Here is a 56,717-nt window from a genome sequence, read left to right on the forward strand (position 1 = left end):
GGTGATCGCGTCGCTGGCGACCTTTGCCACCGTCTGGGTCTGGATGATGATTCTGATGTCGCAGATTGGCTTCCGTCGCCGTCTGTCGCCTGAAGAGGTAAAAGCGCTGAAGTTTAAAGTGCCGGGCGGCGTGGCAACTACCGTTGCTGGCCTGATCTTCCTGGTCTTTATTATCGGCCTGATTGGTTACCACCCGGAAACCCGCATCTCGTTGTATGTCGGCTTTGCGTGGATAGCGCTATTGCTGGTGGGGTGGGTCTTTAAACGCCGCCGCGAGCGCCAGTTAGCAGAAGCTCAGTAACCGAAATGCCCGGCAAACGCCGGGCATTTTTCTCCTCCCCCTTTCTCCTCCCCCAATAAATCTCTCCATGAGGAGGGAACATCAACTACCCTGTGGCAAGGTGGCCTCATTTCTGGGAAAGGGGATAAAAGATGTTGAATGCATGGCACCTGCCGGTTGCCCCATTTGTTAAACAAAACAACGACAAACTTGTCATTACCCTGTGGCTGACAGGGGAAAACCTGCCTGAGCGGGTGACGCTACGCGCTGAATTCGATAACGAAGAGACCTCGCTGCCGATGCATAAGCAGCGCAGCCAGCCGCAGCCCGGCGTGACGGCCTGGCGGGCGACCATTGACACGACGAAAGGGCAGCCGCGGCACCGCTACAGCTTCAAAATGCTCTGGCATAACCGCCAGCTGTGGTTCACCCCGCAGGGCTTTAGCCGCTTTCCTCCCGCCCGGCTGGAGCAGTTCGCCATTGATTACCCGGATGCCGGGCCGCAGTGGGTGGTGGAGCAGGTCTTCTATCAGATCTTCCCGGACCGCTTTGCCCGCAGCCAGCGGCGCAACCCAGAGCTGGACAAAACGTATTATCACCATGCCGCAGGCCATGAGACGATTTTCCGCGCGTGGGACGAACCGGTCACCGCCCAGGCGGGGGGCTCCACCTTTTACGGCGGGGATCTCGACGGCATTAGCGAAAAGCTGCCCTGGCTGAAAAAACTCGGCGTCACGGCACTCTATCTCAATCCGGTGTTTGTCGCCCCCAGTGTGCATAAATACGACACCGAAGATTACCGCCACGTGGATGAGCGGTTTGGCGGCGACGAGGCGCTGTTACGCCTGCGGGAAAATACCCAACGGGAGGGGATGCGCCTGATTCTGGACGGGGTGTTTAACCACAGCGGGGACTCCCACGCCTGGTTTGATCGCCACAACCGCGGAACCGGCGGCGCCTGCCATAACCCGGACTCGCCCCACCGCGACTGGTACAGCTTTGACGACGAGGGCCGCGCCCTCGACTGGCTGGGCTATGCCAGCCTGCCGAAGCTCGATTATCAGTCGTCAGGGGTGGTGAACGAGATCTACGGCGGCGAGGAGAGTATTGTTCGTCACTGGCTGAAAGCGCCGTGGAGTATGGACGGCTGGCGGCTGGATGTGGTGCATATGCTCGGGGAAGAGGGTGGGGCGCGCCATAATCTACAGCATGTCACCGGGATCACCCGTTCGGCGAAGCTGGCCAATCCGGAGGCCTTCGTCTTTGGCGAGCATTTTGGCGACGCTCGCCAGTGGTTGCAGGCCGACGCGGAAGATTCGGCGATGAACTACCGCGGCTTCACCTTCCCGCTGTGGGGCTTCCTTGCCAACACCGACATCTCCTACGATCCGCAGCACATCGACGCTGAAACCTGCGTGAAATGGATGGATAACTACCGCGCCAGCCTGTCCCATCAGCAGCAGCTACGCATGTTTAACCAGCTCGACAGCCATGACACCGCCCGCTTTAAGTCGCTGCTCGGTAAGGATGTCGCCCGCCTGCCGCTGGCGGTCACCTGGCTGTTTACCTGGCCTGGGGTGCCCTGTATCTATTACGGCGATGAGGTGGGGCTCGACGGCAACAATGACCCCTTCTGCCGTAAGACCTTCCCATGGGAGGCTGAAAAGCAGGACCAGACGCTACTGGCGCTCTATCAGCGGCTGATTAAGCTGCGCAAGCAGAGCCAGGCCCTGCGCTACGGCGGCTGTCAGGTGGTCTACGCCCACGACAACGTGGTGGTGTTTATGCGCGTCTACAACCAGCAGCGGGTGCTGGTGGCGATTAACCGGGGCGATGCCTGCGAAGTGGTGATAGATGACTCGCCGCTGCTCAACGTCAAACAGTGGCAGCTGAAAGAGGGGAAAGGGGTGGCGCAGGAGGGCGTACTGTCGCTACCGGCGATCTCCGCCTCGGTCTGGTTCGGCAGTTAATGTCGGGCGGGACGGTTTCCACCTTTTAAGATGGCGTAAATGCAACGATTTGTGTCAATCTTAACGGATCGTTAACGGTGAAGGTGGAAACATGGACGAGCTTTACATCTTTGGCTGTATATTCCTGATTTTTGCGCTGGTGGTTGCGCCCGTGCTTGCGGTTATCGGCTTTAATCGAAGCACGGCGGCGAAACAGGAGATCGCCAGGCTTCGCCAGCGCATTGAGGCACTTGAGCAGCGCGGCGTGGCGGAGAAAGCGCCGGAGCCTGAACAGGCCGCTGCGCCGGTGGTCGTGGCTGAGCCGGTGGTTGATGACGCGCCCGCGCCTGTCGACCTCTGGCGCCCGGATATTCCCGCTGCCGCGGCAGAACCCGCAACCGCTCCGGCTCCTGCGCCCGCGGCAAAACAGCCTTCTGCCTTTGGCGGCATACTGACGTCGCTGGTGCGCTGGTTTATGCAGGGGAACCCGCTGGCGAAGCTTGGCATCCTGCTGCTCTTTCTCGGTCTTTCATTCCTCCTGCGCTATACCGTAGAGCACTCCCTGTTCCCGCTTGAGCTTCGCCTGGCCGCGACGGCGCTGTTTGCCATGGTTCTGCTGGCTCTCGGGTGGCGACTGCGGCACAGACAGCGCATCTATTCGCTGATCCTCCAGGGAGGGGCGGCAGGCATCCTCTATCTGACCGTCTTTGGCGCCTTCCGGCTCTGGCAGATGTTACCGATGACGCTGACCTTTGCGCTGCTGGTGGTCATTTGCGCGGCGAGCGTCGGGCTGGCGGTGCTGCAGAGGGCGCTGAGCCTCGCTATGCTGGCGAGTCTCGGTGGATATCTTGCGCCGCTGCTGTTGTCTACCGGAGGCGGCAGCTTTGTGGCGCTCTTCTCTTTCTACCTCCTGCTTTCCATCGGCATTCTCGCTATCAGCATCTGGCAGCACTGGCGCGAGCTGAATCTGCTCGGGCTGCTGTTTACATTCGGCGTGGGCGGCCTTTGGGGACTGAACGACTACCGGCCTGAAGACTATGGGGTCTGCCAGCTGTTCCTGATTGCCAATACGCTGATATTCGGCGTGCTGAGCGTGGCGCTGTCGCTGCGGGCGCAGGAGAAAGGGAAGCAAATTATTGACGGCGTGCTGCTGTTTGCTCCGCCGCTGGTTGGTTTTGGAATGCAGTACGGCATGACTCAGCACTGGACCTACGGCCCGGCGCTCAGCGCGCTGGGGTACGGTGCCTTTTACCTCTCGCTGGCGTTCCTCGCCCTGCGGCGCTATCCCTCCCTCGGACGGCCGCTGGTCATGGCGGCGCTGGCGATCGGCGGCGGGTTTGCCACGCTCGCTATTCCGCTGGCGCTGTCGGCGCGCTGGACGGCGATGGCCTGGGCGCTGGAGGGGCTGGGCATCCTCTGGCTGGGCGTGCAACAGCAGCAGCGACGTATGAGCTATAGTGGGACGGCGCTGCTGGTGCTGGCGCTGGGTAGCGCGCTGTGGGCGCAAACGAACGGTGTGACATCGCTGAGCCTGCTGCTTATCTTCGCCGTCCTCAGCCTTTGCTGGCTGGCTGCGGCCTGGCTGTGGCGGGAAATCGTTCTGCCCGTCAGTTGGGTACTGCTGGCAGGCGGGCTGCTGTTCTGGATAGTGGCGCTGCTGGGGGCGTCACAGCTGATGCTGAAGCAGGAATTATCTGTTCTGGCAGGCGTGCTGGCGCTCTCGGCCGTCTCGGTCTGGGGCTGGCGGCAGGCTGCCGCTCATCTGGCGTGGCCAGAGCTGGATGCCAGCAAATGGCTGCTGTGGCCGCTGATGCTGCTGATGGTGGGGTATCAGCTCTGGCATCAGCAGGTCTTTGCCGCCGGCTGGTCAAACCTGGCCTGGTGCGTTGCGCTTCCTGCCGCGCTGATGCTGCTGCGGCGTGACGGTGAAAGGCTCCTGCCGCGCATCGCGATGGGGCTGCATCTGTCGCTGTTCTGGATGATTTTACTGGCGCTGGCCGCCGAGCTTTACTGGTTTGCCCGGTCGCTGCCGTGGGGAATGGCGGCCTGGGGCAGTGGACTGGCGATGGCAGCAGGTGGCGGTTTGATTATGGCGCTCTCTGCGGCGGTACGGCGTCGCGGGTGGCCGTTCCGGGAATGGCCTGCGCTTTACACCTGCCTGGCGCCGATCCCTGTTGTCGTGGCGCTGTTGGTGTTGTTGGTCGTGACCAATTTCCAGGACGGCGTGGTCTATCGCCAGACCTGGCTACCGCTGGTGAACCCGCTTGAGGAAGGTGCCGCGTTCGCGTTGCTGGGGCTGGTGGTCTTTTATCGCGCGGTGGATCGCTACTACCCCGCGTTGCTTTCGCAGGCCCGCCCGTGGCCTGCCGTCGCGCTTATGGCGTTTGGCTTCTGGTGGCTTAACGGTGCGCTAATGCGCGCGCTGGCCTGGTATGGCGACGTGGCCTGGAATATGGCATCGCTGTGGGATTCCCGGCTTGTCCAGACCTGTTTTGCCCTGTTCTGGATGCTGAGCGCGCTGGTGGTCATGATCCATGCTACCCGTCGGGCTTCCCGGCAGGAGTGGCTCTGCGGCGCTGTGCTGCTGGGTGTCGTGATGGTTAAACTGATGCTGGTAGATAGCGAGGGCGGAGGCGGGCTGTCGCGCGCGGTGGCGTTTATCGGCGTGGCGATCCTGGTACTGATCGTAGGTTATTTCTCACCGCTGCCGCCCAAAACAGGAGATGAAAAATGAAATGGATGAAAGCGGTAGCGTGTAGCGCGCTGCTGGTGCTTTCCGGCCCGGCGTTTTGCGACGGGGTACAAACGGAATCGCCCCGGGACTATGCCTTTGGTCGTTCACTGGATACCTCCGTCCCTTCCCAGTGGTATCGGGTGATGCTGCCGCTTGCCGTCTATGAGCAGAGCACGTCACCCGATCTGCATGATGTCCGCGTCTTTAACCAGTCAGGCGAGCCGGTTCCCTTCAGCCTGGTCACCGCGACGCCTCCCAAGGCGTCAGTGCAATCCACACCACTTCGCTTCTTTCATCTGGACGCCTCGCCGCTTGCACCTGCGCGAGGGGATGAGGATAGCGATAAAATCCTGCTCCGCTCCCGAAACGGCGTAGAGATTGTGCTCGAGGGGCAAAAAGCCGCCGCAGCCGGGCAACATTATCTGCTGACCTTGCCGGAGCAGGCTACGGGCGAGATAAGCCTGTCCCAGTTGCAGCTGCTCTGGAATACCCCCCAGACGTCCTGGCAGGGAACGGCGTCGGTTTATTACAGCGAGGATCTTAAGCAGTGGTATACCCTGCGCGAAGAGATGCCCTTGCTGGACGTGGTCAGCGGCCAGGATCGCCTTAAGCTCGACCGGATCGATACCGATATGGTTTTATCTCCCGATGCGAATCGCTATCTCATGGTGGTGCTGAATACGCAGAGCCAGGAGATAACCCTGACCGGCGTAAACGCAATTCGCGCACCTGCGCAGGCGGCCCCGGAAGAGATCGGCCTGGAGGGGGAAGGGGAGCAGTTATCGACAAGTGAAGTCCAGTGGCACTGGTCGCGACCGCAGCCGCTGAGTGCTGTCACTATCTCACTGAATGGCGACGGCGTCCTACCCGTAGAGATAGCGTGGCGGAGTACGGAGAAGGACAAATGGCACCCGCTGAAAAAAGAGATCCTTTACCGTCTGGAAGGGAAAATGTCTCCACCGGTTTCGCTTAACGGGGGCCTGGTGCAGGCGGTAAAAATCACGACGCTGAATGCGCGTTTGCCAGAATACCTGCCGAGCGTCATGGGGCATCGCGACCGCTATGACCTGGTGTTCAACGCACAGGGGAAAGCGCCGTATGTGCTCGCCTGGGGCAATGGGGCGGCAAAGCCTGCCAGCGTGGAGCCCGACATGCTGATCCCTGCTGACCTGCGTAAAACCTATGATATGGCAAACCTGCCGCAGGCTGACATTCAGGATAATGTCGCGTTAGGCGGCGAGGAGCGTCTGACCGCTACCTCCGCGGCCGAGCGGGAGAGCAGGATGAATACGCTGCTGGTGTGGGGCGTGCTGATTGCGGGCGTGATTTTGCTGGCAGGTATGGCCTGGCGCATCTGGCGGGAGACACAGCGTAAGGCATAAAAAAAGGCCCGCATAAGCGGGCCTTTTTCGTAAACCGTGCCAATTACAGGCTGGATACGTTCTCAGACAGGTATTTAGCAACGCCGTCTGGAGACGCGTTCATACCTTCTTTACCTTTTTCCCACTGAGCCGGGCACACTTCACCGTGCTCTTCGTGGAACTGCAGCGCATCAACCATACGCAGCATTTCGTCGATGTTACGACCCAGCGGCAGATCGTTCACGACCTGGTGACGCACGATGCCGTTCGCGTCGATCAGGAAGGAGCCACGCAGGGCAACGCCCGCGTCCGGATGTTCGATACCGTAAGCCTGCTGAATCTCACGTTTGATGTCCGCAACCATCGCGTATTTCACTGGACCGATGCCGCCGTTGTCGACAGGGGTATTACGCCATGCGTTGTGTACAAACTCAGAGTCGAAGGAGACGCCAACCACTTCTACGCCACGCTTCTGGAACTCTTCGTAACGCTTGTCGAACGCGATCAGCTCAGACGGGCAAACGAAGGTGAAGTCCATTGGCCAGAAGAACAGAACGGTGGCTTTACCGTTGGTATGCTGTTTGAAGTTGAAGTTCTCAACGATTTCACCGTTGCCCAGAACTGCTGCAGCTGTAAAATCCGGAGCCGGACGAGTTACCAGAACCATATGATTCTCCTGTAGATACTAAGGTTATTTAGAACGCAACGCGGGCCAGTATAGAGAGTGTTTGTCCTAAAGACAAAGAGGCGTTGACAATCGTTAACCCAGCTTTTACCTATCAATCATATTTATATTAAAGCTGCTTATGTTTCGCCTGTTCCATCATGCGGGGATAAAACTGCCAGAAGCGCTGCTCCAGGGCCTCATAATGGGCATCCAGATCCTGCCAGGAGTCGCGCAGGGCATCGAGACGCGGACGTCGGCTGGCCATGCCGTTGAGCACCCGCTGGATGAAGTCCATTTCGCTATAGCGTTCGAGCCAGCGCTCTGACCACAGGTAATCATTCAGATTAACAAAGCGCGGCGGGGCGTCCGGCAGAATGATCGTCACCTGGGCGTGGGCATAGCGCACGAACGCTGGCAGCGGCATCTCGGGTGAGAGCTGTTCCCAGTGGCGGGAGACAAAGTGATCCCACATCACATCCAGCGTAATGGGCGCCACGCGGCGGGTCTCCGGGCGGAACCACTCCTTTGCCTCTTTGACCTCGGGCAGGTTGTCAGTGAGGACATCAATCCGGCGGTGCATGAAGATGCCTTCCACCACGTCGGCGGGATACGCCTCGGCGGGGTTACCGCGGACGAAGTCGGCCAGCAAGTTGCCGGAAAGGGAGCTGTCAGCGAGATGAGCGAGGTGCAGGTGAGCGAGAAAATTCATGCGATTCGTTATCCGAAGCGAGGCTAGTTGTTGCAGCAAAGAGGTGTGAGCACTAGACTAAGCCGCCTGTTTTTAAGTCACGAGTATATGCCATGCGCGTCGCCGATTTCTCTTTTGATTTACCCGAGTCCCTGATTGCCCACTATCCTGTGCCGGAGCGCAGTAGCTGCCGCTTATTGTCGCTGGATGGGCCGACGGGTGCGCTGACGCACGGAACCTTCACCGATCTGCTCGACAAGCTCAACCCGGGCGACCTGCTGGTGTTCAACAACACCCGCGTGATCCCGGCCCGTCTGTTTGGCCGTAAAGCCAGCGGCGGCAAAATTGAAGTGCTGGTCGAAAGAATGCTCGATGATAAACGTATTCTGGCACATATTCGCGCTTCCAAGGCACCGAAGCCGGGTACGGAGCTGCTGCTGGGGGATGACGAGAGCATCAATGCCACCATGGTGGCGCGCCACGATGCGCTCTTTGAAGTGCAGTTCAACGATGAGCGTCCGGTACTGGATATCCTCAACAGCATCGGCCACATGCCGCTGCCGCCGTACATTGAGCGGCCGGACGAAGAGGCCGACCGCGAGCTCTATCAGACCGTCTATAGCCAGAAGCCTGGCGCAGTCGCGGCACCGACCGCGGGCCTGCACTTTGATGAACCGCTGCTGGAAAAACTGCGCGCAAAAGGCATTGAGATGGCGTTTGTCACGCTGCACGTCGGCGCGGGTACTTTCCAGCCGGTGCGCGTGGACAGTATCGAAGATCACATCATGCACTCCGAATATGCCGAGGTGCCGCAGGAGGTTGTGGACGCGGTGATGGCGGCCAAAGCGCGCGGTAACCGCGTCGTAGCTGTGGGCACCACCTCGGTTCGCTCGCTGGAAAGCGCAGCCCAGGCCGCGAAAGATGCGCTGATCGCCCCTTTCTTCGACGATACCCAAATCTTCATCTATCCGGGTTATCAATATCAGGTGATCGACGCGCTGGTGACCAACTTCCATCTGCCGGAGTCGACCCTGATCATGCTGGTTTCGGCCTTTGCGGGTTATCAAAACACCATGAACGCCTACAAGGCTGCGGTAGAACAAAAATATCGCTTTTTTAGTTACGGTGACGCGATGTTTATCACGTACAATCCGCAGGCTTTGAATGAACGTGTCGGGGAATAAGTCCGCGGCACTGGTTTAACGCGCCGGACTGTTTTTCTGGTGCAGGAGAAAAAATGAAATTTGAACTCGATACTACCGACGGTCGCGCTCGCCGTGGCCGCCTGGTGTTTGATCGCGGCGTAGTAGAAACGCCCGCTTTTATGCCTGTGGGCACTTACGGCACCGTAAAAGGGATGACGCCGGAAGAAGTCGAAGCCACTGGTGCGCAAATTATCCTCGGTAACACCTTCCACCTGTGGCTGCGTCCTGGTCAGGAGATCATGAAGCTGCACGGGGATCTGCATGACTTTATGCAGTGGAAAGGACCGATCCTGACCGACTCCGGCGGTTTCCAGGTCTTCAGCCTGGGTGATATCCGCAAGATCACCGAAGAGGGTGTGCATTTCCGCAACCCGATTAACGGCGACCCGATTTTCCTCGATCCTGAAAAATCAATGGAGATTCAGTACGATCTCGGCTCCGATATCGTGATGATCTTCGACGAATGTACGCCATACCCGGCGGACTGGGACTACGCCAAGCGCTCGATGGAGATGTCGCTGCGTTGGGCGAAGCGCAGCCGCGACCGTTTTGATAGCCTGGGCAATAAAAATGCGCTGTTTGGCATTATTCAGGGCAGCGTTTACGAAGATTTACGCGATATCTCTGTTAAAGGTCTGGTAGAGATAGGTTTTGATGGCTACGCTGTCGGCGGTCTGGCTGTAGGGGAGCCGAAGGAAGATATGCACCGTATTCTGGAGCATGTTTGCCCGCAAATTCCAACAGATAAACCTCGATACCTGATGGGCGTCGGTAAACCAGAAGATCTGGTTGAAGGCGTACGTCGCGGCATTGATATGTTCGACTGCGTTATGCCGACCCGCAACGCCCGTAATGGTCACCTGTTTGTGACCGATGGCGTGGTAAAAATCCGTAATGCGAAGCATAAAAGCGACACCAGCCCACTCGATGCCGAGTGCGATTGCTATACCTGTCGCAATTATTCTCGTGCCTATTTGCATCATCTTGATCGTTGTAATGAAATATTAGGCGCGCGTCTCAACACGATTCATAACCTTCGCTATTACCAGCGCTTAATGGCTGGTTTACGCAAGGCTATTGAAGAGGGTAAATTAGAGAGCTTCGTGACCGATTTTTACCAACGACAGGGTCGGGATGTTCCACCTTTGAACGTTGATTAATTTATTTAATGAGGGAAATTTAATGAGCTTTTTTATTTCTGATGCGGTAGCGGCAACAGGTGCACCGGCGCAGGGCAGCCCGATGTCTCTGATTCTGATGCTGGTGGTGTTCGGTCTGATCTTCTATTTCATGATCCTGCGTCCACAGCAGAAGCGCACCAAAGAGCACAAAAAGCTGATGGACTCCATCGCGAAAGGCGATGAAGTTCTGACTAACGGTGGTCTGGTAGGTCGCGTAAGCAAAGTCGCTGATAACGGCTATATCGTTATCGCACTGAACGATACCACTGAAGTGGTTATCAAACGTGACTTCGTTGCTGCCGTTCTGCCGAAAGGCACCATGAAGGCGCTGTAATTAACTTTTCCCAAAGGGAACTGCCGTGTTAAACCGTTATCCTTTGTGGAAGTACGTCATGCTGGTCGTCGTTATTGTCGTCGGCCTGCTGTATGCGCTTCCCAACCTGTATGGTGAGGATCCGGCTGTTCAAATCACTGGCGCGCGCGGTGTCGCCGCCAGTGAGCAAACGCTGATCCAGGTCCAGAAAACTTTACAAGAAGAAAAAATTACCGCTAAGTCTGTGGCACTGGAAGAGGGCGCAATTCTTGCTCGCTTCGACTCCACCGACACGCAGCTCCGCGCTCGTGAAGCGCTGATGGGCGTGATGGGTGATAAATATGTCGTGGCGTTGAACCTTGCTCCTGCAACTCCGCGTTGGTTAGCTGCTATCAACGCTGAGCCGATGAAACTCGGTCTCGACCTGCGTGGCGGCGTTCACTTCCTGATGGAAGTGGATATGGAAACCGCACTCGGAAAACTTCAGGAACAAAACATTGATAGCCTGCGTAGCGATCTGCGTGATAAAGGCATCCCTTACACCACCGTGCGTAAGGAAGATAAATACGGGATGAGCATCACGTTTCGTGACAGCAACGCCCGCGACCAGGCGATGGATTATCTGACCCAGCGTCACCGCGATCTGGTGCTCTCTTCTCAGGGCAGCAACCAGTTGCGTGCGGTCATGACCGATGAACGTCTGAAAGAAGCGCGTGAATACGCGGTGCAGCAGAACATCAACATCCTGCGTAACCGTGTAAACCAGCTCGGCGTGGCTGAACCGCTGGTACAGCGTCAGGGTGCTGACCGTATCGTGGTTGAACTGCCGGGTATCCAGGATACCGCCCGTGCCAAAGAGATTCTCGGCGCAACCGCGACCCTGGAATTCCGTCTGGTGAACACCAACGTCGATCAGTATGCTGTCGCATCTGGCCGCGTTCCGGGCGACTCTGAAGTGAAACAGACCCGTGAAGGTCAGCCGGTTGTGATGTACAAGCGTGTGATCCTGACCGGTGACCACATCACTGACTCCACCTCCAGCCAGGATGAGTACAACCAGCCGCAGGTTAACATCTCGCTTGATAGCGCAGGTGGTAACATCATGTCTAACTTCACTAAGGACAATATCGGTAAACCGATGGCGACCCTGTTCGTGGAGTACAAAGACAGCGGTAAAAAAGATGCCAACGGTCGTGCGGTTCTGGTGAAAGAGGAAGAGGTGATTAACATCGCCAATATCCAGTCTCGCCTGGGTAACAGCTTCCGTATCACCGGTATCAACAACCCGAACGAAGCCCGTCAGCTGTCGCTGCTGCTGCGTGCCGGTGCGCTGATTGCGCCAATTCAGATTGTTGAAGAGCGTACCATCGGTCCAACGCTGGGTATGCAGAACATCCAGCAGGGTCTGGAAGCGTGTCTGGCGGGTCTGGCGATCTCCATCATCTTCATGGTCTTCTTCTACAAGAAGTTTGGTCTGATTGCGACCTCTGCGCTGATTGCAAACCTGGTGCTGATTGTCGGCATTATGTCCCTGCTGCCGGGGGCAACGCTGACCATGCCAGGGATTGCAGGTATCGTCTTAACCCTTGCGGTGGCGGTTGACGCCAACGTACTGATAAATGAACGTATCAAAGAAGAGCTAAGCAACGGTCGCTCCATCCAACAGGCGATCGACGAAGGCTACCGGGGCGCGTTCAGCTCCATCTTCGATGCGAACGTAACAACACTGATTAAGGTTCTTATCCTGTATGCAGTGGGTACCGGCGCGATCAAGGGCTTTGCTATCACCACCGGTATTGGTGTGGCGACGTCAATGTTTACCGCTATTGTCGGCACCCGTGCCATCGTGAACCTGCTGTACGGCGGCAAGCGCGTTAAAAAGCTGTCTATCTGAGGAGTGCGTTGTGGCACAGGAATATACTGTTGAACAATTGAACTACGGCCGTAAAGTCTGGGACTTTATGCGCTGGGACTACTGGGCCTTTGGCATTTCGGGTCTGCTGTTGGTTCTGTCCATCGCCATCATGGGCGTAAAAGGCTTTAACTGGGGGCTCGATTTCACCGGCGGTACGGTGATTGAAATCACCCTGGAAAAACCGGTCGATATGGACCAGATGCGCGAGTCGCTGCAGAAGGCGGGCTTTGAAGAGCCGCTGCTGCAGAACTTCGGCAGCAGCCGTGACATCATGGTGCGCATGCCGCCAGTGAAGGATGCCAACGGCAGCCAGGAGCTGGGCAGCAAAGTCGTACAGGTGATTAACGAATCGACCAGCCAGAATGCGACGGTAAAACGTATTGAATTCGTTGGCCCAAGCGTAGGCGCGGATCTGGCTCAGACCGGTGCGATGGCGCTGCTGGTGGCGCTGCTCTGTATCCTGACGTATGTCGGTTTCCGCTTCGAATGGCGTCTGGCTGCCGGGGTGGTTATCGCCCTGGCGCACGACGTGGTGATCACCATGGGCGTTCTGTCGCTGTTCCATATCGAGATTGACCTGACCATTGTGGCCTCGTTGATGTCGGTTATTGGCTACTCGCTGAACGACAGTATCGTGGTATCGGACCGTATCCGTGAAAACTTCCGTAAGATCCGTCGCGGTACGCCGTACGAAATCTTTAACGTGTCGTTGACCCAGACGCTGCACCGTACCTTGATCACCTCCGGGACCACCCTGATGGTGATCCTGATGCTCTATCTCTTCGGCGGTCCGATTCTGGAAGGCTTCTCGCTGACCATGCTGATCGGTGTCTCCATTGGTACAGCATCTTCTATCTACGTGGCGTCCGCTCTGGCGCTGAAGCTGGGCATGAAGCGCGAGCACCTGCTCCAGCAGAAGGTTGAGAAAGAAGGGGCGGATCAGCCGTCTATTCTGCCGTAAGGCCACGTTTATCGTGTTATCAAAATCCCGGTCTGTTGACCGGGATTTTTTTTGCCTGTTCCTGACAAACACTCCTGACAGTATGCTGTCAGGAGGCCTGTCGTAGACTCCTTCTGAACCCAAACAAGAGTCAGGAGGATGTATGAAAAGTGTGATTAACTGGTTTGAAATTCCGGTCGCAGATATGGATCGCGCCATCAAATTTTATGAGCCGGTAATGCAGGTTTCACTGAGGCGCGAGAAAATGGACTGCGCCGAGCTGGCGGTATTCCCGCATGAGGATCCGGCTACTGGCGGCGCGCTGGCAAAATTTGAGGGGATTATTCCCTCGGTGCAGGGAGCCATTATCTATCTGCATACTGACAATCTGACGGCCACGCTTGACCGCGTTGCCTCTGCCGGTGGCGAGTGCGTATTTGGCCCGCTGACGTTGCCGCGCGGTATTGGTACTATCGCTTTATTTACCGACAGCGAAGGTAATCGCGTCGGCCTTCATCAACCTGCCTGAGAGCGTAAGAAAAAATGACCCGACGCGCTGACCGTTTGTTTCAGATTGTGCAGATCCTGCGGGGAAGACGTCTGACAACGGCAGCGCATCTGGCGGAAAGAGTGGGCGTCTCTGAACGCACGGTCTACCGCGATATCCGCGATCTGTCGCTCTCCGGCGTGCCGGTGGAAGGCGAAGCGGGGAGCGGTTACCGGCTGATGTCGGGTTTTGACCTGCCACCGCTGATGCTCACCAACAAGGAGTCGGAGGCGCTGATGGTGGCGATCCGCCTGCTCAAAACCTGGGGCGGGGAGTCGCTGTCGCGCGAACTGGAGTCGGCCCAGGAGAAAGTGCTGGCGATCCTGCCGGAAGAGAGCCGTCGCAAGGCAGAGCAGACGCGGATCTACGCCCCGGATATTGCCATGCAGCACCACTCCCGCAGCGGGTTTGATCTTATTCATCAGGCGATATCCAGCCAGCGGGTGCTGGCGCTGCATTATCGTGATGAAGCCGGGCAGCTCTCTTCTCGCGAAGTGCAGCCGCTGGGGTTGTTCTTCTGGGGAGAGCACTGGTTGCTGGCGGCGTGGTGCGAGCGACGTGATGACTATCGTTGCTTCCGGCTCGACAGGTGTCTGAATATCACCATGACGGAGAGACGCTTTAGCGAAAGCGCGAACAGGTCGCTGGCCGATTTTTTACGGAAGGTGAAGCAATAAAAAAGCCAGCTTTTAAGCTGGCTTTTTTGCCGGGTGGCGGCTGCGCCTTACCCGGCCTACGGTTTGTGCCGTTAACATGTTTTGTAGGCCGGGTAAGCGAAGCGCCACCCGGCACAAATCATCTTAGAAATTGTAACCCACAACCAGGTAACCACCCCAGCCGGTAGAACGAACGCTGAAGTCACCGTCGCCGAAGTTCAGGCTTGCGTCGTCGTTCCACTGACCACCGTTGTGCCAGTAACGGGCAACAACAGAGTAGTGCCAGTGATCGTAGTTCAGCGCCAGGATGTGGCTGGAGGCGATAGAGTCGTTGGTGCGCGCCTTCTTCCCGTTCAGGTCACGGAAATCGTTGTCGCCCAGATCAGAACCCCAGTCAAAGTTGGTGAAGCCGATATAGCTCAGGTTACCGCCCCACAGCTGGGTGATTGGCACGAAGTATTTCACTTTGAAACGGTAGCCATCCCACTCGTTTTCGTTCGCTGCGCCGTAGTTCTGCCACTGATATTTGGCATAGACGTTCATGGAGAGGCTCATCGGCAGACCGGTGTCGATGTCAGTACCCAGACCCATGTACCAGGTGCTCTGACGGCCAGACTTGTTGCGACCCATGTCGTAGATGTAGTTGTTCGCGAAGTACCACTCTTTGAACGGACCAAACGCCAGGCTGGTGCCGGTCAGCTTGTCGATGGAGAAGCGCGGTTCGATCTCCATGAACAGTGGGGAACCGTGGTTCCAGATACCTTTTGCATCCGTGTTACCACCGAAGAATACCGGCGCATCCATGTAACCATAGAAATCAAACCACTCTTTCTTGGCAAACGCTTCGTATTCCAGGTAAGTATCGTTGCGGATCTGCGGTCCAAAACGGGTGTGATAGCTGCCGACGACGTTAACGCTCTGGTGCCACCAGTCGGAGACGTACTCTGGTTTATCGTTTTCCGCTGCCTGCACAGAGAACGTAGAAGAGAGCGCCAGGAGTGCACCGGCTGCGAGTAATGTTTTTTTCATAATAATGCCACTGATTTGAAATCCCTTGCGGGCGTGAAAAAGGCGCGAATTGCGTTTCTAAATATTTCGTGTTTCTGGGGGCCTATTATAGGAATCCTTGCTCACAAAAATATGTGTTGTTTCACAGATCTCTCACATACGTAATCGATTGCGTTCACGTTTGCGTATTTTTAACGGAGCGGATTGTAATAGCAAACATTTCTGTTGCCAATGTTTGTAACCAAAGAAGGGAGCGGAACGTGAACACGTTCCGCAGGGGGATTATTGCGCGACGGGCTGAATATCGTGGATGCGGATAAAGCCGAGCTGATCGGGCGTCATGCCGTTTAGCTGCAGCGGGATGTCAACATCGCTGGGTGCCAGCACACTGGCCGGAGCATTAATGAGCTGGGTCTGAACGTTCAGCTCCTGGAAGCTGTCGGTCGTGCCCTGAATCTGGCCCCACTCTACGGTGGCGCTAAATGCCGGCAGCGGATCGTTGGATTCGCCCTGGATGCGCAGCGTGGCCCGGGTGCCATCGGCATTAGGCGCAACATTCATCAGCGACATACGCAGCGTGCCGATCTGGCTGTTCAGCCGGGCAGGGGTGTTTGACCCTGGCAGCAGATAGACGCCGCTGGTCGATTTGGCGTTCAGCGCATTCTGCTGGGTGATTTTGACGGTTTCCTGGTTCAGCTTGTTCATGGTTGTGTTCAGCGAACTGATGCTCTGGTTCATCTGACGAACTTCGCTTTGCTGCGCGCAGGCGCTAAGGCTAAAGAGGCTTCCCACCAGCAGGATCCTCAGGTAACGTCTTGTCATGGCACTTATTTCCCTGAAATATCGGATTCTGCTAAGGGTAGTCAACGATGCAGGCGTTCGTATAGATCCTTTATCTCAAAAACGCTCCTTCTTTGTTGTGGAGCCAGTTCGGGGTAAAATAGAGTTCAGTTAACCCGATAGTCAGGACACCGTATGCATTGCCCATTCTGTCTCGCCGTGGATACCAAAGTAATCGACTCCCGACTCGTGGGAGAGGGCTCGTCCGTACGCCGCCGTCGGCAGTGCCTGGTGTGTAACGAACGTTTCACGACTTTTGAAGTGGCTGAGCTGGTGATGCCGCGTGTGGTGAAAAGTAACGACATCCGCGAACCGTTCAACGAAGAAAAACTGCGCAGCGGGATGCTCAAGGCACTGGAAAAACGGCCAGTGAGCGCAGACGACGTTGAAATGGCGCTTAATCACATCAAAACCCAGCTGCGCGCCACCGGCGAACGCGAAGTGCCAAGTAAAATGATCGGTAACCTGGTGATGGAGCAGCTCAAAAAGCTCGATAAAGTTGCCTATATCCGCTTTGCTTCCGTGTATCGCAGTTTCGAAGATATCAAAGAGTTCGGCGAAGAGATCGCCCGCCTACAGGATTAAGCCCATGCTGGATGAGATTTACATGGCGCGAGCGCTCAAGCTGGCGCAACGCGGGCGTTTTACCACCCATCCCAATCCAAATGTCGGCTGCGTCATGGTGAAGGATGGCGAGATCGTCGGGGAGGGTTTTCACTACCGTGCCGGGGAGCCCCATGCCGAAGTGCATGCCCTGCGCATGGCCGGCGAGAAGGCGCGGGGCGCAACCGCCTACGTCACGCTGGAGCCTTGTAGCCATCATGGCCGAACCCCGCCCTGCTGCGATGCCCTGATTGCCGCTGGCGTTTCACGGGTTGTGGCGGCGATGCAGGACCCTAATCCGCAGGTAGCCGGGCGCGGTCTGTACCGCCTTCAGGAGGCTGGGATTGAGGTCAGTCACGGCCTGATGATGAGTGAAGCCGAACGCCTGAATAAAGGTTTTCTCAAGCGGATGCGGACCGGTTTCCCTTACGTGCAGTTGAAACTTGGCGCGTCGCTGGATGGCCGCACGGCAATGGCCAGCGGTGAAAGCCAGTGGATCACCTCCCCACAGGCAAGGCGCGATGTGCAACGTCTGCGCGCGCAAAGCCATGCTATTCTCACCACGCATGCCACCGTGCTGGCCGACGATCCTGCGCTGACCGTGCGCTGGGATGAGTTAAACGCGGATACTCAGGCACTCTACCCGCAAGAGAATTTACGCCAGCCGCTGCGGATTGTGGTCGACCGGCAGAATCTTGTTACCCCTGAGCACCGCATTGTGCAGCAGCCAGGCGAGACCTGGTTTGCCCGCACCCAGGAAGATGACCGCAGCTGGCCGGAAGGCGTGCGCACCATTCTGGTGCCGGAGCATAAAGGACATCTCGATTTAGTGGTGCTGATGATGCTGTTGGGCAAACAGCAGATCAACAGCATCTGGGTCGAAGCTGGCCCGACGCTCGCCGGGGCGCTGTTGCAGGCGGGGCTGGTGGATGAGCTGATCGTCTATCTTGCGCCTAAACTGTTAGGCAACGACGCGCGCGGCCTGTGCGCCTTGCCAGGGCTGGAAAAACTGGCGGATGCACCGGCATTTAGCTTCAGCGAAATACGTCCGGTAGGGCCGGATGTCTGTCTTCACCTGACCACCGCGTAAGGCTTGCCTAAATAGGGAAGCAGTGCGCAAAATATTATGATAAAATCCGCCCCCCTGCGGGGCCACCAAATGAACCCGTTAAGGAAGAGTATGAACATTATTGAAGCAGCCGTTGCTACCCCGGACGCTCGCGTCGCCATCACCATTGCGCGTTTCAACAACTTCATCAATGACAGCCTGCTGGATGGCGCGATTGACGCCCTGAAACGTATCGGCCAGGTGAAAGACGAAAACATTACCGTTGTCTGGGTTCCGGGTGCTTACGAACTGCCACTGGCAGCGGGCGCACTGGCGAAAACCGGCAAATACGATGCGGTAATCGCACTGGGTACGGTGATTCGTGGCGGTACCGCGCACTTTGAATATGTTGCGGGTGGCGCAAGCAACGGTCTGGCGCACGTGGCGCAGGATGCAGAAATTCCTGTCGCGTTCGGCGTACTCACCACTGAAAGTATTGAACAAGCCATCGAACGTGCTGGCACCAAAGCCGGTAACAAAGGTGCAGAAGCTGCACTGACCGCGCTTGAAATGATCAATGTATTGAAAGCCATCAAGGCCTGATTTTTTTGTAAGGGGAATTCCGTGAAACCTGCTGCTCGTCGCCGCGCCCGTGAATGTGCCGTTCAGGCACTTTACTCCTGGCAGTTGTCGCAGAACGACATCGCTGATGTTGAATACCAGTTCCTGGCGGAACAAGACGTCAAAGACGTTGACGTCGTGTACTTCCGTGAACTGCTGTCGGGAGTGGCGACTAATAGCGCGTATCTCGACGGTCTGATGAAGCCGTACCTCTCCCGTCTGCTCGAAGAGCTGGGTCAGGTTGAAAAAGCGGTGCTGCGTATCGCACTGTTTGAGTTGTCTAAACGTGACGATGTGCCTTACAAAGTGGCCATCAACGAAGCGATCGAACTGGCGAAAACCTTCGGTGCTGAAGACAGCCACAAATTTGTGAATGGCGTGCTGGACAAAGCTGCACCTGCGATCCGTCCCCGTAAAAAGTGATCCGCAAGCCGGAGTGTCGTACTGCCTTTGGGTGGTGCGGGCTCCGGTTTTTTTATTTTCTTTGCTGAGGCATAACGTATGGCATGCGGCGAATTTTCCCTGATTGCCCGTTATTTTGACCGAGTCAGAAGCTCGCGTCGCGATGTGGAAACCGGCATCGGCGACGACTGTGCACTTCTCAATATTCCCGAAAAACAGACGCTGGCGATCAGCACCGACACCCTGGTGTGCGGTAACCATTTCCTGCCGGATATTGATCCTGCCGATCTGGCGTACAAAGCGCTGGCGGTAAACGTGAGCGATCTGGCGGCAATGGGGGCCGATCCCGCGTGGTTAACCCTGGCGCTGACCCTGCCAGAGGTCGATGAAAGCTGGCTCGAGGCCTTCAGCGATGCGCTGTTTGAGCAGCTTAACTACTACGATATGCAGCTGATCGGCGGCGACACGACTGCCGGGCCGCTGTCGATGACTCTGGCGATCCACGGTTACGTACCAGCAGGCCGCGCGCTGAAACGCGCTGGCGCGAAGCCGGGCGACTGGATTTATGTCACCGGTACGCCGGGTGACAGCGCGGCCGGGCTGGCGATTTTGCAGAAGCGCCTGATGGTGGAAAACGCCGATGACGCGGCCTATTTCGTGCAGCGCCATCTGCGCCCGACGCCGCGTATTCTGCACGGTCAGGCGCTGCGCGATCGCGCCAGTTCAGCTATCGATCTCTCCGATGGCCTGATCTCCGATCTCGGCCACATTCTGAAAGCCAGCGGCGTGGGCGCGCGGATCGACCTCGATCACTTCCCGCTCTCTGAGGCGATGCGCAGGCATGTGGAGCCAGAGCAGGCGCTGCGTTGGGCGCTCTCCGGCGGGGAAGATTACGAGCTGTGCTTTACCGTACCCGAGCTGAACCGCGGCACGCTGGATGTGGCGTTAGCCAATCTGGGGGCAGGGTTTACCTGTATCGGCCAGATTATGCCGGAGAGCGAAGGGCTGCAATTTGTGCAGAACGGCGAGCCGGTGACGCTCGACTGGAAAGGTTACGACCACTTCGCATAGTTCTGTGCGGCTTGTATTGCCGGGTGGCGCTGCGCTTACCCGGCCTACAAATGCGTTCACATCTATTTAAACCCCACCACCGGATGCTCCTTGTAAGGCGTCTCCAGCTCGGCAATCTGCTCCGGCGTCAGAGTGATGTCCACGGCGTTGATCAGCTCATCCAGCTGCTCTTCCCGCGAGGCACCGATAATCGGTGCGGCTACGCCCCGTTTGCTCAGCACCCATGCCAGCGCCACCTGAGCGCGCGTCACGCCAAGATCCTCGGCAACGCCCGTTAAGCGCTCGGCGATTTGCGCGTTGTTGGCCTCGGTTTCGTCATACAGCGTTTTGCCAAACTCGTCGGACACCGAGCGGGCAGTGGTTTCGCCCCACGGACGGGTTAAACGCCCGCGCGCCAGCGGACTCCACGGGATCACCGCCACGCCATGCTGGTAGCAGAGGGGCAGCATCTCCCGCTCCTCTTCGCGGTAGATAAGATTGTAGTGATCCTGCATGGTGACGAACGGTGCCCAGCTGTGCTGTTCCTGTAATGCCAGCGCGTCGGCAAACTGCGCGGCATGCATCGACGACGCGCCGATATAGCGCGCCTTACCTGCTCTGACCACGTCATTCAGCGCTTCCAGCGTCTCTTCAATCGGGGTGTTGTAATCCCAGCGGTGGATCTGCAGGAGATCGACATACTCCATATTCAGGCGGCGCAGGCTGTCATCAATGGAGCGCAGGATCTGCGCCCGGGAGAGGCCTTCCGGCAGATCGCCTACCTGATGGTAAACCTTGGTGGCGACCACTACCTCCTCGCGGCGGGCAAAATCGCGCAGCGCCCGGCCAACAATCTCTTCGCTGCTGCCGTCGGAGTAGCTGTTGGCGGTATCAAAGAAGTTAATGCCGCCTTCGAGGGCGTGTTTGATGATCGGACGGCTGCTCTCTTCCGGCAGCGTCCAGGCGTGTTTACCCCGGTCCGGTTCGCCAAAGGTCATGCAGCCCAGGCAAAGACGGGAAACCTTAAGATCCGTTTTTCCTAATGTATTGTATTGCATGGTTCCACTCCTGCTGTTTGCTTAAAACGTACCGTTAAGCATAGCAGGAGCGGAAAGGGGAGGGATTACGCCAGCCAGGCGGCGATGCGCGCTTCGATACCTGCGGCATCCAGGCCGATGTCGGCGCGCGCTTCGTCCTGGGTACCCTGCGGAATAAAGTGATCCGGCAGGCCGAGATTCAGAACAGGCACAACTTTACGCTTCGCCATCAGCACTTCGTTCACGCCGCTGCCCGCGCCGCCCATAATCGCATTCTCTTCGAGCGTGATCAGCGCTTCGTGCTCAGATGCCATCTCCAGGATCAGCGCCTCATCGAGCGGCTTCACAAAGCGCATATCCACCAGCGTCGCGTTAAGAGATTCCGCCACTTTTGCCGCTTCCGGCATCAGCGTACCGAAATTGAGGATCGCCAGCTTTTCACCGCGACGCTTAACCACGCCTTTACCAATCGGCAGTTTTGCCAGCGGCTCAAGGGTAACGCCAACCGCGTTACCGCGCGGATAACGCACGGCCGTTGGGCCATCCTGATAGTGATAGCCGGTGAACAGCATCTGACGACATTCGTTCTCGTCGCTCGGGGTCATCACCACCATATCCGGGATACAACGCAGATAGGAGAGATCGAACGCCCCCTGGTGCGTCTGGCCGTCGGCACCGACAATACCCGCGCGGTCAATGGCAAACAGCACCGGCAGTTTCTGGATCGCGACGTCGTGGATCACCTGATCGTAGGCGCGCTGCAGGAAGGTAGAGTAGATCGCCACCACCGGTTTGTAGCCGCCAATCGCCAGGCCCGCGGCAAAGGTCACCGCATGCTGCTCAGCGATGGCGACATCAAAATACTGGGTCGGGTATTTGCGGGAGAACTCGACCATCCCGGAGCCTTCGCGCATCGCCGGGGTCACGGCCATCAGCTTGCCGTCTTTGGCGGCGGTTTCACACAGCCAGTCACCGAAGATTTTTGAGTAGCTCGGCATGCCGCCGCTGCTTTTTGGCAGGCAGCCGCTGGTCGGATCGAATTTAGGTACCGCGTGGAAGGTGATGGGATCTTTTTCCGCCGGTTCATAGCCACGACCTTTTTTGGTCATGATATGCAGGAATTGCGGGCCTTTCAGGTCACGCATATTTTTCAGGGTGCTGACCAGGCCCAGAACGTCGTGACCATCCACCGGGCCGATGTAGTTAAAGCCCAGCTCTTCAAACAGCGTGCCGGGAACCACCATCCCTTTGATGTGCTCTTCGGTGCGACGCAGCAGCTCTTTAATGGGCGGCACGCCGGAGAGCACTTTTTTGCCGCCTTCACGCAGGGTGGAGTAGAGCTTGCCGGAGAGTAGATTCGCCAGGTGGTTGTTCAGCGCCCCGACGTTTTCAGAAATCGACATCTCGTTGTCGTTGAGGACAACCAGCATGTCTGGCTTGATATCACCCGCGTGATTCATCGCTTCAAAGGCCATCCCGGCGGTGATCGCGCCATCGCCAATGACGCAGACGGTGCGGCGCTGTTTGTTCTCTTTAGCCGCCGCGACCGCTACCCCGATCCCGGCAGAAATCGAGGTGGAAGAGTGACCGACGCTCAGCACGTCGTACTCGCTTTCGCCACGCCACGGGAACGGATGCAGGCCGCCTTTCTGGCGAATGGTGTCAATTTTATCGCGGCGGCCGGTGAGAATTTTGTGCGGATAAGCCTGATGACCCACGTCCCAGATCAGCTGATCGAAGGGCGTGTTATAGACATAATGCAGCGCCACGGTGAGCTCCACCGTGCCAAGCCCGGAGGCGAAATGGCCGCTGGAGCGGCTTACGCTGTCGAGCAGATAGCGACGCAGCTCGTCGCACAGCTTCGGCAGGCTCTCTTTCGGCAACAGACGTAACTCCTGGGTGGAGTCAACCAACGCCAGTGTCGGGTATTTGGCAATATCAAAACTCATCAGAGACTCATCGTGGTGTTTTCGTTATTTATCACGCTGGATTATATAGTCCGCTAGCGCTTCCAGTGCCGAGGTGTCCAGTGACTGCGCAGCCAGTTGATTCAGCGACTGGCGGGCGTCATCAATCAGGTCCCGGGCTTTTTGTCGGGCTTGCTCAAGGCCCAGAAGGGCGGGATAGGTACTTTTGCCAAGCTGCTGATCGGCACCCTGACGTTTACCCAATGTTGCAGTATCGCCCACGACATCCAGAATGTCATCCTGAACCTGGAACGCTAAACCGATACTCTCTGCGTAGCGATCCAGAATCGGCAGGGCTTCGCGTCCCCGCTCACCCGCGCTCAGCGCCCCCAGACGAACGGCGGCGCGAATCAGTGCCCCGGTCTTGTGACGATGAATGCGCTCCAGCTGTTCCAGATTAACCTGACGGCCTTCTGCCTCCAGATCCAGCGCCTGGCCGCCGCACATACCGGCAACCCCGCTGGCCCTCGCCAGCTCAGAAACCATCGCCAGCCGGTCGTGATCCGCCACTTCCACCATCAGTGCATCGCTCAGGATCGAAAACGCCAGCGTTTGCAGAGCATCGCCAGCCAGAATGGCATTCGCTTCGCCAAACTTAATATGGCAGGTCGGTTGGCCGCGGCGCAGATCGTCGTCGTCCATTGCCGGGAGATCGTCATGGATCAGCGAATAGGCATGAACACATTCGACCGCAGCGGCCGGGGCATCCAGCGTATCCAGGCTGATACCGAACATTCTGCCAGTGGCATAGACCAGAAAAGGACGCAGGCGCTTACCGCCTAACAGTGCGCCATAATGCATGGCCTCAACCAGTGGAGTGTTCTGAAAAGGCTGCGGTTCTATAAAACGGCGCAGTGCGTCGTTAGCACGCTCGACACACGCCTGAAGCTGGTTCGAAAAATCCATCTACTCGGCATCCGGGGTGAAGGGGGTGGTGGCTGCGTCTTCGTTATCGGAGAGCAGGATCTGCACGCGCTGTTCCGCCTGTTGCAGCTTTACCTGGCCCTGGCGCGCCAGCTGCACACCGCGTTCGAATTCATTAAGCGCCTCTTCTAACGGCAGATCGCCGCTTTCCAGACGGGTAACGATTTGCTCCAGTTCACTCAGCGCAGTTTCGAAACTGGCAGGTGCATCGTTTTTCTTCGGCATAGTGAATGTCTGACTCTCAGTTTTTTATCCCTGATATGGTATCGGACTCAGGGTAATTATCAAATAACGCGCAATGTGCACAGGAGGCGCCTGATGGTGGTATACTTGCGCGCCTGGAAGCAGCCTTCGGTTATAGGGGCTGCTGTACTTTTCCATTACAAGCTTAAATGCTTGCCAAAGAAACATTGCCGCCATGAAGTTTATCATTAAATTGTTCCCGGAAATCACCATCAAAAGCCAATCTGTGCGTTTGCGCTTTATTAAAATTTTAACCGGGAACATTCGTAACGTTCTGAAGCACTACGACGAAACCCTTGCCGTCGTGCGTCACTGGGATCATGTTGAAGTCCGCGCTAAAGATGAAAATAAGCGCCTGGACATTCGTGATGCCTTAACCCGCATCCCGGGGATCCACCATATTCTGGAAGTGGAAGATGTTCCGTTCACTTCCCTGCACGACATCTTCGAAAAAGCGCTGGCGCAGTATCGCGATCAGATCGAAGGCAAAACTTTCTGCGTGCGCGCCAAGCGTCGCGGTAAACATGAGTTTAGCTCGATTGAAGTAGAACGTTACGTGGGCGGCGGTCTGAATCAGCACGTTGAATCTGCGCGCGTGCGCCTGACCAACCCGGAAGTGACCGTGCATCTGGAAATCGAAAACGACCGTCTGCTGCTGATTAAAGGCCGCTATGAAGGGATTGGCGGTTTCCCTATTGGTACTCAGGAAGATGTGCTGTCGCTGATCTCCGGCGGTTTCGACTCCGGTGTCTCCAGCTATATGCTGATGCGTCGCGGCTGCCGCGTACACTACTGCTTCTTTAACCTTGGCGGCGCTGCCCATGAAATTGGCGTGCGTCAGGTTGCGCACTATCTCTGGAACCGCTTCGGCAGCTCCCACCGCGTCCGTTTTGTTGCCATTAACTTTGAACCTGTGGTGGGTGAAATCCTCGAAAAAGTGGACGACGGCCAGATGGGCGTGGTGCTGAAGCGTATGATGGTGCGTGCGGCCTCAAAAGTCGCTGAACGCTATGGCGTACAGGCGCTGGTGACCGGCGAAGCGCTGGGCCAGGTCTCCAGCCAGACTCTGACCAACCTGCGTCTTATCGACAATGTCTCCGACACGCTGATCCTGCGTCCGCTGATCTCTCACGACAAAGAGCACATCATCGATCTGGCGCGTGAGATCGGCACCGAAGACTTTGCCCGCACCATGCCAGAATACTGCGGCGTGATCTCAAAGAGCCCGACGGTCAAAGCGGTGAAGGCGAAGATCGAAGCGGAAGAGGAGAACTTCGACTTCTCCATTCTTGATAAAGTGGTGGAGGAAGCCTCTAACATCGATATCCGCGAAATCGCCCAGCAGACCGAGCAGGACGTCGTCGAAGTGGAGACCGTTAACGGTTTCGGCCCGGATGACGTACTGCTGGATATCCGCTCCGTTGATGAGCAGGATGCGAAGCCGTTTGAGCCGGAGGGAGTAGAAGTGGCCTCACTGCCGTTCTACAAGCTGAGCACCAAATTTGGCGATCTCGATAAGAGCAAAACCTATCTGCTGTGGTGCGAGCGCGGGGTGATGAGCCGTCTGCAGGCGCTCTATCTGCGCGAGCAGGGCTTTACCAATGTGAAGGTGTATCGCCCGTAGTGGTTGTGCCGGGTGGCGGCTACGCCTTACCCGGCCTGGTCGTGCTTTGTAGGCCCGGCAAGCGTAGCGCCGCCGGGCAATTTCTACGCTTCGTAATAATTATAAATTCCCGCCGCCATCACCAGCGATGAGGCCACTTCATACGCTTTTTCGCGCCCAACCAGCAGCTCAATAATCTTCAACGCAAAATCAATCGAGGTTCCTGGCCCCTGGCTGGTGAGCAGGTTGACGCGCGGATCCCAGACCATACGCTTATCCACCCATTGCTCTTCGGGGATCTTATCCTTCAGCGTCGGGAAACCGGTCATGTTGCCGATCGGGAAGATATTGTGCGGAACCAGCACCGTGGCCGCCGCCGCGCAAATAGCCGCGACGATCCGCCCGGAATGGTGGAACTGCCTGACCGTCTCGACCAGCAGCGGGCTGTCGCGGAAGCACTCGGCGCCTTTCAGGCCACCCGGCAGGACGATAACGTCGTAATCACCGTCGGCGACTTCCACCAGCGGTGCATCTGCCACGATTTTCACCCCACGGGAGCAGGTGATGACCAGGTTGCCATCGCTGGCGACACTTGCCGTTGTGACGCTAATCCCGGCGCGAACCAGCAGATCGATGGTGGTGACCGCTTCGGTCTCTTCGCTACCAGGGGCGAGGCATACCAGTGCCGACGCGCTCATACTCACTCTCCTTACGTTTAACCTGTTCATACAGCCGGACATTTTCTGGCACGCTGATACCGTGTGCCCGGGCGCGTTTTAGCAGGTAACCGGTAATATAGTCAATTTCAGTATGGCGCAGAGCGCGGATATCCTGCAGCATCGAGGAGATATTCTGCGCCGTACTCTCAATTACCTCTTCGACGTAATAGCGAATATCATCCATTGAGGTGTGAATGCCTTCCCGCTCCACCACGGCAGCCACCTCAGCGCACAGGGTTGCCACCTCCTCAGGGTGATGTTTAAGCTCGCCGTTCGGGCAATCCAGCAGGGCAGTCAGCGGATTGATCACGCAGTTTACCGCCAGCTTGCGCCACATCTGTGGACGAATGTTATCGTGCCAGGCGACATCCGGCAGCACCTGCTGAAAGCGATCCGCCAGATAGCTGTAGTCACCCTCCTGGTCACGTGCTGGGCCGATATGGGTCATGCCGCTGGCGACATGAACAATTACATTGCCATCCCGGCGGGCGGCATGGGTGGTGATTGCCATCAGCAGTGGCTGGTGGACGTGTCTGAGTTCTTCAATGGTGCCCATGCCGTTGTGTAGCAACATGATTGGGGAGGCGCGGGGGAGGGTGGTTGCCAGCGCCCGGACGGCATCGGAAACCTGCCAGGCTTTCAGGGTGACCAGTAGCAGATCGCTTTGCGCCAGAAAGTCAGGGTCGTTAGCGATCAGCGATTCGTTAAAGATACTTCCGTCTTCTTCAATTACGTTTACACTGCAATAGGGCTGTGGCACGCGCAGCCAGCCCTGTACTTCATGCCCATGTTTGCAAAGTGCGGTGAGCCAAAGTTGTCCCAATGCTCCGCATCCGAGCACGGTAATTTTCATCGTTCCTCCTCACCTGCAACTGCACCAGGTGTTTCAACATTTAGTATAGCGTCGACAACTAAGCTTCTGTTGAGTTATGCCCCGTAGCGGGTATTATGCAACGCAACAAAAGTGAAGGGAGAAGAAAAGATGCCATCTTTCGATATTGTTTCCGAAGTTGATATCCAGGAAGTACGTAACGGCGTGGACAACGCCAGCCGCGAGGTTGAGTCTCGCTTCGATTTTCGTGGCGTTGAGGCTTCATTTGAGCTGAATGACGCGAATAAGACAATTAAGGTGTTGAGCGAGTCTGACTTTCAGGTGAATCAGTTGCTCGATATTCTGCGCGCAAAACTGCTGAAGCGCGGCATCGAGGGGACATCCCTGGATGTGCCAGAAGATTTTGTTCACAGCGGTAAAACCTGGTTTGTTGAGGCCAAACTGAAGCAGGGCATTGAGAGCGCGGTTCAGAAGAAGATCGTTAAGCTCATCAAAGATAGCAAGCTGAAGGTACAGGCGCAGATTCAGGGCGAAGAGATTCGTGTAACCGGGAAATCCCGCGACGATCTGCAGAGCGTGATGGCGCTGGTACGCGGCGGCGATCTCGGCCAGCCGTTCCAGTTCAAGAACTTCCGCGATTAAGAAAATGCCCGGCTAAGCCGGGCATTTTTTCAGGCTTTCAGGGCCTGTTCAACTTCAAAGCGGTTTGTCACTTTACTGTCGATTTTGACATACAAACTGCGCTCCTCAGGTACCAGTAATACCTCACTGACTCCCTCTTTGGCTTCAAGGCGCTGTTTTAAGGCATCGCTGATATTCACATCAGACGGTATTTCCACCCGCAGGCTACTGACATACTTCGGTTCTTTCATGGTGCTGGCGACCAGCAGCCAGAGGGTTGCCAGCAGCGCACCCGCGAGGAAAACGGTTTGCGAATCAAACAGGCCATCAACCCAGCCGCCCAATGAACCGCCGATTGCCACGCCGATAAACTGGCTGGTGGAGTAGATCCCCATTGCCGTGCCTTTATAGCCTGCCGGCGACTCTTTACTGATCAAGGACGGCAGCAGGGCTTCCATCAGGTTGAACGCAAGGAAGAACAGCTGCACCCCGGCAACCAGCTCCCAGAAGTGCGGGCCTGAGCCCCACAACACAATTTCCGCAATCAACAACAGAGCGACGCAGGTGATGAAGACGCGCTTCATCCGGCGCTTCACTTCGGCATAAATAATAAATGGCACCACGGAGACAAACGAGATGAGCATGGTCACCAGGTAGATTTTCCAGTGCTCGGCCGCAGGAAAACCCGCTGCGGCAAGCTGGCCGGGCAGGGCGACGAAGGTAGACATCAACAAAATGTGCAGGCACATAATGCCAAAGTTGAGCTTCAGCAGGCGCGGCTCAACCAGTACTTTGCTGAAGCAGCCTTTCACCATTCCAGACTCGCGGTTCAGCACATGATTTTTGCTGTCCGGCACTACCCATATCGTCAGGGCGATACCCAGCGTCGCCAGCACGGCAATCATCCAGAACAAGGCGTGTAACCCAAGTGCATGCGTGATAATCGGACCCAGTACCATGGCGATGGCGAAGGTCACGCCGAAGCTGACGCCAATAAAGGCCATCGCTTTGGTGCGGTTCTGTTCACGGGTCAGATCGGAAAGCAGCGCCATCACGGCGGCGGCAATGGCACCGGAGCCCTGCAACGCGCGACCGAGAATAATGCCCCAGATAGAGTGGGAGAGGGCGGCAATCACGCTACCGGCGACAAACACCAGCAGCCCGCCGACGATTAACGGTTTACGGCCGACGCGATCGGAAAGCAGGCCAAAGGGGATCTGAAATATGGCCTGCGCCAGGCCATAAATGCCGATGGCAAGGCCAATCAGCGCCTCACTTGCGCCCTGTAACGCCATACCGTATGTCGTCAGGACCGGCAGGACCATGAACATGCCGAGCATGCGCAGTGAAAAAACTGTCCCCAACCCCCAGGTCGCGCGTAGCTCGCCTGGCGTCATTTTATAATCGTTCATTACCACCTCTGTCTAAAAAGCGCGTCCAGTGTAGTGCGAGCGAGCGTGCGGGTAAACAGAGCGATGGTGAGCAAATATAAATTACATGAATGATCTGTGCTATTAAGTAGAAAACAGGGTAAACGAAAGGGGAGGGGATAGGGTGTTTGCTGGATTCGGCGACTTACGTTAATTAATGATGAACCAGAAACAGGTTGAATAACCTGTTTCTGGTACGGTGCCTGTTTTACGCGTTGGCTTTTGCGAGGAAATTATTCCAGTCGCTGGCCGCGTTATTAACGAAGGTTGACCAGCTATTTCCTGCTGTTGAGACAAAACCGTTCCAGTTATTTGAACCGGTATCAACAAAAGTTTGCCAGTTAGAATTTCCCAGCACGAATGAGCCAAAAGCGATAGCGCTGTCTACCACGAAGTCAGCAAAGGCGGCACCTGCGGTGCTAACGAAAGAGCCAAAGCCGACCCCGGAGTTACAGACAAACTGGGTGAAGCCGGTCGCAGCACCGAACAGATTAAAACCACCTGAGACATAGTGCATTTCATTTAGTGATAATTCTTTCACTTTTATTTCCTTATTAAATGAAAAAGAAGGTGAGCTAAATACTCACGGCGAGAGAGTACCACCAGATAATAACAATGCGACAGACAAAATGTAGCGAAAGGAGTTATATGTTCTTTTTTTAGCTTGATTAATATATTAAGGTGATCTGTCGTGCTGAAATAATTAATTTTTGATATGACATTAAAAAAAACAGCCCGCGACCATTACGGTGGCGGGCTGTTGAGTGACGCTGTCAGGCAAGCTTACCAGACGTAAGTCAGCAGGCTATGTGAGTCCGGGACCATAAAATCTACAGACATCATGACGCTCAGCGCGGTAATAGCGATGATCGAGAAGCCGAACAGCTTACGCGCCCAGACTTTATCATCTTCAACTTTATATCCGCGCAGCGCCATGCCGAGCCACCAGACGCTGACCGCTGCAGCCACCACCAGATATTTATATCCGGCGTAACCGCCCAGTGAAAGCATCAGCGTAGCCACCGCAAAAGCGATGATGTAGAGGGTGATATGGTTCTTGGCGACAGAGATGCCTTTCACCACCGGCAGGACCGGGATGTTCGCTGCCTGATAATCCTTAAAGCGGAAAATCGCAATGGCGTAGGAGTGCGGCATCTGCCACAGGCTAAAGATAGCCAGCAGGATGAGCGCACCGCTGTCGAACTCGTTGGTGACTGCGCAGTAGCCAATCACCGGCGGCGCAGCGCCGGAGAGAGAACCAATCAACGTACCGTAGACGGAGTGACGCTTCATATACAGGCTGTAGACGCCCACATAAACCACGAAACCCATTACCCCCAGCCAGCAGGCCAGAGGGTTGGCACCGAACCACAGCAGCATAAAGCCAGCAATACCCAGCAAGGTGGCGTACACCAGCGAGACGGCAGGAGACATCAGGCCTTTTACCAGCACCCGATTTTTCGTCCTTTCCATCTTCCTGTCGATATCCATGTCGATGTAGTTGTTAAATACACAACCGGACGCAACCACCAGTGACACCCCAATCAGCGTGGAGATAAAGAGGGCGTAATCGATGCTGCCTTTAGAAGCCAGCAGGAACCCTCCGATCACCGAGATCAGGTTGCCAAAGATGATGCCTGGTTTTGTTACTTGCAGGTATTGCTTAAACATACTCGCCGCTCTTAGTGAACCATCATGTTGTAGTTGAGGTTCCACATAATCCAGATGGATCCGACTACCAGGATTGCGATGATAATCACGGTAAAGATGAATGCTGTCATATTCCAGCCTTCATCAGACTTGGTGTTCATGTGCAGGAAGCAAACCAGATGCACCAGAATCTGCACTACCGCGGTAACCAGGATGGTACCCAGAATTGCCGCGTGAGAAGCAGTACCGCTCATCACCATCCAGAACGGAATGACCGTCAGGATGATCGACAGGATAAACCCTGTCATGTAGGTCTTTACGCTGCCGTGGGAAGCGCCATGATCGTTAGAATGACTCATTACATCGCCCCCATCAGATAGACTACAGAGAACACACAGATCCAAACCACATCCAGGAAGTGCCAGAACAGGCTCAGGCACATAATACGGGTGCGGTTAGTGCTGGTCAGGCCGCGACGGGAAATCTGGAACATCAGCACTGCCATCCAGATCAGACCGGAAGTCACGTGCAGACCGTGGGTACCGACCAGCGCGAAGAACGCTGACAGGAAGCCACTGCGATCCGGGCCGAAGCCTTCCATGATCAGGTGATGGAATTCATAGATTTCCATCCCGATAAATCCAGCACCAAACAACCAGGTCAACGCCAGCCAGGAGACAACCTGGCTCTTGTTGTTTTTGTACATGGCGATAGCCGCCATGCCGTAGGTGATGGAGCTGAACAGCAGCAGGGCAGTTTCAACCAGAACGAACGGCAGCTCAAAAATGTCCTTACCGGTCGGGCCGCCCGCTGTGCCGTTCACCAGAACGGCATAGGTCGCGAACAGACAGCAGAACAGAATGCAGTCGCTCATCAGGTAGATCCAGAAGCCGAAAACTTTCGTCGGCCCTGTATCGTGGTGCGCGTGGTCATGCGCGTGGGCAGTTGAGTGCGTCAAAGTATCAGTTGCCATTTTTCAGCCCCGCTTTAGAAATCTCATCGAAATGCTGGTTTTCCAGTTTTTCGACTTCACGGACTGGTACGTAGTAGTCCACGTCCTCGTCAAAGCTCTTCACAATCCAGCTAATTACGACGCCGGCAAAGCCAACAATCGCCAACCACCAGATGTGCCAGATCATTGCGAAACCAAATACCGTAGTGAATGCGGCGATGACAATGCCCGCACCGCTGTTTTTCGGCATGTGGATCTCTTCGTAATGCGTAGGTTGCTTGTACGCTTCGCCTTTTTCTTTCATTTCCCAGAATGCGTCACGCTCATGAATGTGCGGCACAACGGCAAAGTTATAGAACGGCGGTGGAGAAGAGGTCGCCCACTCCAGCGTACGGCCACCCCATGGGTCACCGGTCAGGTCGCGGTTCAGGTTACGGTCACGGATAGAGACGTAGTACTGAATCAGCTGACATGCGATACCGCAGGCAATCAGCGCCGCGCCGCCCGCTGCAATCAGCAGCATTGGGTGGAACTGCGGATCGATCTGCTGGCTCAGACGACGGGTCATACCCATGAAGCCCAGCACGTACAGCGGCATAAATGCCACGAAGAAGCCGATAATCCAGAACCAGAACGCGCGTTTACCCCAGGTTTCGTTCAGCGTGAAGCCGAACGCTTTTGGCCACCAGTAGGTTACGCCAGCGAAGCAACCGAAGACGACGCCGCCGATGATAACGTTGTGGAAGTGCGCGATCAGGAACAGGCTGTTGTGCAGAACGAAGTCAGCACCTGGAACAGCCAGCAGTACACCGGTCATCCCACCGACGGAGAAGGTCACGATGAAGCCGATGGTCCACAGCATTGCTGAGTGGAACTGGATACGGCCCTGGTACATGGTGAACAGCCAGTTGAAGATCTTAACCCCGGTAGGGATTGCGATAATCATGGTCGTAATACCGAAGAAGGCGTTTACGTTCGCGCCCGCACCCATGGTGAAGAAGTGGTGCAGCCAGACGATGAACGACAGAACGGTAATACATACGGTTGCCCACACCAGCGAGGTGTAACCAAACAGACGTTTACGCGAGAAGGTCGCCGCGATTTCGGAGAAGACACCGAACACCGGCAGAACCAGGATGTACACTTCCGGGTGACCCCAGGCCCAAATCAGGTTGATGTACATCATCATGTTGCCACCCATATCGTTGGTAAAGAAATGGGTACCCAGATAGCGATCCAGGGTCAGCAGCGCGATGGTGACGGTCAGAATTGGGAAAGAGGCGATAATCAGGACGTTGGCGCACAGAGATGCCCAGGTAAATACCGGCATCTTGAACATCGTCATGCCTGGGGCACGCATCTTCAGGATGGTCACGAAGAAGTTAATACCGGTCAGGGTAGTACCGATACCGGAGAGCTGCAGCGCCCAAATCCAGTAGTCAACACCTACGCCAGGACTGTATTCAATTCCCGATAGCGGCGGATAGGCCAGCCAACCGGTCTGCGCGAACTCACCCACGCCCAGAGAGAGGTTAACCAGAATCACACCGACAACCGTGAACCAGAAGCTCAGGTTGTTCAGGAACGGGAACGCAACGTCGCGCGCACCGATCTGCAGCGGCACAACTACGTTCATCAGACCGATAACCAGCGGCATCGCCACGAAGAAGATCATGATAACGCCGTGGGCGGTAAAGATCTGATCGTAGTGGTGCGGTGGCAGGAAGCCTGCTTCACCCGCCGAGGCGAGCGCCTGCTGGCTACGCATCATGATCGCATCCGCAAAGCCACGAATTAACATGACGATACCGACGATGCAGTACATGATGCCGAGTTTTTTGTGGTCAACCGAAGTCAGCCACTCATTCCACAGGTAGCTCCACTTACCGAAGTAAGTGATCAGGCCAACTAAGGCCGCGCCACCAATGATAATTGCAGCAATCGTAACCATGATAATGGGTTCATGGTACGGCACTGCATCCAGTGTCAATTTTCCGAACATTTTCTTCCTCGGCCCCTTAGTGAGCGGTTTCCGCGTGGCTCATGTCCATGCCTTCCATACCTTCGTGCGAGGTGTGCTCGCCTTCAGGCTGGGTCACGTCCATGCTCTTGCCATGTCCCATAAATTTGCCAATGACATCTTTGAACAAATTCGGTTTCACGTTAGAGAAGTACTCCACTTTGTTGTATTCGCTAGGCGTTGCCACTTTTTCGAACGCAGCCATGTCAGACATGGTGTTCGGGGACTGTTTCGCTTTAGCGACCCACTGGTCGAAAGCGGCACGGTCAGGTGTGGCAATGGCTTTGAACTTCATACCAGAGAAGCCCGGACCACTGTAGCTGGCGGAGATACCGTCATAGGTGCCTGCTTCGTTGGCAATCAGGTGCAGGTTAGTCTGCATACCGGCCATCGCGTAAATCTGGCTGCCCAGACGCGGAATAAAGAAGGAGTTCATCACGGAGTTAGAGGTCACTTTGAACTCTACCGGAGTGTTCGCCGGGAAGGCGATTTCATTCACGGTAGCAATGCCCTGTTCCGGGTAGATGAAGAACCATTTCCAGTCCATGGAGACCACTTCAATGGTGATAGGTTTCTCATCGTGAACCAGCGGTTTGCTCGGCTCGAGCGAGTGAGTGGTTTTCCAGGTCAGCACGGCAAGGAACAGGATGATCAGGATAGGCACCGTCCAGACCACAGCTTCCACTTTATTGGAGTGTGACCAGTTAGGGCTATACTTCGCATCTTTGTTGCTCGCACGATACTTCCAGGCAAAACCAATAGCCATCAAAATGGCAGGAATAACGACGATCATCATCAGGCCGAAAGCCGTCAGAATCAGGGAACGTTGTTCCAGTCCAATCTGTCCTTTGGGGTCCAGAAGCGCAGAATCACAGCCACTGAGTAATACAGTGCCTGCAATTAACGACAACCAGCCCAAACCTTTATTGTATTTCCTAAGTGTCATTTAACGACCTCAATTCCACGGGGACCTTGGTGGCGTTTAAAGTGTGGGGGCATTTTACGGGAAGGTTACATTACTGTAAACATGATTAGGACTGTGTCAGTAACGTGTTACCGGGTTCTGCCAGATAAGTCACACATGTTGCAAAGTATAGCCAATCCTGGACAGGAGTCCCGCCATTCGCGGCTTATAACGAATCCAGTCCTGTCGGGAGGGGAAAGGGGGTAATTGGTATAACTATTGCGGAAAAGACACAAATAATTAACAAATAATTTTCAATAAAAAGACAATTAAAAAACGGAAAATTAATCTTTCGGTTGCTGAATCGGTTAAAGGAAAATAGGGTTTATTACCGCTTCCAATAATTTCCGGAATTCTAAGAAGCACGAAACAACAAATATTATTTTGACCGGGACAGATTTATTCGCCGTTATAATTTCACAAGGTGATTACAACGGCAAATAACCGTTTTTTATCATTTTACGCCGTTTGGGTTTTACGCATGGCCAGATAATCGAGAAGCGCACCGGTTACGATCCCGACCATCGCCAGTAGCGCACCCACATCAAGCAGCAGCAGGGTAAACGGCAGATCGAGCGTGGTTGTGGCATTCACGATCGCCGCGACAAGCCACAGCGCCAGCATCAGAGATCCCGCAAGTAAGATTCTTAAGGCGAAGCGATAGGCGGACGAGTAGAGCGTTCTTTCCATAAAGTGTTCGGTTTGCTGGGTATATTCCAGCGAACGGCGGCATAGTAATAACAGGAGCAGCCCAGGAATGGCTGCAAACACAGAGAACAGATAGAACTCCGCCCAGCCGTGCGTTTCAACAAACCAGCCCGCGATAGGGCCAACATAGACCCGACCCACCGCAGAGAGGGCCGAGAGCAGGGCGAACTGCGTGGCGGAGAACGATTTATTGCACAAGGTCATCAGCAGCGCGACAAACGCGGCTGTCCCCATCCCACCACACAGATTCTCGAAGAACACCGCCGTCGCCATGCTGAGCATATGCTTATCGGTGATGGAGAGCAGCCAGTACCCGGCGTTTGAAACCCCCTGCAGAATGCCGAAAATCAGCAGGGCACGGAACAGGCTTAAGCGCTGCATCAGCACGCCGCCGTAGAGCGCGCCGATAATGGTGGCAATCAGCCCCAGCGTTTTGTTAACGACCCCCACTTCACCAGCATCGAAGCCCACACCACGTATCAGGAAGGTGGTGGTCAGGCTCATCGCAAACGCATCGCCAAGTTTGTACAACACAATCAACAGCAGAATGAGCCAGGCGTTGTTACGGCCAAAAAAGTCGCGCAACGGTTCAGCCACAGCCTGCTCAAGGGAGCGGGGGACCGGAATCACATCGCTCGGTTCCGGAGCAAGAATTGTGGCGATCATGCAGGGAATAAGCAGGATGGCCATCAGCCAGTACATTCCCTGCCAGCCGAGGTATCTGTCCGCCAGCCACAGGGCCAGCCCGCCTGAGACCAGCATGCCCAGACGGTAACCCAGCACGCTGATGGCGGCCCCGGCGCCGCGCTCTTCGGCTGAAAGCACGTCCGTTTTCCAGGCATCAAAAACGATATCCTGCGACGCAGAGCAAAACGCGATCACTACTGCCAGCGCAGCCATCCAGCGCAGCTGTGACGCAGGCTCAAGAAAGCCCATGGCGGCAATCGCCAGCAGCAGCATCGCCTGGGTCATCAGCAACCAGCCACGACGTCTGCCGAGGAAAGGCGGCGTGTAGCGGTCCATCATGGGTGACCATAAAAACTTAAAGACATAGGCCTGACCGACCAGCGAGAAGAAGCCGATGGTTTTAAGATCGATATTTTCGACGGTCATCCACGCCTGTAGCGTGCCGGATGTCAGGGCAAGGGGTAAACCGGAGGCAAAACCGAGGATCAGCAAGATAGCTGATTTAGGCTGCCGGAAAATGCGTAAGTAGTGACTGGACATGAGGTAAAACTGACCCGACCGGAGGCCGGGTCAGCAGGCAGACTTAACGTGCGTTCTGCTTGATGAATTCGTGAATGCTGGTGTCCTGCGCCATATCGGCGATGGTGTCGGTCAGCACGCTGTTAACCGCGTTAGCAATATTCTGGTTAGAGGCCTGGAACGCACCTTCAACAGAGTAGCTTGCACGGTAGTTTTTGTTCATCTTGTTGCCGTTCTTCGCGGTAGCGATGATGGCGATATCGGCTTTGGTGGCGATGTTATAGCGCACGTTGCCCTGAGAGACGTCGGCGTACAGGTTGTTCACGATGATCTGCAGATCCACCGCACCGCTTGGGCCGACCATATAACCGCGAGCGGTCATCTGCTTCTCAAGCACTTCCTGCAGCAGGAAACGCAGATCGCGGGAGGCGGTCAGGGTTACGACCTGGTTGTCACGGGTAACTTTCGCCAGCGCCTGGTCGCGACGCTGGTCTGCGCCGTTAATGCTTACGGTCACGCCCATCAGGCTTGGATCCTGTTGTGGCAGGGTGATCTTTGGCGAAACATCAATGGTGGTTGGCGGGGTCGCGCAGCCAGCCAGCATAAACAGGGCGACTAAAGGGAAAAAGAGTTTTTTTAACATGTTCAGGCTCTCAACGAATCGTAAGCATATAGAGATAAAAATTGCCGCCATCATAACATCGCCAACGGCAAGGGGAAGTGGTCAACGCATGTAAATTCATCGCCTTGTCTGAAAACTAACCACCTGAAACGCTTTTCCGTTATTCGAACGACAAAACGACGCTTCCCTTATAGGACTTCATACGGTTGAATGAGAAAATCAGACGAAAGCTAAATTTTTGTTGTCTTGTTGTTATGCAAGCGGTAAAAGCGGCTAACATTTAAAGGGATGGGTGACATCTCAGCGTTGTCGGAGGAGTAATTTCATGATGATACGTGAACAGATTGAAGATAAGTTAAGGGCGGCGTTTGAACCTGTGTTCCTTGAAGTCGTCGACGAAAGCTATCGTCATAACGTACCGGCAGGCTCTGAGAGCCACTTTAAGGTGGTGCTGGTCAGTGACCGTTTCGCTGGCGAACGTTTTCTCAACCGTCACCGTATGATCTACGGAACCTTGACGGAAGAGCTCTCGACCACGGTCCATGCGCTGGCGCTCCACACTTATACAATCAAAGAGTGGAAAGGGTTACAGGATACGATTTTCGCATCGCCACCGTGCCGGGGAGCCGGGACGATCGCCTAATAAATCCTGTTTGCAACAGCAGGAGCTTTTCCAGTATGTTGCATAAAGATTACGTCAAAGCGGCCTGCGGGCCGTTTTGTTTTGTCCGGGTTTTGAGCCGGTGGCGCGATTTTAAGGCTAAAAATAGCCTTAATTTGTGAAAAAAGCCGCAGCAACATACGCCAACCGTTCTCGACTCACTAAAGTGATGCCGCTATAATGCCGCGTCTTAATGAATGTCTTCGGGATGATTCTGGCGACAGGGAATGTGAATCTGCTACAAGAGAGCATCCCGGTATTGCGAGGCAAATTCAGAGTTGACCGAGCACTGTGATTTTTTTGAGGTAACAAGATGCAAGTTTCAGTTGAAACCACTCAAGGCCTTGGCCGCCGTGTAACGATTACAATCGCTGCTGACAGCATCGAAAACGCTGTAAAAAGCGAGCTGGTCAACGTAGCGAAGAAAGTCCGTATTGACGGCTTCCGTAAGGGCAAAGTACCGATGAATGTCGTTGCTCAGCGTTATGGCGCTTCTGTTCGCCAGGACGTGCTGGGTGACCTGATGAGCCGCAACTTTGTTGACGCGATCATCAAAGAAAAAATCAACCCAGCCGGTTCCCCGACCTATGTTCCGGGTGAATACAAACTGGGCGAAGACTTCACCTACGCAGTAGAGTTCGAAGTCTATCCTGAAGTTGAGCTGAAAGGCCTGGAAACGATTGAAGTTGAAAAACCTGTCGTTGAAGTGACTGAAGCTGACGTTGACGGCATGCTGGACACCCTGCGTAAGCAGCAGGCGACCTGGAAAGACAAAGACGGCGCTGCTGATGCAGAAGACCGTGTCACCATCGACTTCACCGGCTCTGTAGACGGCGAAGAGTTCGAAGGCGGTAAAGCGTCTGACTTCGTACTGGCGATGGGCCAGGGTCGTATGATCCCAGGCTTCGAAGACGGTATCAAAGGCCACAGCGCTGGCGAAGAGTTCACCATCGACGTGACCTTCCCGGAAGAGTACCACGCTGAAAACCTGAAAGGTAAAGCGGCTAAGTTTGCCATTACCCTGAAGAAAGTCGAAGACCGCGAGCTGCCAGAACTGACTGAAGATTTCATCAAACGTTTCGGCGTTGAAGATGGTTCTGTTGAAGGTCTGCGTGCAGAAGTGCGTAAAAACATGGAGCGCGAGCTGAAAGGCGCCGTGCGTAACCGCGTGAAGTCTCAGGCTATCGAAGGTCTGGTTAAAGCTAACGAGATCGAGATCCCGTCTGCCCTGATCGACAGCGAAATCGACGTTCTGCGCCGTCAGGCTGCACAGCGTTTCGGTGGCAACGAGAAGCAAGCGCTGGAGCTGCCACGCGAGCTGTTCGAAGAGCAGGCTAAACGCCGCGTTGTCGTTGGTCTGCTGCTGGGCGAAGTGATTCGTACCCACGAGCTGAAAGCTGACGAAGAGCGTGTTAAAGGTCTGATCGAAGAGATGGCTTCTGCCTACGAAGATCCGTCAGAAGTTGTTGCTTTCTACGGCAGCAACAAAGAGCTGATGGAAAACATGCGCAATGTCGCCCTGGAAGAGCAGGCTGTTGAAGCGGTTCTGGCCAAAGCGAAAGTGTCCGAAAAAGCCACTTCTTTCAACGAACTGATGAACCAGCAGGCATAATTCTGCCCGCTTTGTTTAAAGTTTGAGCAAAAAACCCGTTGCCTTTCGGCGGCGGGTTTTTTTTATCACAGTTATAAATCACGAAGCGTGATAAAACGCCTTTTCAGTGTTAGCGTTACAACAAAAGATTGTTATGCTTGAAATAGGGCTGAGCCATCCCCATTAGTGGGGAAGCAGTATCAAAGAGACTGGCTGATAATCCGTCCGCAAGGTTACAATCAGTACAGCAGGTATTTTCATTTTTTATCCAGGAGACGGAAATGTCATACAGTGGCGAACGAGATAACTTTGCACCCCATATGGCGCTGGTGCCAATGGTTATTGAACAGACCTCTCGCGGTGAACGTTCTTTTGATATCTACTCCCGTCTGCTTAAAGAGCGCGTTATCTTCATGACCGGCCAGGTGGAAGACCACATGGCGAACCTGATCGTGGCGCAGATGCTGTTTCTGGAAGCGGAAAACCCGGAAAAAGACATTTACCTGTACATTAACTCCCCGGGTGGCGTTATCACCGCCGGGATGTCCATTTACGATACCATGCAGTTCATCAAGCCTGATGTGAGCACCATTTGTATGGGCCAGGCGGCATCGATGGGCGCATTCCTGCTGACCGCAGGGGCGAAAGGCAAGCGCTTCTGCCTGCCGAATTCGCGCGTTATGATCCACCAGCCGCTGGGCGGATACCAGGGCCAGGCGACAGACATTGAGATTCACGCCCGTGAAATTCTGAAAGTTAAAGGGCGTATGAATGAACTTATGGCTCACCACACGGGTCAATCACTTGAGCAGATCGAGCGTGATACCGAGCGCGATCGCTTCCTGTCCGCACCAGAGGCAGTTGAGTACGGATTAGTCGACTCCATTTTGACCCATCGTAATTGATGCCCACGACGCGGGTGTGCCGCTATACTATGGTAGGGCGGCACTTTGCTTACGAGCAGCTTGCGTCTGAGAATGGCATTTGCGTCGTCATGTGCGGCACAAAGAACTTAAAAAGAGGTTTTGACTCATGACAGATAAACGCAAAGATGGATCGGGCAAACTGCTTTACTGCTCTTTTTGCGGCAAAAGCCAGCATGAAGTGCGCAAACTGATTGCCGGGCCATCCGTGTATATCTGCGACGAATGTGTCGACTTATGTAACGACATCATCCGCGAAGAGATTAAAGAAGTCGCACCACACCGCGAGCGCAGCGCGTTACCGACCCCGCATGAGATTCGTCATCATCTTGACGACTATGTCATCGGCCAGGAACAGGCGAAAAAAGTGCTGGCAGTGGCGGTGTACAACCACTACAAACGTCTGCGTAACGGGGATAACAGCAACGGCGTTGAGCTGGGCAAAAGTAACATTTTGCTGATCGGCCCAACCGGTTCCGGTAAAACCCTGCTGGCAGAAACGCTGGCACGTCTGCTGGATGTTCCATTCACCATGGCCGATGCCACCACCCTGACCGAAGCCGGTTATGTGGGTGAAGATGTGGAAAATATCATTCAGAAACTGCTGCAGAAATGTGATTACGATGTGCAGAAAGCACAGCGCGGTATCGTTTATATCGATGAGATCGATAAAATCTCGCGTAAATCCGATAACCCATCGATCACCCGTGACGTTTCCGGTGAAGGTGTGCAGCAGGCATTGCTGAAACTGATCGAAGGGACGGTTGCCGCGGTTCCACCGCAGGGCGGTCGTAAGCATCCTCAGCAGGAGTTCCTGCAGGTTGATACCTCCAAGATCCTCTTTATCTGTGGCGGTGCGTTTGCCGGTCTGGATAAAGTCATCGCTAACCGTGTTGAAACCGGCTCGGGTATTGGCTTTGGCGCCACCGTAAAAGCGAAGTCTGAAAAAGCGAAAGAGGGCGAACTGCTGATGCAGGTTGAGCCAGAAGATCTGATCAAGTTTGGTCTGATCCCTGAGTTCATCGGTCGTCTGCCGGTTGTCGCCACGCTGACAGAACTGAGCGAAGATGCGCTTATTCAAATTCTGAAAGAGCCGAAAAATGCCCTGACCAAGCAGTATCAGGCGTTGTTCAATCTGGAAGGTGTTGAGCTGGAATTCCGCGACGAAGCGCTTGATGCGATTGCTAAAAAAGCGATGGCACGTAAAACCGGTGCCCGTGGCCTGCGTTCCATCGTTGAAGCAGCCCTGCTTGATACCATGTACGACCTGCCTTCCCTGGAAGAGGTCGAGAAAGTGGTCATCGACGAGTCCGTGATTGCCGGTCAAAGCAAGCCGCTGCTGATTTACGGTACGCCGGAAGCGCAGCAGGCATCTGGCGAATAATTCACCAGAGCATACAAGCAGTTAATCAAAAAGGGGGGATTTAATCCCCCCTTTTATTTTTCCGTAAACATGACGTTGAATGTGTGGGAAACATCCCCATATACTGGATTACATGTTAATGGTTATGTGAAGCACAGTCTCATGACCAGCTTACCTGGCGGACACTAAACTAAGAGAGAGCTCTATGAATCCTGAGCGTTCTGAACGCATTGAAATCCCCGTATTGCCGTTGCGCGATGTGGTGGTTTATCCGCACATGGTCATACCCTTATTTGTAGGGCGGGAAAAATCTATCCGTTGCCTTGAAGCCGCCATGGATCATGATAAAAAAATCATGCTGGTTGCGCAGAAAGAAGCATCAACGGATGAGCCGGGTGTAAACGATCTTTTCACCGTCGGGACCGTGGCCTCTATTTTACAAATGCTGAAGCTGCCTGACGGCACCGTAAAGGTGCTGGTTGAGGGGCTACAGCGTGCGCGTATTACCACGCTATCTGACGATGGCGAACACTTTGCGGCAAAAGCGGAATACCTCGACTCGCCTCAGCTGGACGAGCGTGAGCAGGAGGTGCTGGTTCGCACCGCGATCAGTCAGTTTGAAGGCTACATCAAGCTGAACAAAAAAATCCCACCAGAAGTGCTGACGTCGCTCAACAGTATCGACGATCCTGCACGTCTGGCAGACACTATCGCTGCACACATGCCGCTGAAGCTGGCGGACAAACAGTCCGTGCTGGAGATGTCCGACGTTAACGAGCGTCTGGAATATCTGATGGCGATGATGGAGTCTGAAATCGATCTGCTGCAGGTTGAGAAACGCATTCGCAACCGCGTGAAGAAGCAGATGGAGAAATCTCAGCGCGAGTACTATCTGAACGAGCAGATGAAGGCTATTCAGAAAGAGCTCGGCGAGATGGATGACGCGCCGGACGAAAACGAAGCGCTGAAGCGTAAGATCGACGCGGCGAAAATGCCGAAAGAGGCCAAAGAGAAAGCGGAAGCAGAACTGCAGAAGCTGAAAATGATGTCTCCGATGTCGGCTGAAGCGACCGTTGTACGCGGCTATATCGAGTGGATGGTTCAGGTTCCGTGGAACGCCCGCAGCAAGGTCAAAAAAGACCTGCGCCAGGCCCAGGAGATCCTGGATACCGACCACTACGGTCTTGAGCGTGTCAAAGACCGCATCCTTGAGTACCTTGCGGTTCAGAGCCGTGTGAATAAGCTCAAGGGGCCAATTCTCTGCCTGGTCGGGCCGCCGGGGGTGGGTAAAACCTCTCTGGGGCAGTCCATCGCCAAAGCCACCGGTCGTAAATATATCCGTATGGCGCTGGGCGGGGTGCGTGACGAGGCGGAAATCCGCGGTCACCGCCGGACCTATATCGGCTCAATGCCGGGCAAACTGATCCAGAAGATGGCGAAAGTGGGCGTTAAAAACCCGCTGTTCCTGTTAGATGAGATCGACAAAATGTCGTCCGATATGCGCGGCGATCCGGCGTCTGCCCTGCTTGAAGTGCTGGATCCAGAGCAGAACGTGGCATTTAGCGATCACTACCTGGAAGTGGACTACGATCTGAGCGATGTGATGTTCGTGGCAACCTCTAACTCCATGAACATCCCGGCACCGCTGCTGGATCGTATGGAAGTGATCCGTCTTTCTGGCTACACCGAAGACGAAAAGCTGAACATTGCCCGTCGTCACCTGCTGTCGAAGCAGATTGAACGTAACGCTCTGAAAGAGAGCGAACTGACCGTCGATGATAGCGCGATTATCGGCATCATTCGTTACTACACCCGTGAAGCGGGCGTGCGTAGCCTGGAGCGTGAAATTTCCAAGCTGTGTCGTAAAGCGGTTAAACAGTTGCTGCTCGATAAGTCGTTGAAGCACATTGAAATCACTGGCGACAACCTGCACGAATACCTCGGTGTTCAGCGCTACGACTATGGCCGCGCGGACAGCGAAAACCGCGTCGGACAGGTTACGGGTCTGGCATGGACTGAAGTAGGCGGCGATCTGCTGACCATTGAAACCGCCTGCGTACCGGGTAAAGGTAAGCTGACCTACACCGGATCGCTGGGTGAAGTGATGCAGGAGTCCATTCAGGCTGCGCTGACCGTGGTGCGCGCCCGCGCGGAAAAACTGGGTATTAATCCGGACTTCTACGAAAAACGCGACATTCACGTTCACGTGCCGGAAGGGGCAACGCCGAAAGATGGCCCAAGCGCCGGTATCGCCATGTGTACCGCGCTGGTTTCTTGCCTGACCGGTAACCCGGTTCGTGCCGATGTGGCAATGACCGGCGAAATCACCCTGCGTGGCCAGGTATTGCCGATTGGCGGTTTGAAAGAGAAACTGCTGGCGGCACACCGCGGTGGCATTAAAACGGTTCTCATTCCGTACGAGAATAAGCGCGATCTGGAAGAGATTCCGGATAACGTTATCGCCGATCTGGATATCCATCCGGTGAAACGTATTGAGGAAGTTCTGACACTTGCGCTGCAGAATGAGCCTTCAGGAATGCAGGTTGTGACCGCAAAATAGTGACCTCGCGCAAAGAGCGTCAATAAAAAAAAGGTTGGTAAGCTATTTCGGGCTTGCCAGCCTTTTTTTGTATAGCTAATTTAGATTGCTGATTGGGCCAGCCATCAACAACGGGTGTTGTAAGGTCATGGCAGGCCTGATATAACTGCTGCGCGGTCGCGTTGTGAAGGATTCAGACGCGATATAAATTATAAAGAGAGGAAGAGAAGAGTGAATAAATCTCAACTGATTGACAAAATTGCTGCGGGTGCTGACATCTCCAAAGCTGCGGCTGGACGTGCGTTAGATGCTTTGATTGCTTCTGTTACCGAATCTCTGCAGGCTGGGGACGACGTAGCGCTGGTAGGTTTTGGTACTTTTGCTGTTAAAGAGCGTGCTGCCCGTACTGGCCGCAACCCTCAGACCGGTAAAGAGATCACCATCGCTGCTGCTAAAGTTCCGGGCTTCCGTGCCGGCAAAGCGCTGAAAGACGCGGTAAACTGATCGCTTTCTTACTTCAGGGAAGTTGAAAAGTACAAGGGCGCATCATTTGATGTGCCTTTTTTGTTTGTCCAGGCCTGATTTATGTGAGTTTATGCGAGTTGTGGGCTGACAATAGCCCCGGTTTCTTGTCACAATACGTCTTTACGCGCTGCGGTCAGGATTCCGCCAGCGTCAGGTCACCAGTCACCTACAGCGGAGTGTGGTTACACCATGATGGACAGCTTACGCACGGCTGCTAACAGTCTCGTGCTCAAGATTATTTTCGGTATCATTATCGTGTCGTTCATATTGACCGGCGTGAGCGGATACCTGATTGGCGGTAGTGCAAACTACGCCGCAAAAGTGAACGACCAGGAAATCAGCCGTGGGCAGTTTGAGAATGCATTTGCCGGTGAACGTAACCGCATGCAGCAACAGTTAGGCGATCGGTTCTCTGAACTGGCGGCGAACGAAGGGTACATGAAGAACCTGCGTCAGCAGACGCTGAACCGTCTTATCGACGAAGCGCTGCTGGATCAGTATGCCCGTGAGCTGGGTCTGAGCATCAGCGATGATCAGGTGAAGAATGCGATTTTCGCTACCCCTGCTTTCCAGAATAACGGCAAATTTGATAACACCCGTTATACCGCCATCGTTAATCAGATGGGGATGACGCCGGATCAATACGCTCAGGCACTGCGCAATCAGCTCACCACTCAGCAGCTTATTAACGCTGTTGTAGGCACCGACTTCATGCTTAAGGGCGAAGCGGACGAGCTGGCGACGCTGGTTGCTCAGCAGCGCGTCGTGCGCGAAGCCACTTTCGACGTTAACGCCCTGGCGGCTAAACAGCAGGCGAGCGACGAAGAGGTGAAAAGCTACTACGAGCAGAACAAAAACAACTTCACCGCCCCGGAACAGTTCCGCGTGAGCTACATCAAGCTGGATGCGGCTGCGATGCAGGAGAACGCCACCGATGCGGAGATCCAGTCTTACTACGATCAGCATCAGGATCAGTTCATTCAGCCACAGCGTAACCGTTACAGCGTGATTCAGACCAAAACGGAAGCCGACGCTAAAGCGGCGCTGGATGAGCTGAACAAAGGCACCGACTTTGCAACGGTCGCAAAAGAGAAGTCCACCGATATCATCTCTGCGAAAAACGGCGGTGACATGGGTTGGCTGGAAGAGGCCACCACCCCGGACGAGCTGAAAAATGCCGGCCTGAAAGAGAAAGGTCAACTTTCTGGCGTGATTAAATCTTCCGTCGGTTTCCTGGTGGCACGTCTGGATGATATTACCCCTGCGACAACCAAACCGCTGGCGGACGTCCATGATGAGATTGCGGCGAAAGTGAAGCAGGAGAAAGCGCTGGATGGCTTCTATGCGTTGCAGCAGAAAGTGAGCGATGCGGCCAGCAACGACAACGAATCCCTGGCGGGCGCTGAGCAGGCTGCGGGCGCGAAAGCTGTCACCACCGGTTGGTTTGATCGTGACAACCTGCCGGAGGAGCTGAACTTCAAGCCAGTGGCGGATGCTATCTTTAGCGGTGGTCTGGTGGGCGAAAACGGCACCCCGGGCAGCAACTCCGACATCATCACCGTGGACGGCGACCGCGCCTTTGTCCTGCGTGTGAGTGAACACAAGCCGGAGGCTGTTAAGCCGCTGGACGAGGTGAAAGATCAGATCGCTGCGCTGGTGAAACATAACAAAGCCGTGCAGCAGGCGAAGCTGGATGCTGAAAAGCTGCTGGCTGAGCTGAAAGCCGGTAAAGGTGATGAGGCGCTGAAAGCGGCTGGCCTGAGCTTTGGCGAGGCGAAGACCCTGAGCCGTACCGGTCAGGATCCGATCAGCCAGGCGGCATTTACCCTGAGCCAGCCTGCGAAAGACAAACCGAGCTTTGGTATCGCCAACGATATGCAGGGCAACGTAGTGATTGTGGCGCTGGATGAAGTCAAAGCGGGCACCATGCCGGAAGCGCAGAAGAAAGCGATGGTTCAGGGTATCACCCAGAACAACGCCCAAATCGCTTTCGAAGCGTTGATGAGTAATCTGCGTAAAGAAGCCAAAATTAAGCTGGGCGATATCATTACTCAGCAGTAATTACGGCGCTGGTCGCAAACTTAAGCAACATACTGCAATACCAAAAGGCCGCTTTCGCGGCCTTTTCCATTTCTGCAATCTGCTGTTTGTGCCTGAAAAGCGGCCCGAATAAGGTAAGGGGGCTGTCAACAAACAAGGAGAAAACAGCATGAAACATGGAATCAAAGCCCATTTCATCACGCTTGCCATCGTAACGGCGGGGTTGAGCCACAGCGCGCTGGCGGCACCCTCGGTCGCGAAAACGCCGGTCACGCAAAGCAAATCTGAGCCGTCGGTCTCCGTCACATCATCACCGCAGTCGAAAGCCGCCGCGAGCAGCAAAAACGGCGAAGAGGAAGGGGTGCGGGTCAGCATTAATTCTGCATCGGCAGAGGAGCTGGCAAAGGTGATGAATGGCGTGGGGATAAAAAAAGCCCAGGCGATCGTCAGTTACCGCGAAGAGTACGGTCCGTTTAAAACTCTGGACGATCTCCGGCAGGTTCCGGGTATGGGTGGGGCGCTGGTGGAACGTAATCTTGCGCACCTGATGCTGTAATAACTTGCACAGTGGTAAAAATTTGCCAGGATAAAGAGGTCGTACCAGTTATGACCTCTGAATCTTATAATTAACTACCCTGAAGGCTATTGCGCTATGCAGACCCAAATCAAAGTTCGCGGTTACCACCTTGATGTTTACCAACACGTTAATAACGCCCGTTATCTGGAGTTCCTCGAAGAGGCGCGCTGGGATGGACTGGAAAACAGCGACAGTTTTCAATGGATGACCGCGCACCGTATCGCTTTTGTGGTGGTGAACATCAATATCAACTATCGCCGGCCCGCAGTGCTCAGCGATCTACTCACCGTGACCAGCCAGCTACAGCAGTTGAACGGGAAAAGTGGGGTATTGAGCCAGGTGATCACCCTGGAGCCGGAAGGACAGGTGGTGGCAGATGCATTGATTACCTTTGTCTGCATCGATCTGAAAACGCAGAAAGCGCTGCCGCTGGAGGGGGAGTTACGTGAGAAGCTGGAGCTGTTAATCAAATAACCCCGCTTCTGATGCCGGGCGAAGCATCTTTTCACCCGGCAGACCGCTCCGGTCAGTTAAGACCGGTTTTTTTCTTCAGAGCCGCCATCACCCCGGCTTTATCCGCCAGATAGTGATTCAGGCCATTAGCGCGCAGATTACACGCCGCACACTGGCCGCAGCCATCGCCTTTGATGCCGTTGTAGCAGGTGAGCGTTTCGTTACGCACCAGATCCAGCTTGCCCCAGTAGTCGGCCAGCGCCCAGGTTTCGGCTTTATCGAGCCACATTAGCGGCGTTTCGAAACGGATATCTTTGGCCATGCCGAGGTTCACAGCGTGGTTAAGGGCTTTAACAAACTCATCGCGGCAGTCCGGATAGCCCGAGAAGTCGGTTTCGCACACGCCGGTGATGATTGCCTCGGCTTTTACCTGGTAAGCATAGATGGCCGTCAGGGTCAGGAAGAGGATATTACGCCCCGGTACGAAGGTATTCGGGATCCCCTCGGCATCCGGTTCGTAGTCCGGTACCGGAATGCTGTCCCGAGTGAGGCTGCTCACCGCCAGTTCGTTGAGCAGAGTGACATCCAGCACCTTATGCGCCCGTGCGCCGAGTTTCACCGCCAGTTTTTGCGCGACCTCAATCTCTTCGCTATGGCGCTGGCCATAGTCAAAAGTCACACAATGGACTTCATCATATTGCTGCAGAGCCTGAACCAGACAGGTCGTGGAGTCCTGACCTCCACTGAAGACGACAACGGCACGTTTCATTAATCTTCCCAACTTTGACGGTTAAAGACCTATGGTAGCGTCTGCCCGTGGCGGCGACCAGCTTCTTCACGTTTTCGGCGCTGGCAGCCAGGCCTCGGTAAAGTCAAACCAGCCGCGCGGATTCAGCCGGATACCATTTACCCCCGGCGGGGCGCTGATTTGATATTGATAGTTGAACAGCGGCGTCAGCACGGCACGCTTCATCAGGCGGGAGTAAACCTCTTTCAGCGCCAGATGGCGGGCAGAACCGTCGGGTTGGGTCTGAACGGCATCCAGGGTCGCCATCAGGTGCGCGAACTCCGGTGCGCTGAGCAGATAAGGCCACAGGGCATCACAGCGCAGCCACTGCTCCAGGGTGTATTCTGGCGCCTCGCCAATTAACCTGTCCCCCATCATGATATCCGCCTCCGCCAGGGCGGTGCAGCCGTCCCAGGTTTTGGCGTCATGAAACATCACTCTGAGCTGACACCCTTCCTGCGCCAGATAGCGTTTCAACTGTTCCGCCATGGTATGCAACTCCACCGGCAGGTGATAAAGCAGAGTGAGCGTTTCCGGCAGAACGGTCTCCTGTTCCCGCGTCCACTGCGGGATTGACCAGCCCGGCAGCAACTCCTGGGTCGGCGTGATGAGATTCTCGTCCAGCGGCAGCGTATGCAGCAGCGACGAGTGATGGATGATCTCGATCATCCGTCGGGCCTGCGCTTCGCTTAGGCGATCGCTCTGTTTAAGCGTGAGGTAGCAAAAACCGAGGCTGATGCTGTTACTGACCAGCCGCAGGCTGGCAAGCTCCTCCGGCTCACCGATGGCAATCTGCACCGGATGACGACAGCTGGTACCTAAATCCTGGTCAAAAAGTTGAGGCGTGATCCAGTATTCGATCGCTTTCAGCAGCGGATGCCCGAGGTGGTACTGCTCGTGGCTTTCCAGCCGGACCAGGTCAGGATCGAAGATTGCCAGGCGAAACGGCCCGCTCCCGGTCAGGGGCTGTTCAGGATGGGCAAGGTGGCTGCAATAGCTTGCCAGCCGGTGCGCCAGCCAGTAGTCGGGATGGTGTAATACAAAAGTCAGGCACTGAGGATGGGTGACCTCAATTTGCCTCACGCTGTTAAACAGCTTGCGCAGCGCGGGCAGGGTAAGCAGCTTCGCCAGCTGGCTCTGGAGCTGGGTTGCCTCGACTTTATCCCCGTTGTGCCAGTGCAGCGTGGAGCGAATGTAGAAATGCCAGCGCAGCCCGTCGGTCGAGATATCCCAGTGATGCGCCAGATCGCCCACAGGTTCGCTGCGGGTATCGTCGAACCGGGTCAGTCCGGAAAAGATCTGTCCCACGAGATGCTGTTCAGCGCGGCCCGGCAGAAAACCAGGCTGGAGCGGATCGAGTGGACGGTAATAGGGAATGCGCAGCGTCGGCGTATCATTCTGCCACTGCCCGCCCAGAAAAGGATGCAGCAGCGCGCGCAGCGCCTGGGGGGCCAGCTGTGCCAGCGCCAGGGCGTTCTGCTGATGCCCGCTTTTCAGCGCCTCTTCCATCATCGCGTTACGTAACGATTCCGGCGTGACGTAAAAGCGTAGCTCACCGCGCTTTCCGCGTCCGGACTGCGCATGCCAGCTGAGCCAGCCCGCCTCCTGGGCCTGACGCAGCAGGGTGCGGACATGCCGTTCACTGCAAAAACAGCGGCTCGCCAGCTCTGCCACGCTGACCTGCTGTGGCGCACCGGCAGAGGGCTGCCACAGTCGCTGGTACTGATTAAGTCGATTAAGCTGGCGCATCGTAAACCCGGAACAATAATGTCCATCTATTCAGTATTACTTCCGTATATACCAGGCAATACTGTTGCACAAGTTACCTCTTCACATTTTTGGAGTTCTCATGGCGCGGCTGGCGGCATTTGATATGGACGGCACCTTGTTAATGCCGGATCACCGTTTAGGCGATAGGACGCTGAGCGTGCTTAAGCGGCTGCGTGAGCGTGATATCACGCTCACCTTCGCCACGGGTCGTCATGTGCTGGAGATGCGCCACTTAATGGGGGCGCTCTCCCTCGACGCCTTTTTGATTACCGGCAACGGCACGCGCATTCACTCTCTGGAAGGGGATGTGCTTTATCGCCAGGATCTCGCCCCGGATGTGGCAGAACAGGTGCTGCACAGCACATGGGATACGCAGGCCAGCATCCACGTTTTTAACGATACCGGCTGGCTGACAGGCAAGGAAATCCCGGCGCTGCTCGAAGCGCACGTCTATAGCGGCTTCCAGTATCAGGTGACCGATCTGCGTCGTATTCCGGCCCATGCGGTGACGAAAATCTGTTTTTGCGGCGATCATGACGATCTGTGCCGCCTGCGCATTCAGCTCAACGAGGCGCTGGGCGGCCGCGCGCATCTCACCTTCTCGGCCATCGATTGTCTGGAGGTGCTGCCGGTAGGGTGCAACAAAGGCTCCGCGCTGGCGGTGCTGAGCGAACATCTGGGCCTGAGCCTGCAGGAGTGTATGGCGTTTGGCGATGCGATGAACGATCGCGAGATGCTGGGCAGCGTGGGGCGCGGCCTGATTATGGGCAATGCGATGCCGCAGCTGATCGCCGAGCTGGCGCATTTACCGGTTATTGGACACTGCCGCAACGAGGCCGTGTCCCATTTCTTAACCCATTGGCTGGATACACCTGATCTTCCTTATTCCCCCGAATAGTGAGACCCTTCCAGCAAGCCAGACAAACGTCTGGCTTTTTTTATTTTACCAGCCGGGTGATTTCCGCAAGCCACGGCGCCACATCGCCAATATTCGCTTTTACCCATTCGGCGTTGTAATAGGTCTCCAGATAACGCTCACCGCTGTCGCACAGCAGCGTCACGACAGAGCCGGTTTGCCCTGCCTCACGCATCCGCGCGGCCAGCTGTAACGCGCCCCACATATTGGTGCCGGTTGAGGCCCCCACCTTGCGGCCCAGCTGCGTTTCCAGCCAGAGGGCGGTGGCGACGCTCGCGGCATCCGGCACGCGGAGCATCTCGTCCACCACATCCGGAATAAACGATGGTTCGACGCGCGGGCGGCCAATCCCTTCTATTTTGCTCCCGACCGGGCTGCGCAGGGCAGGATCGCGCTGCTGCCAGTAATCCAGGAATACGGAGTTCTGCGGATCCACCACCATAAGACGGGTATCGTATCCCTGGCAGCGAATATAGCGGCCAATGGTGGCCGAGGTGCCGCCGGTGCCAGCGCTCATCACGATATGGGCCGGTACCGGGTTAGGCTCATTCTGCATCTGGCGGAAGATACTGTCGGCAATGTTGTTATTGCCGCGCCAGTCGGTGGCCCGCTCCGCGAAGGTAAACTGGTCCATATAGTGGCCGTTCAGCTCCCGGGCCAGCATCTCTGAGGCGGCATAAATTTCACAGGCGCTTTCCACAAAGTGACAGCGACCACCGTAAAATTCGATCTGTTCGATTTTACGTTTCGCCGTACAGGATGGCATAACGGCGATAAACGGCAGGCCGAGCAGGCGGGCAAAATAGGCCTCAGAGACGGCGGTGGAACCGGAGGAGGATTCAATAATGGTGGTGCCTTCATTGATCCAGCCATTACACAGCCCATACAGGAACAGCGAGCGCGCCAGACGGTGCTTCAGGCTGCCGGTGGGGTGGGTACTTTCGTCTTTCAGATAGAGCTGGATACCCGGAAAACCGGGCAGGGCAAGGCGAATAAGGTGTGTATCCGCCGACCGCTGATAATCGGCGTTAATTTCACTGATGGCATTTTTAACCCAGGTGCTATTCATCGAAGTTATCCATTTGTCATTTTGTGCCCAGCATAGCGAAAAGCACAGAAAAAATTGTTGCTATCTGACCTTTAAAATAGAATGTGAAGAGAAAAATTTTCTCTGCGGGGTGGTTATGCTAGATAAAATTGACCGTAAGCTGCTCTCCTTACTGCAAAGTGACTGCACCCTCTCTTTGCAGGCGCTGGCGGATGCCGTTAATCTGACCACCACGCCCTGCTGGAAACGCCTGAAACGACTGGAAGACGAAGGCATATTGCTGGGGCGTGTGGCGCTGCTCGATCCCGAAAAACTGGGGCTTGGCCTGACCGCGTTTGTGCTGATAAAAACGCAGCACCACAGCAGCGAATGGTACTGCGGATTCGTTAGCGTGGTTTCACAGATGCCGGAAGTGCTGGGCTTCTGGCGCATGGCGGGCGAATATGACTACCTGATGCGCGTACAGGTAGCTGACATGAAGCGCTATGATGACTTCTATAAACGGCTGGTCAACAGCGTGCCGGGTCTGACGAATGTCACCTCCAGCTTTGCGATGGAACAGATAAAATACACCACCGCCTTACCCATTGAATAACCCGGAATACAATCCTCAGGAAAAGACCGCGTGCGATTATTTGCTCAGTTAAGCTGGTACTTTCGCCGGGAGTGGCAACGCTACCTCGGTGCAGTCGCCCTGCTTATTATTATTGCCATTCTGCAGCTCATCCCACCAAAAGTGGTGGGCTACGTTGTGGATGGCGTTACGGAACAGCATTACACCACCGCACGGGTGATGATGTGGATCGGCATGCTGGTCCTGACGGCGGTGGTGGTCTACCTGCTGCGCTATGTCTGGCGCGTGCTGTTGTTCGGTGCGTCATACCAGCTTGCCGTCGAGCTGCGGGAAGATTTTTACCGCCAGCTCAGCCGCCAGCATCCGGAATTTTATCTGCGCCATCGCACCGGCGACCTGATTGCCCGCGCCACCAATGACGTGGATCGCGTAGTCTTTGCCGCCGGGGAAGGGGTATTAACCCTGGTGGACTCGCTGGTGATGGGCTGCGCGGTGCTGATCGTCATGTCGACCCAAATCAGCTGGCAGTTAACCCTGCTGGCGCTCCTGCCAATGCCTCTGATGGCCCTGGCGATCAAACGCTACGGCGATCAGCTTCACCAGCGCTTCAAGCTGGCGCAGGCGGCGTTCTCCACTCTTAACGACCGTACCCAGGAGAGCCTGACCAGTATCAGGATGATCAAAGCCTTTGGCCTGGAGGATCGTCAGTCGGCGCTGTTTGCCGCCGACGCGGCGGATACCGGGGCCAAAAACCTGCGCGTCGCCCGGATTGACGCCCGTTTTGATCCCACGATTTATATCGCCATCGGCACCGCTAACCTGCTGGCCATTGGCGGCGGAAGCTGGATGGTGATTAACGGCTCGCTGACGCTCGGACAGCTGACCAGCTTTGCCATGTATCTGGGGCTGATGATCTGGCCGATGCTGGCCCTGGCCTGGATGTTTAACATTGTCGAGCGCGGCAGCGCGGCCTACAGCCGGATCCGCGCCATGCTCGCCGAAGCGCCGGTGGTCAACGACGGTAGCGAGACGGTACCGAACGGACGCGGCGAGCTGAATGTCGCCGTCCGCGCCTTTAGCTATCCGCAGACGGAACAGGTCACGCTTGAAAACGTCCACTTTACGCTGCAACCGGGGCAGATGCTGGGCATCTGCGGCCCAACAGGCGCCGGCAAGAGCACCATTCTGTCTCTAATCCAGCGCCACTTCGATATCCCTCAGGGTGAGATCCGCTTCCACGATATTCCACTGCCGCAGCTGCGGCTGGATAGCTGGCGCAGCCGCCTTGCGGTGGTGAGCCAGACGCCGTTCCTCTTCTCCGATACCGTCGCGAATAATATTGCGCTGGGTTGTCCGCACGCCACACGCGAGGAGATCGAGCACGTTGCGCGTCTCGCCAGCGTCCATGACGATATCCTGCGCCTGCCCCAGGGCTATGAAACCGAAGTGGGCGAGCGCGGCGTGATGCTGTCGGGCGGGCAGAAGCAACGTATTTCCATCGCCCGTGCGCTGCTGCTGAATGCCGAAATCCTGATCCTCGACGATGCCCTTTCCGCCGTCGATGGCCGTACTGAACATCAGATCCTGCATAACCTGCGACAGTGGGGGGAGGGGCGCACGGTGATCATCAGCGCCCATCGTCTCTCGGCCCTGACCGAGGCGAGCGAAATTCTGGTGATGCAGCACGGGCACATTGCCCAGCGCGGGCAGCATGAGCAGCTGGCGGAACAGCCGGGCTGGTATCGCGATATGTACCGTTATCAACAACTGGAAGCGGCGCTGGATGAGGTGCCGGAGACGGGCGAGGAGGCCGCCGATGCGTAGTTTTTCCCAGCTGTGGCCTACCCTGAAGCGCCTGCTGGCCTATGGCTCGCCGTGGCGCAAACCGCTGTCGCTGGCGGTGGTATTGCTGTGGATTGCGGCGATAGCCGAAGTGACCGGCCCGCTGCTGATCAGCTATTTCATCGACAACATGGTGGCGAAAAACTATCTGCCGCTCGGTTTAGTCACCGGGCTGGCGGTGGCCTATGTCGGGCTACAGTTGCTGGCGGCGGGGCTGCACTACGCCCAGTCGCTGCTCTTTAACCAGGCCGCCGTGGGGGTGGTGCAGCAGTTGCGCACCGACGTGATGGACGCCGCGCTGCGCCAGCCGCTGAGCGCGTTCGATACCCAGCCTGTCGGGCAGATTATCTCCCGCGTGACTAACGATACGGAAGTGATCCGCGATCTCTATGTTACGGTGGTGGCGACGGTGCTGCGCAGCGCCGCGCTGGTCGGCGCTATGCTGGTGGCGATGTTCAGCCTGGAGTGGCGCATGGCGCTGGTGGCGATGGCGATTTTCCCGGCGGTGATGATTGTGATGATCATCTACCAGCGCTACAGCACACCGATTGTGCGCCGGGTGCGGACCTATCTGGCGGATATCAACGATGGCTTCAACGAGGTCATCAATGGCATGAGCGTGATTCAGCAGTTCCGTCAGCAGGCGCGCTTTGGCGAACGGATGGGCGAGGCCAGCCGCTCACACTACATGGCCCGCATGCAGACCCTGCGTCTGGACGGTTTCCTGCTGCGCCCGCTGTTAAGCCTCTTTTCGGCGCTGGTGCTGTGCGGGTTGCTGATGCAGTTTGGCTTTGCCGCCCGTGGCACCATCGAAGTGGGGGTGCTGTATGCCTTTATCAGCTATCTGGGCCGTCTTAATGAGCCGCTGATTGAACTCACCACCCAGCAGTCGATGTTGCAGCAGGCGGTGGTCGCCGGTGAGCGCGTTTTTGAGCTGATGGATCGCCCGCGCCAGGCCTATGGGGATGACGAGCGCGAACTGCAAAGCGGCGAGATTGAATTTGATCAGGTCTCCTTTGCCTATCGCGACGATCGCCTGGTATTGCAGGATATCAACCTGACGGTACCGTCCCGAAGCTTTGTCGCGCTGGTGGGGCATACCGGCAGCGGTAAAAGTACCCTCGCCAGCCTGCTGATGGGCTACTACCCGCTCACCGAAGGTGAAATTCGTCTGGATGGGCGCCCGCTGTCGACCCTGAGCCACGCCGTGTTGCGTAAAGGGGTGGCGATGGTGCAGCAGGATCCGGTGGTTCTGGCCGACACCTTCTATGCCAACGTGACGCTGGGGCGGCCGTTTAGCGAAGAGCAGGTGTGGGACGTGCTGGAAAAGGTGCAGCTGGCGGATCTGGCCCGCGGCCTGCACGACGGTATCCATACCCGGCTGGGCGAGCAGGGTAATAATCTGTCAGTCGGGCAAAAGCAGCTATTAGCGCTGGCCCGGGTGTTGATCGATACGCCGCAGGTGCTCATCCTCGATGAAGCCACCGCCAGCATCGATTCCGGCACCGAGCAGGCGATCCAGCAGGCGCTGGCGGCGGTACGCGAACAGACCACCCTGGTCGTGATTGCTCACCGCCTGTCGACCATTGTTGAGGCAGATAC

Annotated in this window: 53 protein-coding genes (2 of these 53 cut by a window edge); 31 read left to right on the forward strand and 22 right to left on the reverse strand. The window is 55.8% G+C overall.

Annotated elements, in window-relative coordinates:
- The 4 genes from proY to ACOKCT_RS15345 all read left to right on the forward strand — a co-directional run.
- On the forward strand, positions 1-301 hold the 3' portion of the coding sequence (gene proY / locus ACOKCT_RS15330) for a proline-specific permease ProY (protein WP_103178448.1). Its footprint begins 1,073 nt before the window's first position; the window shows 301 of its 1,374 coding nt (coding positions 1,074-1,374); its start codon lies off the left edge, out of view; its stop codon occupies positions 299-301.
- Positions 302-432: 131 nt separating this feature from the next.
- Positions 433-2,250: a maltodextrin glucosidase gene (gene malZ / locus ACOKCT_RS15335; protein WP_103178449.1), complete on the forward strand. Its 1,818-nt coding sequence runs from the start codon at positions 433-435 to the stop codon at positions 2,248-2,250.
- Positions 2,251-2,341: 91 nt separating this feature from the next.
- Positions 2,342-4,963, forward strand: coding sequence for a DUF2339 domain-containing protein (locus ACOKCT_RS15340; RefSeq protein ID WP_420193635.1), 2,622 nt, complete (start codon positions 2,342-2,344; stop codon positions 4,961-4,963).
- Positions 4,960-6,345, forward strand: a complete 1,386-nt coding sequence (locus ACOKCT_RS15345) for a DUF3999 family protein (RefSeq protein ID WP_156653986.1) — start codon at positions 4,960-4,962, stop codon at positions 6,343-6,345. Before ACOKCT_RS15340 ends, ACOKCT_RS15345 begins: the two co-directional genes overlap by 4 nt.
- Before the next feature lie 43 nt (positions 6,346-6,388).
- Here ACOKCT_RS15345 and ACOKCT_RS15350 read toward each other — a convergent pair whose 3' ends face one another.
- Both ACOKCT_RS15350 and acpH read right to left on the reverse strand, forming a co-directional pair.
- A complete protein-coding gene (locus ACOKCT_RS15350; RefSeq protein WP_040076949.1) occupies positions 6,389-6,991 on the reverse strand; it encodes a peroxiredoxin in 603 nt (200 codons plus the stop codon).
- A gap of 127 nt (positions 6,992-7,118) precedes the next feature.
- Positions 7,119-7,700: an ACP phosphodiesterase gene (gene acpH / locus ACOKCT_RS15355; RefSeq protein ID WP_103178453.1), complete on the reverse strand. Its 582-nt coding sequence runs from the start codon at positions 7,698-7,700 to the stop codon at positions 7,119-7,121.
- A gap of 92 nt (positions 7,701-7,792) precedes the next feature.
- Between acpH and queA the strand changes: the two genes are divergently transcribed.
- From queA to ACOKCT_RS15390, 7 genes are all read left to right on the forward strand, one after another.
- Positions 7,793-8,863, forward strand: a complete 1,071-nt coding sequence (gene queA, locus ACOKCT_RS15360) for a tRNA preQ1(34) S-adenosylmethionine ribosyltransferase-isomerase QueA (protein WP_156653987.1) — start codon at positions 7,793-7,795, stop codon at positions 8,861-8,863.
- Positions 8,864-8,916: 53 nt separating this feature from the next.
- Positions 8,917-10,044, forward strand: a complete 1,128-nt coding sequence (gene tgt, locus ACOKCT_RS15365; protein WP_103178455.1) for a tRNA guanosine(34) transglycosylase Tgt — start codon at positions 8,917-8,919, stop codon at positions 10,042-10,044.
- Between the two features lie 22 nt (positions 10,045-10,066).
- Positions 10,067-10,399 carry a preprotein translocase subunit YajC gene (gene yajC, locus ACOKCT_RS15370; protein ID WP_032616800.1) on the forward strand — a complete coding sequence of 111 codons (333 nt, stop codon included), beginning with the start codon at positions 10,067-10,069 and terminating at the stop codon, positions 10,397-10,399.
- Positions 10,400-10,424: 25 nt separating this feature from the next.
- Entirely contained in the window at positions 10,425-12,272 is a 1,848-nt protein-coding gene (secD, locus tag ACOKCT_RS15375) for a protein translocase subunit SecD (RefSeq protein ID WP_420193636.1), read from the forward strand.
- Between the two features lie 10 nt (positions 12,273-12,282).
- Complete coding sequence (secF, locus tag ACOKCT_RS15380; protein ID WP_156653988.1) at positions 12,283-13,254, forward strand: protein translocase subunit SecF; 972 nt, start codon at positions 12,283-12,285, stop codon at positions 13,252-13,254.
- Between the two features lie 142 nt (positions 13,255-13,396).
- Positions 13,397-13,762 carry a VOC family protein gene (locus tag ACOKCT_RS15385; RefSeq protein WP_156653989.1) on the forward strand — a complete coding sequence of 122 codons (366 nt, stop codon included), beginning with the start codon at positions 13,397-13,399 and terminating at the stop codon, positions 13,760-13,762.
- 14 nt (positions 13,763-13,776) lie between these two features.
- On the forward strand, positions 13,777-14,457 hold the full coding sequence (locus ACOKCT_RS15390) for a helix-turn-helix transcriptional regulator (protein ID WP_156653990.1): 681 nt from the start codon (positions 13,777-13,779) through the stop codon (positions 14,455-14,457).
- A gap of 123 nt (positions 14,458-14,580) precedes the next feature.
- Here ACOKCT_RS15390 and ACOKCT_RS15395 read toward each other — a convergent pair whose 3' ends face one another.
- A complete protein-coding gene (locus ACOKCT_RS15395; RefSeq protein WP_103178460.1) occupies positions 14,581-15,465 on the reverse strand; it encodes a nucleoside-specific channel-forming protein Tsx in 885 nt (294 codons plus the stop codon).
- Between the two features lie 261 nt (positions 15,466-15,726).
- Positions 15,727-16,266 (reverse strand): DUF3251 domain-containing protein, encoded by a 540-nt coding sequence (locus ACOKCT_RS15400; protein ID WP_103178461.1) that lies wholly within the window; start codon positions 16,264-16,266, stop codon positions 15,727-15,729.
- Positions 16,267-16,419: 153 nt separating this feature from the next.
- On the opposite strand from ACOKCT_RS15400, the gene nrdR reads away from it, so the two are divergent.
- From nrdR to thiL, 5 genes are all read left to right on the forward strand, one after another.
- The gene (nrdR, locus tag ACOKCT_RS15405) at positions 16,420-16,869 is read left to right on the forward strand and encodes a transcriptional regulator NrdR (RefSeq protein WP_103178462.1); all 450 of its coding nucleotides are present in this window, start codon (positions 16,420-16,422) and stop codon (positions 16,867-16,869) included.
- Positions 16,870-16,873: 4 nt separating this feature from the next.
- Positions 16,874-17,977 (forward strand): bifunctional diaminohydroxyphosphoribosylaminopyrimidine deaminase/5-amino-6-(5-phosphoribosylamino)uracil reductase RibD, encoded by a 1,104-nt coding sequence (gene ribD / locus ACOKCT_RS15410; RefSeq protein WP_420193637.1) that lies wholly within the window; start codon positions 16,874-16,876, stop codon positions 17,975-17,977.
- Between the two features lie 90 nt (positions 17,978-18,067).
- Positions 18,068-18,538, forward strand: a complete 471-nt coding sequence (gene ribE, locus ACOKCT_RS15415; protein ID WP_039032362.1) for a 6,7-dimethyl-8-ribityllumazine synthase — start codon at positions 18,068-18,070, stop codon at positions 18,536-18,538.
- Positions 18,539-18,559: 21 nt separating this feature from the next.
- Positions 18,560-18,979 (forward strand): transcription antitermination factor NusB, encoded by a 420-nt coding sequence (nusB, locus tag ACOKCT_RS15420; RefSeq protein WP_032616814.1) that lies wholly within the window; start codon positions 18,560-18,562, stop codon positions 18,977-18,979.
- Between the two features lie 78 nt (positions 18,980-19,057).
- Complete coding sequence (gene thiL / locus ACOKCT_RS15425; protein ID WP_103178464.1) at positions 19,058-20,029, forward strand: thiamine-phosphate kinase; 972 nt, start codon at positions 19,058-19,060, stop codon at positions 20,027-20,029.
- A 62-nt stretch (positions 20,030-20,091) separates the two neighbouring features.
- Here thiL and ACOKCT_RS15430 read toward each other — a convergent pair whose 3' ends face one another.
- The 4 genes from ACOKCT_RS15430 to xseB form a co-directional block, all read right to left on the reverse strand.
- Complete coding sequence (locus ACOKCT_RS15430) at positions 20,092-21,066, reverse strand: aldo/keto reductase (RefSeq protein ID WP_420193638.1); 975 nt, start codon at positions 21,064-21,066, stop codon at positions 20,092-20,094.
- Between the two features lie 65 nt (positions 21,067-21,131).
- Positions 21,132-22,994 carry a 1-deoxy-D-xylulose-5-phosphate synthase gene (gene dxs, locus ACOKCT_RS15435; RefSeq protein WP_156653994.1) on the reverse strand — a complete coding sequence of 621 codons (1,863 nt, stop codon included), beginning with the start codon at positions 22,992-22,994 and terminating at the stop codon, positions 21,132-21,134.
- Positions 22,995-23,018: 24 nt separating this feature from the next.
- On the reverse strand, positions 23,019-23,918 hold the full coding sequence (gene ispA / locus ACOKCT_RS15440) for a (2E,6E)-farnesyl diphosphate synthase (RefSeq protein WP_263951277.1): 900 nt from the start codon (positions 23,916-23,918) through the stop codon (positions 23,019-23,021).
- On the reverse strand, positions 23,919-24,161 hold the full coding sequence (gene xseB / locus ACOKCT_RS15445; RefSeq protein ID WP_032616819.1) for an exodeoxyribonuclease VII small subunit: 243 nt from the start codon (positions 24,159-24,161) through the stop codon (positions 23,919-23,921).
- Between the two features lie 193 nt (positions 24,162-24,354).
- On the opposite strand from xseB, the gene thiI reads away from it, so the two are divergent.
- Entirely contained in the window at positions 24,355-25,803 is a 1,449-nt protein-coding gene (gene thiI, locus ACOKCT_RS15450; protein ID WP_103178468.1) for a tRNA uracil 4-sulfurtransferase ThiI, read from the forward strand.
- Positions 25,804-25,886: 83 nt separating this feature from the next.
- Here thiI and yajL read toward each other — a convergent pair whose 3' ends face one another.
- Both yajL and panE read right to left on the reverse strand, forming a co-directional pair.
- The gene (gene yajL / locus ACOKCT_RS15455; protein WP_103178469.1) at positions 25,887-26,480 is read right to left on the reverse strand and encodes a protein deglycase YajL; all 594 of its coding nucleotides are present in this window, start codon (positions 26,478-26,480) and stop codon (positions 25,887-25,889) included.
- Positions 26,443-27,354, reverse strand: coding sequence for a 2-dehydropantoate 2-reductase (gene panE, locus ACOKCT_RS15460; protein ID WP_263951275.1), 912 nt, complete (start codon positions 27,352-27,354; stop codon positions 26,443-26,445). The genes yajL and panE overlap by 38 nt, the downstream gene beginning before the upstream one ends.
- A gap of 129 nt (positions 27,355-27,483) precedes the next feature.
- Here panE and ACOKCT_RS15465 point away from each other — a divergent pair, with 129 nt between their 5' ends.
- Positions 27,484-27,975, forward strand: coding sequence for a YajQ family cyclic di-GMP-binding protein (locus ACOKCT_RS15465; protein ID WP_103178471.1), 492 nt, complete (start codon positions 27,484-27,486; stop codon positions 27,973-27,975).
- A gap of 29 nt (positions 27,976-28,004) precedes the next feature.
- Here ACOKCT_RS15465 and ACOKCT_RS15470 read toward each other — a convergent pair whose 3' ends face one another.
- The 9 genes from ACOKCT_RS15470 to ACOKCT_RS15510 form a co-directional block, all read right to left on the reverse strand.
- On the reverse strand, positions 28,005-29,366 hold the full coding sequence (locus ACOKCT_RS15470) for an MFS transporter (protein WP_103178472.1): 1,362 nt from the start codon (positions 29,364-29,366) through the stop codon (positions 28,005-28,007).
- A gap of 226 nt (positions 29,367-29,592) precedes the next feature.
- Positions 29,593-29,925 carry a hypothetical protein gene (locus ACOKCT_RS15475; protein ID WP_103178473.1) on the reverse strand — a complete coding sequence of 111 codons (333 nt, stop codon included), beginning with the start codon at positions 29,923-29,925 and terminating at the stop codon, positions 29,593-29,595.
- 242 nt (positions 29,926-30,167) lie between these two features.
- Positions 30,168-31,055 carry a heme o synthase gene (gene cyoE, locus ACOKCT_RS15480; protein WP_103178474.1) on the reverse strand — a complete coding sequence of 296 codons (888 nt, stop codon included), beginning with the start codon at positions 31,053-31,055 and terminating at the stop codon, positions 30,168-30,170.
- An 11-nt stretch (positions 31,056-31,066) separates the two neighbouring features.
- Complete coding sequence (locus ACOKCT_RS15485; RefSeq protein ID WP_103178475.1) at positions 31,067-31,393, reverse strand: cytochrome o ubiquinol oxidase subunit IV; 327 nt, start codon at positions 31,391-31,393, stop codon at positions 31,067-31,069.
- On the reverse strand, positions 31,393-32,007 hold the full coding sequence (locus ACOKCT_RS15490; RefSeq protein WP_103178476.1) for a cytochrome o ubiquinol oxidase subunit III: 615 nt from the start codon (positions 32,005-32,007) through the stop codon (positions 31,393-31,395). Before ACOKCT_RS15490 ends, ACOKCT_RS15485 begins: the two co-directional genes overlap by 1 nt.
- Complete coding sequence (gene cyoB, locus ACOKCT_RS15495; protein ID WP_156653998.1) at positions 31,997-33,988, reverse strand: cytochrome o ubiquinol oxidase subunit I; 1,992 nt, start codon at positions 33,986-33,988, stop codon at positions 31,997-31,999. Before cyoB ends, ACOKCT_RS15490 begins: the two co-directional genes overlap by 11 nt.
- A 16-nt stretch (positions 33,989-34,004) precedes the next feature.
- Positions 34,005-34,952, reverse strand: coding sequence for a cytochrome o ubiquinol oxidase subunit II (gene cyoA, locus ACOKCT_RS15500; protein WP_103178478.1), 948 nt, complete (start codon positions 34,950-34,952; stop codon positions 34,005-34,007).
- Positions 34,953-35,429: 477 nt separating this feature from the next.
- On the reverse strand, positions 35,430-36,905 hold the full coding sequence (ampG, locus tag ACOKCT_RS15505; RefSeq protein ID WP_159339711.1) for a muropeptide MFS transporter AmpG: 1,476 nt from the start codon (positions 36,903-36,905) through the stop codon (positions 35,430-35,432).
- Between the two features lie 43 nt (positions 36,906-36,948).
- Positions 36,949-37,527, reverse strand: a complete 579-nt coding sequence (locus tag ACOKCT_RS15510) for a lipoprotein (RefSeq protein WP_103178480.1) — start codon at positions 37,525-37,527, stop codon at positions 36,949-36,951.
- Positions 37,528-37,831: 304 nt separating this feature from the next.
- Between ACOKCT_RS15510 and bolA the strand changes: the two genes are divergently transcribed.
- The 9 genes from bolA to fadM all read left to right on the forward strand — a co-directional run bounded on the left by bolA (position 37,832) and on the right by fadM (position 48,199).
- Positions 37,832-38,149 (forward strand): transcriptional regulator BolA, encoded by a 318-nt coding sequence (gene bolA / locus ACOKCT_RS15515; RefSeq protein ID WP_039032378.1) that lies wholly within the window; start codon positions 37,832-37,834, stop codon positions 38,147-38,149.
- A 331-nt stretch (positions 38,150-38,480) separates the two neighbouring features.
- A complete protein-coding gene (tig, locus tag ACOKCT_RS15520) occupies positions 38,481-39,779 on the forward strand; it encodes a trigger factor (protein WP_103178481.1) in 1,299 nt (432 codons plus the stop codon).
- A 260-nt stretch (positions 39,780-40,039) separates the two neighbouring features.
- Complete coding sequence (gene clpP / locus ACOKCT_RS15525; protein WP_032616835.1) at positions 40,040-40,663, forward strand: ATP-dependent Clp endopeptidase proteolytic subunit ClpP; 624 nt, start codon at positions 40,040-40,042, stop codon at positions 40,661-40,663.
- A gap of 127 nt (positions 40,664-40,790) precedes the next feature.
- Positions 40,791-42,065, forward strand: coding sequence for an ATP-dependent protease ATP-binding subunit ClpX (clpX, locus tag ACOKCT_RS15530; RefSeq protein ID WP_103178482.1), 1,275 nt, complete (start codon positions 40,791-40,793; stop codon positions 42,063-42,065).
- A 184-nt stretch (positions 42,066-42,249) separates the two neighbouring features.
- The gene (gene lon, locus ACOKCT_RS15535; RefSeq protein ID WP_103178483.1) at positions 42,250-44,604 is read left to right on the forward strand and encodes an endopeptidase La; all 2,355 of its coding nucleotides are present in this window, start codon (positions 42,250-42,252) and stop codon (positions 44,602-44,604) included.
- Positions 44,605-44,814: 210 nt separating this feature from the next.
- Positions 44,815-45,087, forward strand: coding sequence for a nucleoid-associated protein HU-beta (gene hupB, locus ACOKCT_RS15540; RefSeq protein ID WP_002444653.1), 273 nt, complete (start codon positions 44,815-44,817; stop codon positions 45,085-45,087).
- Between the two features lie 210 nt (positions 45,088-45,297).
- On the forward strand, positions 45,298-47,169 hold the full coding sequence (ppiD, locus tag ACOKCT_RS15545; protein ID WP_159339712.1) for a peptidylprolyl isomerase: 1,872 nt from the start codon (positions 45,298-45,300) through the stop codon (positions 47,167-47,169).
- A gap of 148 nt (positions 47,170-47,317) precedes the next feature.
- On the forward strand, positions 47,318-47,704 hold the full coding sequence (locus ACOKCT_RS15550) for a helix-hairpin-helix domain-containing protein (protein WP_420193639.1): 387 nt from the start codon (positions 47,318-47,320) through the stop codon (positions 47,702-47,704).
- Positions 47,705-47,800: 96 nt separating this feature from the next.
- Positions 47,801-48,199, forward strand: coding sequence for a long-chain acyl-CoA thioesterase FadM (fadM, locus tag ACOKCT_RS15555; RefSeq protein WP_103178486.1), 399 nt, complete (start codon positions 47,801-47,803; stop codon positions 48,197-48,199).
- Between the two features lie 52 nt (positions 48,200-48,251).
- Here fadM and queC read toward each other — a convergent pair whose 3' ends face one another.
- Positions 48,252-48,947: a 7-cyano-7-deazaguanine synthase QueC gene (gene queC, locus ACOKCT_RS15560; protein ID WP_103178487.1), complete on the reverse strand. Its 696-nt coding sequence runs from the start codon at positions 48,945-48,947 to the stop codon at positions 48,252-48,254.
- 66 nt (positions 48,948-49,013) lie between these two features.
- Positions 49,014-50,714: an SgrR family transcriptional regulator gene (locus ACOKCT_RS15565; protein WP_156654001.1), complete on the reverse strand. Its 1,701-nt coding sequence runs from the start codon at positions 50,712-50,714 to the stop codon at positions 49,014-49,016.
- 100 nt (positions 50,715-50,814) lie between these two features.
- Here ACOKCT_RS15565 and cof point away from each other — a divergent pair, with 100 nt between their 5' ends.
- Entirely contained in the window at positions 50,815-51,633 is an 819-nt protein-coding gene (gene cof / locus ACOKCT_RS15570) for an HMP-PP phosphatase (RefSeq protein WP_103178489.1), read from the forward strand.
- Positions 51,634-51,673: 40 nt separating this feature from the next.
- On the opposite strand, the gene ACOKCT_RS15575 is transcribed toward cof, so the two are convergent.
- Positions 51,674-52,720 (reverse strand): PLP-dependent cysteine synthase family protein, encoded by a 1,047-nt coding sequence (locus ACOKCT_RS15575; protein WP_103178490.1) that lies wholly within the window; start codon positions 52,718-52,720, stop codon positions 51,674-51,676.
- A 115-nt stretch (positions 52,721-52,835) separates the two neighbouring features.
- On the opposite strand from ACOKCT_RS15575, the gene ACOKCT_RS15580 reads away from it, so the two are divergent.
- The 3 genes in view from ACOKCT_RS15580 to ACOKCT_RS15590 are tightly spaced (at most 30 nt apart) and all read left to right on the forward strand, a layout consistent with a single transcriptional unit that may run on beyond the window.
- Positions 52,836-53,294: an Lrp/AsnC family transcriptional regulator gene (locus tag ACOKCT_RS15580; protein WP_168192003.1), complete on the forward strand. Its 459-nt coding sequence runs from the start codon at positions 52,836-52,838 to the stop codon at positions 53,292-53,294.
- 30 nt (positions 53,295-53,324) lie between these two features.
- A complete protein-coding gene (locus ACOKCT_RS15585) occupies positions 53,325-55,097 on the forward strand; it encodes a SmdA family multidrug ABC transporter permease/ATP-binding protein (RefSeq protein WP_420193640.1) in 1,773 nt (590 codons plus the stop codon).
- On the forward strand, positions 55,090-56,717 hold the 5' portion of the coding sequence (locus tag ACOKCT_RS15590) for a SmdB family multidrug efflux ABC transporter permease/ATP-binding protein (RefSeq protein ID WP_159339715.1). Its footprint extends 151 nt past the window's final position; the window shows 1,628 of its 1,779 coding nt (coding positions 1-1,628); it begins with the start codon at positions 55,090-55,092; its stop codon lies off the right edge, out of view. Before ACOKCT_RS15585 ends, ACOKCT_RS15590 begins: the two co-directional genes overlap by 8 nt.

The organism is Leclercia sp. M-A074-M (genome assembly GCF_965195605.1).
Taxonomy (GTDB): domain Bacteria; phylum Pseudomonadota; class Gammaproteobacteria; order Enterobacterales; family Enterobacteriaceae; genus Enterobacter.

Excerpts from the sequence above, each read along its gene's own strand:
- ACOKCT_RS15390 (WP_156653990.1), top strand. The coding sequence starts at position 13,777 with ATGACCCGACGCGCTGACCGTTTGTTTCAGATTGTGCAGATCCTGCGG.
- bolA (WP_039032378.1), top strand. The coding sequence starts at position 37,832 with ATGATGATACGTGAACAGATTGAAGATAAGTTAAGGGCGGCGTTTGAA.
- queA (WP_156653987.1), top strand. The coding sequence starts at position 7,793 with ATGCGCGTCGCCGATTTCTCTTTTGATTTACCCGAGTCCCTGATTGCC.
- nrdR (WP_103178462.1), top strand. The coding sequence starts at position 16,420 with ATGCATTGCCCATTCTGTCTCGCCGTGGATACCAAAGTAATCGACTCC.
- fadM (WP_103178486.1), top strand. The coding sequence starts at position 47,801 with ATGCAGACCCAAATCAAAGTTCGCGGTTACCACCTTGATGTTTACCAA.
- dxs (WP_156653994.1), bottom strand. The coding sequence starts at position 22,994 with ATGAGTTTTGATATTGCCAAATACCCGACACTGGCGTTGGTTGACTCC.
- yajC (WP_032616800.1), top strand. The coding sequence starts at position 10,067 with ATGAGCTTTTTTATTTCTGATGCGGTAGCGGCAACAGGTGCACCGGCG.
- ppiD (WP_159339712.1), top strand. The coding sequence starts at position 45,298 with ATGATGGACAGCTTACGCACGGCTGCTAACAGTCTCGTGCTCAAGATT.
- ACOKCT_RS15385 (WP_156653989.1), top strand. The coding sequence starts at position 13,397 with ATGAAAAGTGTGATTAACTGGTTTGAAATTCCGGTCGCAGATATGGAT.
- ribE (WP_039032362.1), top strand. The coding sequence starts at position 18,068 with ATGAACATTATTGAAGCAGCCGTTGCTACCCCGGACGCTCGCGTCGCC.
- ispA (WP_263951277.1), bottom strand. The coding sequence starts at position 23,918 with ATGGATTTTTCGAACCAGCTTCAGGCGTGTGTCGAGCGTGCTAACGAC.
- thiI (WP_103178468.1), top strand. The coding sequence starts at position 24,355 with ATGAAGTTTATCATTAAATTGTTCCCGGAAATCACCATCAAAAGCCAA.
- ACOKCT_RS15485 (WP_103178475.1), bottom strand. The coding sequence starts at position 31,393 with ATGAGTCATTCTAACGATCATGGCGCTTCCCACGGCAGCGTAAAGACC.
- ampG (WP_159339711.1), bottom strand. The coding sequence starts at position 36,905 with ATGTCCAGTCACTACTTACGCATTTTCCGGCAGCCTAAATCAGCTATC.
- ACOKCT_RS15345 (WP_156653986.1), top strand. The coding sequence starts at position 4,960 with ATGAAATGGATGAAAGCGGTAGCGTGTAGCGCGCTGCTGGTGCTTTCC.
- xseB (WP_032616819.1), bottom strand. The coding sequence starts at position 24,161 with ATGCCGAAGAAAAACGATGCACCTGCCAGTTTCGAAACTGCGCTGAGT.
- tig (WP_103178481.1), top strand. The coding sequence starts at position 38,481 with ATGCAAGTTTCAGTTGAAACCACTCAAGGCCTTGGCCGCCGTGTAACG.
- tgt (WP_103178455.1), top strand. The coding sequence starts at position 8,917 with ATGAAATTTGAACTCGATACTACCGACGGTCGCGCTCGCCGTGGCCGC.
- clpP (WP_032616835.1), top strand. The coding sequence starts at position 40,040 with ATGTCATACAGTGGCGAACGAGATAACTTTGCACCCCATATGGCGCTG.
- cyoA (WP_103178478.1), bottom strand. The coding sequence starts at position 34,952 with ATGACACTTAGGAAATACAATAAAGGTTTGGGCTGGTTGTCGTTAATT.
- panE (WP_263951275.1), bottom strand. The coding sequence starts at position 27,354 with ATGAAAATTACCGTGCTCGGATGCGGAGCATTGGGACAACTTTGGCTC.
- cyoB (WP_156653998.1), bottom strand. The coding sequence starts at position 33,988 with ATGTTCGGAAAATTGACACTGGATGCAGTGCCGTACCATGAACCCATT.
- cof (WP_103178489.1), top strand. The coding sequence starts at position 50,815 with ATGGCGCGGCTGGCGGCATTTGATATGGACGGCACCTTGTTAATGCCG.
- ACOKCT_RS15490 (WP_103178476.1), bottom strand. The coding sequence starts at position 32,007 with ATGGCAACTGATACTTTGACGCACTCAACTGCCCACGCGCATGACCAC.
- ACOKCT_RS15400 (WP_103178461.1), bottom strand. The coding sequence starts at position 16,266 with ATGACAAGACGTTACCTGAGGATCCTGCTGGTGGGAAGCCTCTTTAGC.
- lon (WP_103178483.1), top strand. The coding sequence starts at position 42,250 with ATGAATCCTGAGCGTTCTGAACGCATTGAAATCCCCGTATTGCCGTTG.
- ACOKCT_RS15575 (WP_103178490.1), bottom strand. The coding sequence starts at position 52,720 with ATGAATAGCACCTGGGTTAAAAATGCCATCAGTGAAATTAACGCCGAT.
- yajL (WP_103178469.1), bottom strand. The coding sequence starts at position 26,480 with ATGAGCGCGTCGGCACTGGTATGCCTCGCCCCTGGTAGCGAAGAGACC.
- thiL (WP_103178464.1), top strand. The coding sequence starts at position 19,058 with ATGGCATGCGGCGAATTTTCCCTGATTGCCCGTTATTTTGACCGAGTC.
- ribD (WP_420193637.1), top strand. The coding sequence starts at position 16,874 with ATGCTGGATGAGATTTACATGGCGCGAGCGCTCAAGCTGGCGCAACGC.
- acpH (WP_103178453.1), bottom strand. The coding sequence starts at position 7,700 with ATGAATTTTCTCGCTCACCTGCACCTCGCTCATCTCGCTGACAGCTCC.
- ACOKCT_RS15340 (WP_420193635.1), top strand. The coding sequence starts at position 2,342 with ATGGACGAGCTTTACATCTTTGGCTGTATATTCCTGATTTTTGCGCTG.
- ACOKCT_RS15550 (WP_420193639.1), top strand. The coding sequence starts at position 47,318 with ATGAAACATGGAATCAAAGCCCATTTCATCACGCTTGCCATCGTAACG.
- ACOKCT_RS15580 (WP_168192003.1), top strand. The coding sequence starts at position 52,836 with ATGCTAGATAAAATTGACCGTAAGCTGCTCTCCTTACTGCAAAGTGAC.
- ACOKCT_RS15350 (WP_040076949.1), bottom strand. The coding sequence starts at position 6,991 with ATGGTTCTGGTAACTCGTCCGGCTCCGGATTTTACAGCTGCAGCAGTT.
- queC (WP_103178487.1), bottom strand. The coding sequence starts at position 48,947 with ATGAAACGTGCCGTTGTCGTCTTCAGTGGAGGTCAGGACTCCACGACC.
- ACOKCT_RS15395 (WP_103178460.1), bottom strand. The coding sequence starts at position 15,465 with ATGAAAAAAACATTACTCGCAGCCGGTGCACTCCTGGCGCTCTCTTCT.
- malZ (WP_103178449.1), top strand. The coding sequence starts at position 433 with ATGTTGAATGCATGGCACCTGCCGGTTGCCCCATTTGTTAAACAAAAC.
- cyoE (WP_103178474.1), bottom strand. The coding sequence starts at position 31,055 with ATGTTTAAGCAATACCTGCAAGTAACAAAACCAGGCATCATCTTTGGC.
- ACOKCT_RS15470 (WP_103178472.1), bottom strand. The coding sequence starts at position 29,366 with ATGAACGATTATAAAATGACGCCAGGCGAGCTACGCGCGACCTGGGGG.
- ACOKCT_RS15430 (WP_420193638.1), bottom strand. The coding sequence starts at position 21,066 with ATGCAATACAATACATTAGGAAAAACGGATCTTAAGGTTTCCCGTCTT.
- ACOKCT_RS15510 (WP_103178480.1), bottom strand. The coding sequence starts at position 37,527 with ATGTTAAAAAAACTCTTTTTCCCTTTAGTCGCCCTGTTTATGCTGGCT.
- clpX (WP_103178482.1), top strand. The coding sequence starts at position 40,791 with ATGACAGATAAACGCAAAGATGGATCGGGCAAACTGCTTTACTGCTCT.
- ACOKCT_RS15465 (WP_103178471.1), top strand. The coding sequence starts at position 27,484 with ATGCCATCTTTCGATATTGTTTCCGAAGTTGATATCCAGGAAGTACGT.
- ACOKCT_RS15565 (WP_156654001.1), bottom strand. The coding sequence starts at position 50,714 with ATGCGCCAGCTTAATCGACTTAATCAGTACCAGCGACTGTGGCAGCCC.